The 57,470-nt window shown below is 62.8% G+C and carries 48 protein-coding genes and 2 tRNA genes (1 of these 50 running past the window's edge); 34 read left to right on the top strand and 16 right to left on the bottom strand.

Annotated features, from left to right (window positions below; genetic code table 11):
* The 10 genes from PVZ80_RS16080 to PVZ80_RS16035 form a co-directional block, all read left to right on the top strand.
* A protein-coding gene (locus PVZ80_RS16080; protein ID WP_196762704.1) for an N-acetylmuramoyl-L-alanine amidase crosses the window boundary here: on the top strand, positions 1–63 show its 3' end. Its footprint begins 1,365 nt before the window's first position; only the last 63 of its 1,428 coding nucleotides appear in the window; its start codon lies off the left edge, out of view; the stop codon is at positions 61–63.
* Positions 60–1,970 (top strand): DNA mismatch repair endonuclease MutL, encoded by a 1,911-nt coding sequence (mutL, locus tag PVZ80_RS16075; protein WP_009046688.1) that lies wholly within the window; start codon positions 60–62, stop codon positions 1,968–1,970. The genes PVZ80_RS16080 and mutL overlap by 4 nt, the downstream gene beginning before the upstream one ends.
* Positions 1,970–2,941 carry a tRNA (adenosine(37)-N6)-dimethylallyltransferase MiaA gene (gene miaA / locus PVZ80_RS16070; RefSeq protein ID WP_009046689.1) on the top strand — a complete coding sequence of 324 codons (972 nt, stop codon included), beginning with the start codon at positions 1,970–1,972 and terminating at the stop codon, positions 2,939–2,941. The genes mutL and miaA overlap by 1 nt, the downstream gene beginning before the upstream one ends.
* Before the next feature lie 93 nt (positions 2,942–3,034).
* Positions 3,035–3,295, top strand: a complete 261-nt coding sequence (hfq, locus tag PVZ80_RS16065) for an RNA chaperone Hfq (protein ID WP_007921378.1) — start codon at positions 3,035–3,037, stop codon at positions 3,293–3,295.
* Between the two features lie 12 nt (positions 3,296–3,307).
* Positions 3,308–4,609, top strand: coding sequence for a ribosome rescue GTPase HflX (gene hflX, locus PVZ80_RS16060; protein WP_007921372.1), 1,302 nt, complete (start codon positions 3,308–3,310; stop codon positions 4,607–4,609).
* 96 nt (positions 4,610–4,705) lie between these two features.
* Positions 4,706–5,875, top strand: a complete 1,170-nt coding sequence (gene hflK, locus PVZ80_RS16055) for an FtsH protease activity modulator HflK (protein WP_009046690.1) — start codon at positions 4,706–4,708, stop codon at positions 5,873–5,875.
* Positions 5,875–6,744 (top strand): protease modulator HflC, encoded by an 870-nt coding sequence (hflC, locus tag PVZ80_RS16050; protein ID WP_009046691.1) that lies wholly within the window; start codon positions 5,875–5,877, stop codon positions 6,742–6,744. The genes hflK and hflC overlap by 1 nt, the downstream gene beginning before the upstream one ends.
* Before the next feature lie 315 nt (positions 6,745–7,059).
* Complete coding sequence (locus PVZ80_RS16045; RefSeq protein ID WP_009046692.1) at positions 7,060–8,247, top strand: ATP phosphoribosyltransferase regulatory subunit; 1,188 nt, start codon at positions 7,060–7,062, stop codon at positions 8,245–8,247.
* Between the two features lie 54 nt (positions 8,248–8,301).
* Positions 8,302–9,594 carry an adenylosuccinate synthase gene (locus tag PVZ80_RS16040; RefSeq protein ID WP_009041907.1) on the top strand — a complete coding sequence of 431 codons (1,293 nt, stop codon included), beginning with the start codon at positions 8,302–8,304 and terminating at the stop codon, positions 9,592–9,594.
* Positions 9,595–9,732: 138 nt separating this feature from the next.
* Positions 9,733–11,667 (top strand): methyl-accepting chemotaxis protein, encoded by a 1,935-nt coding sequence (locus PVZ80_RS16035; protein WP_009046693.1) that lies wholly within the window; start codon positions 9,733–9,735, stop codon positions 11,665–11,667.
* Positions 11,668–11,730: 63 nt separating this feature from the next.
* Here PVZ80_RS16035 and PVZ80_RS16030 read toward each other — a convergent pair whose 3' ends face one another.
* The 4 genes from PVZ80_RS16030 to PVZ80_RS16015 form a co-directional block, all read right to left on the bottom strand.
* Positions 11,731–13,296: an ABC transporter permease gene (locus PVZ80_RS16030; RefSeq protein WP_009046694.1), complete on the bottom strand. Its 1,566-nt coding sequence runs from the start codon at positions 13,294–13,296 to the stop codon at positions 11,731–11,733.
* Positions 13,296–14,321, bottom strand: coding sequence for an extracellular solute-binding protein (locus PVZ80_RS16025; protein WP_257371421.1), 1,026 nt, complete (start codon positions 14,319–14,321; stop codon positions 13,296–13,298). Before PVZ80_RS16025 ends, PVZ80_RS16030 begins: the two co-directional genes overlap by 1 nt.
* 205 nt (positions 14,322–14,526) lie before the next feature.
* Positions 14,527–14,613, bottom strand: a tRNA-Leu gene (locus tag PVZ80_RS16020).
* Between the two features lie 170 nt (positions 14,614–14,783).
* Positions 14,784–14,870: transfer RNA gene (locus tag PVZ80_RS16015), tRNA-Leu, on the bottom strand.
* Positions 14,871–15,094: 224 nt separating this feature from the next.
* Between PVZ80_RS16015 and rnr the strand changes: the two genes are divergently transcribed.
* The 13 genes from rnr to PVZ80_RS15950 all read left to right on the top strand — a co-directional run bounded on the left by rnr (position 15,095) and on the right by PVZ80_RS15950 (position 32,953).
* Positions 15,095–17,701, top strand: coding sequence for a ribonuclease R (rnr, locus tag PVZ80_RS16010; protein WP_273864197.1), 2,607 nt, complete (start codon positions 15,095–15,097; stop codon positions 17,699–17,701).
* Positions 17,698–18,465: a 23S rRNA (guanosine(2251)-2'-O)-methyltransferase RlmB gene (gene rlmB, locus PVZ80_RS16005; protein WP_016704517.1), complete on the top strand. Its 768-nt coding sequence runs from the start codon at positions 17,698–17,700 to the stop codon at positions 18,463–18,465. The genes rnr and rlmB overlap by 4 nt, the downstream gene beginning before the upstream one ends.
* Positions 18,466–18,745: 280 nt before the next feature.
* Positions 18,746–19,171: a 30S ribosomal protein S6 gene (gene rpsF / locus PVZ80_RS16000; protein WP_007921481.1), complete on the top strand. Its 426-nt coding sequence runs from the start codon at positions 18,746–18,748 to the stop codon at positions 19,169–19,171.
* Positions 19,172–19,199: 28 nt separating this feature from the next.
* On the top strand, positions 19,200–19,430 hold the full coding sequence (rpsR, locus tag PVZ80_RS15995) for a 30S ribosomal protein S18 (RefSeq protein ID WP_002551829.1): 231 nt from the start codon (positions 19,200–19,202) through the stop codon (positions 19,428–19,430).
* 36 nt (positions 19,431–19,466) lie between these two features.
* On the top strand, positions 19,467–20,366 hold the full coding sequence (locus tag PVZ80_RS15990; RefSeq protein WP_009046698.1) for a hypothetical protein: 900 nt from the start codon (positions 19,467–19,469) through the stop codon (positions 20,364–20,366).
* Positions 20,367–20,387: 21 nt separating this feature from the next.
* The gene (rplI, locus tag PVZ80_RS15985) at positions 20,388–20,834 is read left to right on the top strand and encodes a 50S ribosomal protein L9 (protein WP_007921484.1); all 447 of its coding nucleotides are present in this window, start codon (positions 20,388–20,390) and stop codon (positions 20,832–20,834) included.
* A 134-nt stretch (positions 20,835–20,968) separates the two neighbouring features.
* The gene (gene dnaB / locus PVZ80_RS15980) at positions 20,969–22,366 is read left to right on the top strand and encodes a replicative DNA helicase (RefSeq protein ID WP_007921486.1); all 1,398 of its coding nucleotides are present in this window, start codon (positions 20,969–20,971) and stop codon (positions 22,364–22,366) included.
* Between the two features lie 192 nt (positions 22,367–22,558).
* Positions 22,559–24,859, top strand: a complete 2,301-nt coding sequence (locus PVZ80_RS15975; RefSeq protein ID WP_081362834.1) for a YgiQ family radical SAM protein — start codon at positions 22,559–22,561, stop codon at positions 24,857–24,859.
* Positions 24,860–24,970: 111 nt separating this feature from the next.
* Positions 24,971–25,489 carry a hypothetical protein gene (locus tag PVZ80_RS15970; protein WP_038630469.1) on the top strand — a complete coding sequence of 173 codons (519 nt, stop codon included), beginning with the start codon at positions 24,971–24,973 and terminating at the stop codon, positions 25,487–25,489.
* Between the two features lie 173 nt (positions 25,490–25,662).
* The gene (locus tag PVZ80_RS15965; protein WP_273864196.1) at positions 25,663–28,938 is read left to right on the top strand and encodes a transglutaminase family protein; all 3,276 of its coding nucleotides are present in this window, start codon (positions 25,663–25,665) and stop codon (positions 28,936–28,938) included.
* A gap of 87 nt (positions 28,939–29,025) precedes the next feature.
* The gene (locus PVZ80_RS15960) at positions 29,026–31,512 is read left to right on the top strand and encodes a circularly permuted type 2 ATP-grasp protein (protein ID WP_273864195.1); all 2,487 of its coding nucleotides are present in this window, start codon (positions 29,026–29,028) and stop codon (positions 31,510–31,512) included.
* Positions 31,512–32,417, top strand: a complete 906-nt coding sequence (locus tag PVZ80_RS15955) for a transglutaminase family protein (RefSeq protein ID WP_028683729.1) — start codon at positions 31,512–31,514, stop codon at positions 32,415–32,417. The genes PVZ80_RS15960 and PVZ80_RS15955 overlap by 1 nt, the downstream gene beginning before the upstream one ends.
* 116 nt (positions 32,418–32,533) lie before the next feature.
* Entirely contained in the window at positions 32,534–32,953 is a 420-nt protein-coding gene (locus PVZ80_RS15950; protein ID WP_028683728.1) for an NUDIX hydrolase, read from the top strand.
* A 24-nt stretch (positions 32,954–32,977) separates the two neighbouring features.
* On the opposite strand, the gene PVZ80_RS15945 is transcribed toward PVZ80_RS15950, so the two are convergent.
* Both PVZ80_RS15945 and PVZ80_RS15940 read right to left on the bottom strand, forming a co-directional pair.
* A complete protein-coding gene (locus tag PVZ80_RS15945; protein WP_009046705.1) occupies positions 32,978–33,163 on the bottom strand; it encodes a hypothetical protein in 186 nt (61 codons plus the stop codon).
* A gap of 68 nt (positions 33,164–33,231) precedes the next feature.
* A complete protein-coding gene (locus PVZ80_RS15940) occupies positions 33,232–33,819 on the bottom strand; it encodes a TIGR00730 family Rossman fold protein (RefSeq protein WP_009046706.1) in 588 nt (195 codons plus the stop codon).
* 349 nt (positions 33,820–34,168) lie between these two features.
* Between PVZ80_RS15940 and azu the strand changes: the two genes are divergently transcribed.
* Complete coding sequence (azu, locus tag PVZ80_RS15935; protein WP_273864194.1) at positions 34,169–34,615, top strand: azurin; 447 nt, start codon at positions 34,169–34,171, stop codon at positions 34,613–34,615.
* Positions 34,616–34,691: 76 nt separating this feature from the next.
* Here azu and nadE read toward each other — a convergent pair whose 3' ends face one another.
* The 3 genes from nadE to PVZ80_RS15920 form a co-directional block, all read right to left on the bottom strand.
* The gene (gene nadE / locus PVZ80_RS15930; RefSeq protein WP_016704116.1) at positions 34,692–35,519 is read right to left on the bottom strand and encodes an ammonia-dependent NAD(+) synthetase; all 828 of its coding nucleotides are present in this window, start codon (positions 35,517–35,519) and stop codon (positions 34,692–34,694) included.
* Positions 35,520–35,522: 3 nt separating this feature from the next.
* Positions 35,523–36,749 carry a nicotinate phosphoribosyltransferase gene (gene pncB, locus PVZ80_RS15925; RefSeq protein ID WP_009046709.1) on the bottom strand — a complete coding sequence of 409 codons (1,227 nt, stop codon included), beginning with the start codon at positions 36,747–36,749 and terminating at the stop codon, positions 35,523–35,525.
* A gap of 206 nt (positions 36,750–36,955) precedes the next feature.
* A complete protein-coding gene (locus tag PVZ80_RS15920; protein WP_009046710.1) occupies positions 36,956–37,861 on the bottom strand; it encodes a LysR family transcriptional regulator in 906 nt (301 codons plus the stop codon).
* Between the two features lie 163 nt (positions 37,862–38,024).
* On the opposite strand from PVZ80_RS15920, the gene amaB reads away from it, so the two are divergent.
* From amaB to PVZ80_RS15875, 9 genes are all read left to right on the top strand, one after another.
* Complete coding sequence (amaB, locus tag PVZ80_RS15915) at positions 38,025–39,515, top strand: L-piperidine-6-carboxylate dehydrogenase (RefSeq protein WP_273864193.1); 1,491 nt, start codon at positions 38,025–38,027, stop codon at positions 39,513–39,515.
* Positions 39,516–39,602: 87 nt separating this feature from the next.
* A complete protein-coding gene (amaA, locus tag PVZ80_RS15910) occupies positions 39,603–40,886 on the top strand; it encodes an L-pipecolate oxidase (protein ID WP_273864192.1) in 1,284 nt (427 codons plus the stop codon).
* A 362-nt stretch (positions 40,887–41,248) separates the two neighbouring features.
* Positions 41,249–42,385, top strand: a complete 1,137-nt coding sequence (locus PVZ80_RS15905; protein ID WP_009046713.1) for a branched-chain amino acid ABC transporter substrate-binding protein — start codon at positions 41,249–41,251, stop codon at positions 42,383–42,385.
* Positions 42,386–42,564: 179 nt separating this feature from the next.
* A complete protein-coding gene (locus PVZ80_RS15900; protein ID WP_009046714.1) occupies positions 42,565–43,479 on the top strand; it encodes an ABC transporter permease subunit in 915 nt (304 codons plus the stop codon).
* A gap of 2 nt (positions 43,480–43,481) precedes the next feature.
* Complete coding sequence (livM, locus tag PVZ80_RS15895; RefSeq protein ID WP_009046715.1) at positions 43,482–44,777, top strand: high-affinity branched-chain amino acid ABC transporter permease LivM; 1,296 nt, start codon at positions 43,482–43,484, stop codon at positions 44,775–44,777.
* Positions 44,774–45,649, top strand: coding sequence for an ABC transporter ATP-binding protein (locus PVZ80_RS15890; RefSeq protein WP_009046716.1), 876 nt, complete (start codon positions 44,774–44,776; stop codon positions 45,647–45,649). The genes livM and PVZ80_RS15890 overlap by 4 nt, the downstream gene beginning before the upstream one ends.
* Positions 45,646–46,365, top strand: a complete 720-nt coding sequence (locus tag PVZ80_RS15885; RefSeq protein ID WP_009046717.1) for an ABC transporter ATP-binding protein — start codon at positions 45,646–45,648, stop codon at positions 46,363–46,365. The genes PVZ80_RS15890 and PVZ80_RS15885 overlap by 4 nt, the downstream gene beginning before the upstream one ends.
* A gap of 984 nt (positions 46,366–47,349) precedes the next feature.
* Positions 47,350–48,117, top strand: a complete 768-nt coding sequence (locus PVZ80_RS15880; protein WP_016704113.1) for an SDR family oxidoreductase — start codon at positions 47,350–47,352, stop codon at positions 48,115–48,117.
* A 266-nt stretch (positions 48,118–48,383) separates the two neighbouring features.
* Complete coding sequence (locus PVZ80_RS15875; RefSeq protein ID WP_009046718.1) at positions 48,384–49,289, top strand: cation diffusion facilitator family transporter; 906 nt, start codon at positions 48,384–48,386, stop codon at positions 49,287–49,289.
* Between the two features lie 101 nt (positions 49,290–49,390).
* On the opposite strand, the gene PVZ80_RS15870 is transcribed toward PVZ80_RS15875, so the two are convergent.
* From PVZ80_RS15870 to PVZ80_RS15840, 7 genes are all read right to left on the bottom strand, one after another.
* The gene (locus PVZ80_RS15870) at positions 49,391–50,524 is read right to left on the bottom strand and encodes an AGE family epimerase/isomerase (RefSeq protein ID WP_124354544.1); all 1,134 of its coding nucleotides are present in this window, start codon (positions 50,522–50,524) and stop codon (positions 49,391–49,393) included.
* A gap of 170 nt (positions 50,525–50,694) precedes the next feature.
* Positions 50,695–51,267, bottom strand: a complete 573-nt coding sequence (locus PVZ80_RS15865) for a HupE/UreJ family protein (protein ID WP_009046720.1) — start codon at positions 51,265–51,267, stop codon at positions 50,695–50,697.
* A 36-nt stretch (positions 51,268–51,303) separates the two neighbouring features.
* Complete coding sequence (gene ureG / locus PVZ80_RS15860) at positions 51,304–51,918, bottom strand: urease accessory protein UreG (protein ID WP_009046721.1); 615 nt, start codon at positions 51,916–51,918, stop codon at positions 51,304–51,306.
* A 53-nt stretch (positions 51,919–51,971) separates the two neighbouring features.
* A complete protein-coding gene (locus tag PVZ80_RS15855; RefSeq protein WP_028683724.1) occupies positions 51,972–52,646 on the bottom strand; it encodes an urease accessory protein UreF in 675 nt (224 codons plus the stop codon).
* Positions 52,643–53,143: an urease accessory protein UreE gene (gene ureE, locus PVZ80_RS15850; RefSeq protein ID WP_023970250.1), complete on the bottom strand. Its 501-nt coding sequence runs from the start codon at positions 53,141–53,143 to the stop codon at positions 52,643–52,645. Before ureE ends, PVZ80_RS15855 begins: the two co-directional genes overlap by 4 nt.
* A 267-nt stretch (positions 53,144–53,410) precedes the next feature.
* Positions 53,411–54,043 (bottom strand): TetR family transcriptional regulator, encoded by a 633-nt coding sequence (locus PVZ80_RS15845; protein ID WP_009046724.1) that lies wholly within the window; start codon positions 54,041–54,043, stop codon positions 53,411–53,413.
* A gap of 240 nt (positions 54,044–54,283) precedes the next feature.
* Complete coding sequence (locus tag PVZ80_RS15840; protein WP_009046725.1) at positions 54,284–54,748, bottom strand: hypothetical protein; 465 nt, start codon at positions 54,746–54,748, stop codon at positions 54,284–54,286.
* 389 nt (positions 54,749–55,137) lie between these two features.
* On the opposite strand from PVZ80_RS15840, the gene PVZ80_RS15835 reads away from it, so the two are divergent.
* A complete protein-coding gene (locus tag PVZ80_RS15835) occupies positions 55,138–57,213 on the top strand; it encodes an AsmA family protein (protein WP_273864191.1) in 2,076 nt (691 codons plus the stop codon).
* Positions 57,214–57,470: the final 257 nt, after the last annotated feature.

Genomic DNA, 57,470 nt, shown 5'->3' with positions numbered 1-57,470 from the left:
GATGAGCTGAAAATCGGTCAGACCCTCACCATCCCGGGTACAGAACTGGCGGCCAAGGAATGAATGACGCAGTCATCAGCAGCGCCCGCATCGAGCTGCTCAGCCCGCGACTGGCGAACCAGATTGCCGCCGGTGAGGTGGTCGAGCGTCCGGCATCGGTGATCAAGGAGTTGCTGGAGAACAGCCTGGACTCCGGCGCCAAGCGCATCGATGTGGACGTCGAGCAGGCGGGCGTCAAACTGCTGCGGGTGCGCGACGACGGCAGCGGCATCTCCGCGGATGATCTGCCGCTGGCCCTGGCGCGCCACGCCACCAGCAAGATCCGCAACCTCGAGGATCTGGAACAGGTCATGAGCCTGGGCTTTCGGGGTGAGGCGCTGGCATCCATCAGCTCGGTCGCCCGCTTGACCCTGACTTCCCGCACCCGCGAGGCCGATCAGGCCTGGCAGGTGGAAACCGAAGGCCGCGACATGGCGCCGCGCGTGCAGCCGGCGGCCCACCCGGTCGGTACCTCGGTGGAAGTCCGCGACTTGTTCTTCAACACCCCGGCTCGGCGCAAGTTTCTCAAAGCCGAGAAAACCGAGTTCGATCACCTGCAGGAAGTGATCAAGCGCCTGGCGCTGGCGCGTTTCGATGTCGCGTTTCACCTGCGTCACAACGGTAAAAGCGTCCTCAGCCTGCATGAAGCCAACGATGACGTGGCGCGCGCGCGGCGGGTGGCAGCGGTGTGCGGTTCGGGCTTTCTCGAGCAGGCGCTGCCGATCGAGGTTGAGCGTAACGGCCTGCATCTGTGGGGCTGGGTAGGCTTGCCGACTTTTTCCCGCAGCCAGGCGGATCTGCAGTATTTCTACGTCAATGGTCGCGCGGTGCGCGACAAGCTGGTGGCCCATGCGGTGCGCCAGGCTTACCGCGATGTACTGTTCAACGGTCGGCACCCGACCTTTGTGCTGTTCTTCGAAGTCGACCCGGCGGTGGTCGACGTCAACGTGCACCCGACCAAACACGAAGTGCGCTTCCGTGACGGGCGCATGGTCCACGACTTCCTGTACGGCACCCTGCACCGCGCCCTCGGCGATGTCCGGCCGGAAGACCATCTGGCGGCGCCGGCAGCGGTCGCCGGCATCGTGCGGCCGAGCGGGATCGAGGCCGGCGAGTTCGGCCCCCAGGGCGAAATGCGCCTGGCGGCAAACATGACGCTGGAACAGCCGCAGGCCCAACCGGCCTTCAATCCGCCAGGGGCCGGTTCGGGCGCGGGTTATCAGTACCAGTACACGCCGCGTCCGCAGCCAGTGCTGCCGGCGGCCGAGGCGCAAAGCGCCTATCGCGAGTTCTTTGCGCCCTTGCCTGAGTCCGGGGCCGCGACCCTGCCGGACGCTCAGGGCGATATCCCGCCGCTGGGCTATGCGCTGGCGCAGCTCAAAGGCATCTATATCCTCGCGGAAAACGCCCAGGGCCTGGTGCTGGTGGACATGCACGCGGCCCACGAGCGGATCATGTATGAGCGCCTGAAGGTGGCGATGGCCAGCGAAGGCCTGAGCGGCCAGCCGCTGCTGGTGCCTGAGTCGATCGCGGTCAGCCAGCGCGAAGCCGACTGTGCCGAGGAGCACGTCAGCTGGTTCCAGCGCCTGGGATTCGAGTTGCAGCGCCTGGGCCCTGAGTCGCTGGCGATCCGGCAGATTCCGGCCCTGCTCAAGCAGGCGGAAGCCAACCGCCTGGTGCATGACGTCCTGGCCGACCTGATGGAGTACGGCACCAGCGACCGTATCCAGGCGCACCTCAACGAGTTGCTGGGCACCATGGCCTGCCACGGGGCGATCCGGGCCAATCGCCGCCTGGCCCTGCCGGAAATGAACGGCTTGTTGCGCGACATGGAAAACACCGAGCGCAGCGGTCAATGCAACCATGGCCGACCGACCTGGACCCAGTTGGGCCTGGACGATCTGGACAAACTCTTCTTGCGCGGTCGTTGATGAGCCAGCTTCCCCCAGCGATCTTCCTGATGGGCCCGACTGCCGCTGGCAAGACTGACCTGGCCATCGAACTCACCAAGGTTTTGCCTTGCGAGCTGATCAGCGTCGATTCGGCGCTGGTCTACCGTGGCATGGACATAGGCACCGCCAAGCCGTCCAAGGAAATCCTGGCCGAATTTCCGCACCGCCTGATCGACATTCTCGACCCTGCCGAGAGTTATTCGGCGGCGGATTTCCGTACCGATGCGCTGGCGGCCATGGCCGATATCACCGCGCGCGGCAAGATTCCGCTGCTGGTGGGCGGCACGATGCTCTATTACAAGGCTTTGCTTGAAGGCTTGGCGGACATGCCGCCGGCCGACCCACAGGTCCGCGCCGAGCTGGAAGAAGAAGCGGCACGCCTTGGCTGGCAGGCCCTGCACGACCAATTGGCGGCCATCGACCCCGAGTCGGCGGCGCGGATTCACCCCAATGATCCCCAGCGCCTGACCCGGGCGCTGGAAGTCTATCGGGTCAGTGGCCTGAGCATGACCGCCCACAGACTGCGACAATCTGCGCAAAGTACTGAAGCAGCCGCTTCGGGACGGGGACAATTGCCCTATACTGTCGCGAACTTGGCCATTGCCCCGGCAAACCGTCAGGTACTGCATGAGCGCATTGCACAAAGATTCACAATTATGTTGGAACAGGGATTCGTCGACGAGGTCGTAGCTCTGCGTTCTAGAAGTGACCTGCATGCCGGGTTGCCGTCTATACGTGCTGTAGGCTACCGACAGGTCTGGGATCATCTGGATGGCAAGCTGACATTCGCCGAGATGCAGGAACGCGGCATCATTGCCACGCGCCAATTGGCGAAGCGCCAGTTCACCTGGTTGCGTAGCTGGGCTGATTTACACTGGCTGGACAGCCTTGATTGCGACAATCTGCCACGCGCCTTGAAATACCTGGGAACGGTCTCCATATTGAGCTGAGTCCTTGCAATTGCCGTCTATCCTTGGGGGTGGGGCGGTTTTAGCCATCTGTTTTCTGATTTTTTATTATTGATCCTTAAAGGAGTGCGGCACATGTCAAAAGGGCATTCGCTACAAGACCCTTACTTGAATACTTTACGTAAAGAGAAAGTTGGGGTTTCCATCTATCTGGTCAACGGGATCAAGCTGCAAGGTACGATCGAGTCTTTCGACCAGTTCGTCATCCTGCTGAAGAACACCGTCAGCCAAATGGTTTACAAGCACGCTATCTCGACAGTGGTACCGGTTCGTCCAATTCGCCTGCCTAGCGCATCCGAATCCGAACAGGGTGACGCTGAGCCAGGTAACGCCTGATAGGAGTCTCCTTTGTTCTTTGAGCGCCACGGTGGTGGTGAGCGTGCAATTCTCGTTCACTTGGATGGTCAGGACCCTGAGGCGCGCGAAGATCCGCAGGAGTTTCAGGAGTTGGCAATATCGGCCGGCGCCGAGACCGTCGCGTTTGTTAACGTGCCGCGTCATCGGCCAACCGCCAAGTACCTGGTTGGCAGCGGCAAGGTCGAAGAATTACGCGACCTGGTCAAAGCCGAACAGGTCGACCTGGTGATTTTCAATCACATCCTCACACCCAGTCAGGAACGTAACCTCGAACGTGCTTTCGAGTGTCGCGTGATTGACCGCACGGGTCTGATTCTCGATATTTTCGCCCAACGTGCCCGCACTCACGAAGGCAAGCTCCAGGTAGAACTGGCCCAGCTTGAATATATGAGTACGCGTCTGGTTCGTGGCTGGACTCACCTTGAGCGGCAGAAAGGCGGTATCGGCCTGCGTGGTCCGGGTGAAACCCAGCTCGAGACTGACCGGCGTCTTCTGCGGGTTCGCCTGCGACAGATCAAGGCCCGGCTGGAGAAGGTCCGCAGTCAGCGCGAGCAGGCCCGTCGTGGGCGCAAGCGTGCCGATATTCCTTCGGTATCGTTGGTGGGCTACACCAACGCCGGCAAATCCACCTTGTTCAACTCCGTGACCGAGTCCGATGTATTCGCGGCCAACCAACTGTTCGCTACCCTCGACCCGACCTTGCGCCGGCTCGAGCTGGACGATCTGGGTCCGGTCGTGCTGGCCGACACTGTGGGGTTCATTCGTCACCTGCCGCACAAACTGGTCGAGGCGTTTCGGGCTACGCTCGAAGAGTCGAGCAACTCCGACCTGCTGTTGCATGTAATCGATGCCCATGAGCCCGAGCGCATGGCCCAGATCGAGCAGGTCATGGTGGTGCTCGGCGAGATCGGAGCCCAGGACTTGCCGATACTGGAGGTCTATAACAAACTCGATTTGCTCGAGGGGGTAGATCCGCAGATCCAGCGCGATGCCGACGGCAAGCCGCAGCGGGTCTGGTTGTCGGCTCGTGAGGGGCAGGGGCTGGACTTGCTCAAGCAGGCCATTGCCGAGCTGCTGGGCGAGGATTTGTTTGTAGGCACCTTGCGCTTGCCGCAGCGTTTTGCTCGACTGCGAGCGCAGTTCTTCGAGTTGGGCGCAGTGCAGAAAGAAGATCACGACGAGGAAGGTGTCAGCCTGCTGGCTGTCCGCTTGCCGCGAGTCGAGCTGAATCGACTGGTAAGCCGCGAAGGCATGCAACCGCTGGAGTTCATCGAGCAACACACTTTGCAATAAAAGCCTGAGAAAGCGGTTGTGCCGCTGTAGCAGGCATTCTGTAGCATTGGTCGGCGCGCCGTGGGTGCGTCTTTGCTTTATCAGATGGAGAGCGCTATGGCTTGGAATGAGCCGGGTGGCAACTCGAATAATCAGGATCCTTGGGGTGGTAAGCGCCGCAACAATGGCGACCGCAAGGGGCCACCGGATCTCGACGAGGCCTTCCGCAAGCTGCAGGAAAGCCTGAATGGGTTGTTCGGTGGTGGTAAGAAACGTGGTGACGACGGTGGCAGTTCCGGTAAGGGCGGCGGTCTCGGCCTGCTCGGTATCGGTCTGGTCGTGCTGGCGGCCGTGTGGCTGTACAGCGCGGTGTATGTCGTGGACGAGCAGGAGCAGGCCGTGGTGCTGCGCTTCGGCAAGTACTACGAGACCGTCGGCCCGGGCCTGAACATCTACTTCCCGCCGATCGATCGCAAGTACATGGAAAACGTCACGCGTGAGCGTGCCTATACCAAGCAGGGTCAAATGCTGACTGAAGACGAAAACATCGTCGAAGTGCCGCTGACCGTGCAGTACAAGATCAGCAACCTGCAGGACTTCGTGCTGAACGTCGATCAGCCGGAAATCAGCCTGCAGCACGCCACCGACAGTGCCCTGCGCCACGTAGTGGGTTCCACCGCGATGGACCAGGTGCTGACCGAAGGCCGTGAATTGATGGCCAGCGAGATCAAGGAGCGTCTGCAACGTTTCCTCGACACCTATCGCACCGGTATCACCGTTACCCAGGTGAACGTACAGAGCGCAGCGGCACCGCGTGAAGTGCAGGAAGCCTTCGATGACGTGATCCGTGCCCGTGAAGACGAGCAGCGTTCGCGCAACCAGGCTGAAACCTATGCCAACGGCGTCGTGCCGGAAGCCCGTGGTCAGGCCCAGCGCATCATCGAGGATGCCAACGGTTATCGCGATGAAGTGGTCTCCCGCGCCAAGGGTGAGGCCGATCGCTTCACCAAGCTGGTGGCCGAGTACCGCAAGGCGCCTGAAGTTACCCGTGAGCGTCTGTACCTGGACACCATGCAGGAAGTCTTTAGCAATACCAGCAAGGTTCTCGTGACCGGCAACAAGAACGGCCAGAGCAATCTGCTGTACCTGCCGCTGGACAAAATGGTCGAGAGTGGCCGCAGCACCAGTGCTCCGGTGACTGGCGCAGCAGCCAGCAGCAACGAAGCGAATGCGCGTGCGGCAGCTGACCTGCAGCAACAGCAAGCGCGTACCAGGGAGAGTCGCTGATGAGCAATAAATCGCTGATCGCCCTTATTGTCGGCGTCGTCGTGGCGATCGCTGCCTGGAACTGCTTCTACATCGTCGCTCAGACTGAGCGCGCGGTGTTGCTGCAGTTCGGTCGTGTGGTCCAGGCTGACGTTCAGCCGGGTCTGCATGTGAAAGTGCCCTATGTGAACCAGGTGCGTAAGTTCGACGCCCGCCTGATGACCCTGGATGCACCGACCCAGCGTTTCCTGACGCTGGAAAAGAAAGCCGTGATGGTCGATGCCTATGCCAAATGGCGCGTGAAGGATGCGGAGCGTTTCTACACCGCGACTTCCGGCCTCAAGCAGATCGCCGACGAGCGTCTTTCCCGTCGTCTGGAGTCGGGCCTGCGTGACCAGTTCGGTAAGCGCACCCTGCACGAAGTGGTGTCCGGTGAACGTGATGCGCTGATGGCGGATATCACGGCTTCGCTCAACAAGATGGCCGAGAAAGAGCTGGGCATCGAAGTGGTCGATGTCCGGGTCAAGACCATCGACTTGCCGAAGGAAGTGAACCGCAGCGTCTTCGAGCGCATGAGCACCGAGCGTGAGCGTGAAGCTCGCGAGCACCGCGCCAAGGGTAACGAGCTGGCGGAAGGTATTCGTGCCGACGCCGATCGTCAGCGCCGCGTACTGCTGGCCGAAGCCTATCGTGAGTCGGAAGAGATTCGCGGTGACGGCGACGCCAAGGCCGCAGCCATCTACTCCAAGGCCTACGGTCAGGACCAGGAGTTCTACGGTTTCTACCGTAGCCTGCGTGCCTATCGTGAAAGCTTCGCGAACAAATCCGACGTCATGGTCCTGGATCCAAGCAGCGACTTTTTCCGTTACCTGGAAAAGGCCAAGCCTTGATGCGACGTTGACCTGAATCGCCCCGCCCGGCGGCTAAAGTGTCTGGCGGGGTGATCCTTTGGGAAAACGAGTGTATGATGCGGCAGCCGGGAAATTCCCGGCTTTTTTGCGTCTGCACGTTTGATTGTGGTTGTTGGTGCAAGACGGCGAGTTGAACGACTCGACAGGTTTTTTCGAGGAAAGTGAGTGGCGAAGCCGGTTTCAGGCTTTTCGCCCCGTCGCCCATGCGCGTGGTTTGCGCATGAGCCGATCATTTTCTGCTTCACTCAAGGCCCGCCCATAGGCTGGCCGCCTGGATCACAGGGGAATGGCGTAATGGCAACGGTAGACCGCTGGCTGCTGCCAGATGGCATCGAAGAAGTACTGCCACCTGAGGCGGCGCGCATTGAAGTTGCGCGTCGTCAGGTGTTGGATCTGTTCCAGAGCTGGGGTTACGAGTTCGTCGTGACCCCTCATATCGAGTACCTGGAATCCTTGCTGACCGGCGCGGGCCAGGACCTCGACCTGCGTACCTTCAAGGTCATCGACCCGCAATCGGGTCGGCAGATGGGTTTCCGCGCCGACATTACGCCGCAGGTGGCCCGAATCGATGCGCATACCCTGCGTCGCGAAGGCCCGAGCCGCCTGTGCTATGCCGGTAGCGTGCTGCATGCGCAGCCGCGTGCCTTGTCGTCCTCGCGCAGCCCGATCCAGCTGGGCGCCGAGTTGTACGGCGATGCGAGCCCGAGCAGCGACGTGGAAGTCATCAGCCTGATGCTGGCGATGCTGCAACTGGCCGATGTGCCGGATGTGCACATGGACCTGGGGCATGTCGGTATCTACCGTGGCCTGGCCCGTGCGGCCGGCCTCTCCGGCGAAGTGGAACAGCAACTGTTCGATGCCCTGCAACGCAAGGCCATCGACGAGGTCATTACCTTGACCGAAGGCCTGCCGGCCGATCTGTCCGGCATGCTGCGAGCGCTGGTCGACCTGTGCGGCGGCCGTGAAGTGCTGGCTGCGGCCCGCGAGCGCCTGGCCAATGCACCGGCGCCGGTGCTGGCGGCCCTGGACGACCTGCTGGCGATTGCCGAGCGTCTTTCCGTGCGTTTCCCTGAATTACCGCTGTACTTCGACCTGGGCGAGCTGCGCGGTTACCACTACCACACCGGTGTGGTGTTCGCGGTGTTCGTGCCGGGCGTTGGCCAGTCCATTGCCCAGGGCGGTCGTTACGACGACATCGGCGCCGACTTCGGTCGTGCCCGCCCGGCAACCGGCTTCTCTACCGATTTGAAAACCCTGGTGACCCTGGGGCGTGCTGAGATCGAGCTACCGTCTGGCGGTATCTGGATGCCGGACAGTACGGATGCAGCCCTCTGGCAGCAGGTTTGCCAGTTGCGCAGTGAGGGTCAGCGCGTGGTTCAGGCCTTGCCTGGACAACCATTGGCCGCCGCCCGTGAAGCGGACTGCGACCGGCAATTGATTCAGCAGAACGGGCTTTGGCAAGTATTGCCGCTGGCTTCTTGAGTTTTCCCGCCGGCCGTTGCCGGCACCAAGTTTGCGCGAATGAGGACAAGTGTTATGGGTAAGAATGTCGTAGTCCTGGGCACCCAGTGGGGTGATGAGGGCAAAGGCAAGATCGTTGATCTGCTGACCGAACATGCTGCCGCCGTAGTGCGCTACCAAGGTGGCCACAACGCTGGCCACACCCTGGTGATCGATGGCGAAAAAACCGTCTTGCACCTGATCCCTTCGGGTGTGCTGCGCGAAGGCGTTCAGTGCCTGATCGGCAACGGTGTGGTAGTTGCGCCGGACGCCTTGCTGCGTGAGATCGTCAAGCTGGAAGAGAAAGGCGTACCGGTGCGCGAGCGCCTGCGTATCAGCCCATCCTGCCCGTTGATCCTGTCCTACCACGTAGCGCTGGACCAGGCGCGTGAAAAAGCCCGTGGCGAGCAGAAGATCGGTACCACCGGTCGCGGCATCGGCCCGGCTTACGAAGACAAGGTCGCTCGTCGCGGCCTGCGTATCGGCGACCTGTTCCACCGCGAGCGTTTCGCCGCGAAGCTGGGCGAGTTGCTGGACTACCACAACTTCGTACTGGTCAATTACTACAAAGAGCCGGCCATCGACTTCCAGAAGACGCTCGACGAGTGCATGGAATACGCCGAACTGCTCAAGCCGATGATGCTGGACGTGACCGCCGAGCTGCACCAGCTGCGTCGCGCGGGCAAGGACATCATGTTCGAAGGCGCCCAGGGCTCGCTGCTGGACATCGACCACGGTACCTATCCGTACGTCACCAGCTCCAACACCACTGCCGGCGGCATCGCCACTGGCTCGGGTGTGGGCCCGATGTACCTGGACTACATCCTCGGTATCACCAAGGCTTACACCACTCGCGTGGGTTCGGGTCCGTTCCCGACCGAACTGTTCGACGACGTCGGCGCTTTCCTGGCCAAGCGTGGCCATGAGTTCGGTGCAACCACCGGCCGTGCCCGCCGTTGCGGCTGGTTCGACGCCGTCATCCTGCGTCGCGCCATCGACGTCAACAGCATCTCGGGCCTGTGCCTGACCAAGCTGGACGTGCTGGACGGCCTGGAAACCATCAACATCTGCGTGGGCTACAAGAACCAGGATGGTGCAGTCATCGACGCGCCAACCGACGCCGACAGCTACATCGGCCTGGAGCCGGTGTACGAGCAGATGCCAGGCTGGAGCGAGTCGACCCTGGGTGCCAAGACCCTGGAAGAGCTGCCGGCCGCTGCCCGTGCCTACATCAAGCGTATCGAAGAGCTGGTCGGCGCGCCGATCGACATTATTTCGACAGGCCCGGACCGCAACGAGACCATCGTTCTGCGTCACCCGTTTGCTTGATAAGTCGTTGATGTAAAAAGCAAAGGCCCCTCTCCCGGGGCCTTTGTCGTTTCTGTCTGCCATGCGGCACGACCCTTGCTGTGATTTCTCCTTCCAGAGTGCCATCAATTTGATGGCGTTGAAGTAGAGGGATTTCCTGTGTCGGCCGTTCTCTCACTGTTACAAAGCCGTTTGTTGCGGCCTGTGTTCGTTACTCTTGGTATCGCCCTTTTGGTGCAGGTGCTGGTTGCCGTTGCCCTGACCCGGAGCACGGTGACGGCGCTGGAGGCTGATCTGGCCGCTCGTCTGGGCGTCGACAGCCAGAAGCTCTCCGGCGAGTTGGAGCAGGCGGCTCGCGAAGTCACCTCGAGCCTGGAAAGCCTTTCCAGCAGTACTCGGCAACGATTGACCGCCGGGCTGTCCTCGCGCCTGGAGGAAGAGCAGGCGCAATTGCGGGCGACGCTGGAGAAGGATCTCAAGGATTCGGCCAACGATATGGCCCAGTTGCTCGCTTCGGTGGCGCCGCGGGCCATGTGGGACAGCGACGTCCCGACCCTTTCCGAGTTCGCTCGGCGCGCCCAGCGCAATCCCAACGTGCTGTTCGTGGTGTACGACGACGCCAATGGCGAGCACCTGACCCGTTACCTGAACCGGGAAAACCCGATCAACAAGGCGCTGCTGGAAAAGGGCAAGGGCGACCGTGCCCTGGACAAGGTGCTGGATGCGGCCAAGAACGATCCGTCGGTCTATTACCTGGAGGCCTCCATCAGCCCTAACGGTGTGGAAATCGGCAAGGTGCTGATGGGGGTTTCCACGGCGTCGGTCGAGGCGGACGTGGTGGCGCTGGACAAGCGCTTCGCAGCCTTGATCGCCAGCAGCGATCAGTTGGTGGGCGATAGTCTCAAGGGCGCTTCGGCGGACAGTTCGGCGGCCATGGGCGCGCGCCTGCAGTCGGCGCAGACCACCGCTTCGGACATGCAGGCCAACACCGCCGGTACCGTGCAGGACGCGGCGGCCACTCTGCGTTGGCGCATCGGCATGGGCCTGGCGCTGGTCGGCTGCGGGGTCTTGCTATTGCTGGCGGTGGTGCTGGGGCGGCGGGTGGTCAGCAAGCTGCATCTGCTGATCGCTGCGCTGAACGATCTGGCGGCCGGTGAGGGCGACCTGACCAAGCGGGTCCAGCTCAGCAGCAATGACGAGATCGGCGACATGGCGTCGGCGGTCAACCGCTTTGTCGACAAGTTGCAGCCAATCGTGCGCGAGGCGGGCGATGTGGCGCAGCGCACCGGTGTCGAAATCGGTGCGATGAGCCTGCGTAATGCCGGGGCTGATGCTGCGGCCGAGGCTCAGCGCGACGAGGTGGCAGAGAGTTTGCGGGCGCTGTCGCAGATGGCTGATGAAGCCCAGGCGGAAAGCCAGGCGATGCAGGCGGCCTTGCAGCAAGTGGTGGAGATTCGCCAGGCAACCGACGAAAACACTCGGACCTCGGCCCAGGTGGGCAGCCTGATCGAGGCGCTGGCGGGGCAGGTCGACACGGGCTCCAAGGTCATCGAGCGCCTGGCGCAGCAGAGCGAGCAGATCGAGGTGGTGTTGACGGTGATTCATGGCATCGCCGAACAAACCAATCTGCTGGCCTTGAATGCGGCCATCGAGGCGGCGCGGGCCGGGGAAACCGGGCGCGGCTTTGCTGTGGTGGCCGACGAGGTCAGGGCGCTGGCGAGCAAGACGCAAAGCTCTACCGGGGATATCCAGGCGCACATTGGAGCGCTGCAGCAGGGCGCGCGCGAGGCGGTGGCGGCGATCGGCCAAGCCGGAAGGCAGGCCAGCGAAGGTTTGCTGGTGCTGCGCGACAGCGCGCGGTTGCAGCAGTCGGTGCAGTCGTCGGTGGAGCAGGTGCACGCGGCAATTGGCCTGGCGACCCAGGCGGCGGCCCATCAGGCCCAGGGTGCGCAAGCGGTGCGCAGCCGGGTCGAAACCATCCATGCCCAGGCCGAGCGTGCGGCTCAGGCGGTGGTGGAAACCACGGCCAGCGGCAAGGTGCTGGATGGCCTGGCGGCACAATTGAAGGCCAGCCTGGGGCAATTCCGGGCTTGAGTTTCCACAAGGCTTGAATGCTGGGGGTGGGGCTCCTACAGAAGGCTTTCTGTAGGAGCGGGCTCAACGGCTCAGATACATCCGTGTCGTCAGCAGATAGACCGGCAATCCCGATACCAGAATCAACAGCGCCGCATAAGGCGCTGCGGCTGCAAACTCCACATTCGCCGTGTGCGCCCAGACTTCCGTCGCCAGCGTATTCAGCCCGGTCGGGCTGAGCAGCAGGGTAGCCGTCAGTTCCTTCATGGCATCCAGGAATACCAGGGCGAAGGCGGCTCCCAACGCGGGGAAAATGATCGGCAGGGTCACACGGCAGAATGCCGTGAATGAGGAGGCGCCGAGAGTGCGGGCAGCGTCCTCGAGTTGTGGCGCCGCCTTGTTCAGGGCGGTGCGGATCGGTGCCTGCGCCAGGGGCAGGAACAGCAGGGCGTAGGCGATCAGCAGCAGGGTCGAGGTCTGATACAGCGCCGGCACGTAGTGCAGGGCAAAGAACACCAGTGTCAGGGCAATCACCAGGCCGGGCAGGGCGTGCAGCAAGTAGGGCAGGCGTTCGGCCCAGAGGGCCAGGCGACCCTTGTGACGTACCACCAGCAGCCCGACCGGTACCGCCAGCGCCAGGCACAGTGCCGCGCCACCCAGCGACAGTGCCAGGGAGGAAAGCAGGGCTTCGCCGATGGCGGCTACCGGGAAGGCGGCCGATGAGCCAACGGCCAGCCAGTACGCCAGCATGCCCAGCGGAATGCCGCTGCCGATCAGGGTCAGCAGCGCGCAGTACAGTTGCCCACCAATCGCCCACTTACCCAGGCGTACCTGCTCGGCATGTCGTGCCGCGCCCTGGCCGGTCCGCACATGGCGGCCTTTGCCGCGAACCCGCAACTCCAGCCACAGCAGGGCCAGGCACAGCGCCAGCAACACGGCAGAAAGCATCGCCGCGTTGGCGTTGCTGAACTCCAGCTCGAACTGCTGATAGATCGCGGTAGTGAAGGTTTGCAGGCCGATGATCGACAGCGCGCCGAACTCCACCAGCATGTGCAGGGCGATCAGTAATGAACCGGCCAGCAGCGACGGCCAGAGCAGGGGCAGGGTGATCCGGAAGAACACGCCCCAGCGATGCTGCCCAAGGGTGCGGGCCGACTCCTCCAGAGAGGGGTCGAGGTTGCGCAGGGTGGCCGCGACAGGCAGGAACACCAGTGGGTACTTGGACAGGCTCATGACCAGGATCGCCCCGCCCAGGCCTTCGAAGCTGGCACTGAGGGAGACCCAGGTGAAACTGCTGACAAAGGCCGGTACGGCAAAGGGCAGGCACAGGATCACGCCCCAGAGGCGCCGCCCCGGCAAGTCGCTACGCTCCAGCAGCCAGGCCAGGGAGAGGCCGACGATGGCGCAGGTGACGGTCACACCTGTGAGCAGCAGCAAGGTATTGCGCAGCAGGCCGAATACATAGGGGCGCCACAACAGATGCAGGGCTTCGGCCCAGCCGGCCTGCCAGGCCTTGAGCCCGACATAGAGCAATGGCAGCAGGCTGAGTCCGACCAGCAGCAGGACTGGTAGCAGTAGCCAGATCGATGGCCCCTTGCGCCTCGGTATGTAGGTTGTGCGCGAGGCGGGGGCGGGCAGCGATGCGCTCATCAGTTCAGGCCGACTTCGCGTTCCAGTTCCAGGGCTTCTTCGGCATTGCCAAGGTCGGCCGGGGTGACTTTTGGCGCTTGCAGCTCGCTGAACGGCTTGAGGCCGCGATCCGACTCCAGGCCTTTGCGCAGCGGGTATTCGGCGGTGGTCTGGGTGATCACGCGCTGGCCTTCTTCGTTGGCCATATAGGCGAGGAATTGCTGAGCTTCCTTGGGGTGCTTGCTGGACTTGAGTACTGCGGCACTGGATACGGTGATCAGCCCGCCGGCATCGCCGCCGGTGAAATAGTGCAGCTTCGAGTCCAGCTGGCCTTTTTCGCGTTGCAGGGCGAACCAGTAATAGTTGTTCACCAGCACGGTGGCGACTTCGCCGTTTTCCACGGCCTTCAAGGCCACCATGTTATTGCTGTAGGTCTTGCCAAAGGCGCGCAGGCCGGTCAGCCATTCCTCGGCGGCGTCCATTCCGTGCAGCTTGATGATTGCCACGGCCTGTTCCTGGAACGCGCCGCTGGTAGGAACGAAACCTACCTTGCCTTGCCATTGTGGTTGGGAGAACTCCATTACCGATGTCGGCAGGTCCTTTTCGTCGATCAGCTTCGGGTTGAACGCCACCACGCGGACGCGGGCGGTGATACCGATCCAGGTGCCGTTGCCGGCGACGTAATCCTTGGGCAGGACTTCAAGGGTCGCGGCATCGGTCTTGGCCAGCAGGCCTTGCTCGCCGAGTTTGTTCAGGGGCGGCGATTCTTCGGTGTAAATCACGTCGGCGGGAGAGCGCTCGCCTTCTTCCACGACCTGGCTGGCAAGCTGGTTGCTGCTGCCTTTGCGCACATTGACGTGAATGCCGGTCTTGGCCTCGAAGGCCTTGGCGATGGCGTCGCCGACTTCCTTGTGCTGGCCGTTGTAGAGGGTCAGGGAAACCGGGTCGGCTGCTTGAGTGAGTGGAGATGCCAGGGCCAGGCCCAGCAAAGTGATGGTCAAGCCACGCAGAAGGGATGTTGGAAGGGCGGTGTTTCTAAACATCATTCGCAGGGTTCCTCACTGTGGTGCCGCAAAAACTTGTAACAATCATAAACGATATTGTTTCTCATGTGCGGCTTGACGGGCTGGATAGCCCTGAGAGGAGGGGGGGCGCTTTGGAGGAAGAAATGATTGTTATGGGCCAGAAACGCAAAAACCCGCTTTCGCGGGTTTTTGTGAGACTTCACAGCTATGCTGTGAAGCTTGAATATGGTGCCCAGAAGAAGACTCGAACTTCCACGGCCTTGCGGCCACCAGCACCTGAAGCTGGCGTGTCTACCAATTTCACCATCTGGGCAGTATCAGCAACGTTGCCGCTGTTGATGGGGCGAACTATACGGAGCGCCTTTGAATCTGTAAAGCCCTGTTTTGACTTAGATTCAATAAATCAAACACTTAGAATGCAAAAACCCGCTTTCGCGGGTTTTTGGAGGAGCCTGAAGATTCAAATGATCTGCAGCTCTGAATTGGTGCCCAGAAGAAGACTCGAACTTCCACGGCCTTGCGGCCACCAGCACCTGAAGCTGGCGTGTCTACCAATTTCACCATCTGGGCAGTATCGGCAACGTCTCCGTCGTCGATGGCGCGCACTATACGGACCACCTTTTGAGCTGTAAACCCCTGATCTTGAAAATATTGAAAAAAATTCACCGACGGCTTTTACAGGATGCTTCTGAAGCCTTGAAAGGACTTTTCGGAGCCTGTCTTAGCCTGAAATTTCCCGTTTCAATACGCGTATGCCAAACTAACCCGCATATAGACAAGGTGAAATTTATCTAATGGCCGATTGGCAGTCCCTCGATCCCGAGGCCGCTCGTGAAGCGGAAAAATATGAAAACCCTATCCCTAGCCGCGAACTGATCCTTCAGCACCTTGCTGATCGGGGTTCGCCTGCTAACCGCGAACAGTTGGTCGAAGAGTTTGGTCTGACCACAGAAGACCAGATCGAAGCCCTGCGTCGCCGCCTGCGCGCCATGGAGCGCGATGCTCAACTGATCTACACCCGTCGCGGCACTTATGCGCCGGTGGACAAGCTCGACCTGATTCTCGGCCGCATCAGCGGTCACCGTGATGGCTTCGGCTTCCTGGTGCCCGATGACGGCAGCGACGACCTGTTCATGAGCCCGGCGCAGATGCGCCTGGTGTTCGATGGCGACCGCGCGCTGGCCCGGGTTTCCGGTCTGGATCGCCGTGGTCGCCGCGAAGGCATGATCGTTGAAGTGGTGTCCCGTGCTCACGAGAGCATCGTCGGCCGTTACTTCGAAGAGGGCGGCATTGGTTTTGTGGTGGCGGACAACCCGAAGATCCAGCAGGAAGTGCTGGTGACCCCGGGCCGCAATGCCGGCGCCAAGATTGGCCAGTTCGTCGAGGTGAAGATCACCCACTGGCCGACTCCGCGCTTCCAGCCGCAAGGCGACGTGGTCGAGGTTGTGGGCAACTACATGGCCCCGGGCATGGAAATCGATGTTGCCTTGCGCACCTACGATATTCCTCACGTCTGGCCTGAAGCGGTACTGAAGGAAGCCGGCAAGCTCAAGCCGGAAGTCGAAGATAAGGACAAAGAGAAACGCATCGACCTGCGCGATCTGCCGTTCGTCACCATCGACGGTGAAGACGCTCGCGACTTCGACGATGCGGTCTATTGCGAAGCCAAGCCTGGCAAGCTGCGCCTGTTCGGCGGTGGCTGGAAGCTGTACGTGGCGATTGCCGACGTTTCCAGTTACGTGAAGATCGGTTCGGCGCTGGATGCCGAGGCTCAGGTACGCGGCAACTCGGTGTACTTCCCCGAGCGCGTGGTGCCGATGCTACCGGAGCAGTTGTCCAACGGCCTGTGCTCGCTGAACCCGAAAGTCGATCGTCTGGCCATGGTGTGCGAGATGACCATCTCCAAGTCCGGCGAGATGACCGACTACCAGTTCTACGAAGCGGTGATCCACTCCAAGGCGCGACTGACCTACAACAAGGTCAGTACTATCCTCGAGCAGCCGAAAACCAGCGAGGCCAAGCAACTGCGCGGCGAATACGCCGATGTTGTGCCGCACCTCAAGCAGCTTTATGCGCTGTACAAGGTGCTGCTCGGTGCTCGTCATACCCGTGGCGCCATCGATTTCGAGACCCAGGAAACCCGGATCATCTTCGGTTCCGAGCGCAAGATCGCCGAAATTCGCCCGACTACCCGCAACGATGCGCACAAGCTGATCGAGGAATGCATGCTGGCGGCCAACGTGGCCACCGCCGAATTCCTCAAGAAGCACGAAATTCCTGCGCTCTATCGCGTCCACGACGGCCCGCCGCCAGAGCGCCTGGAAAAACTGCGCGCCTTCCTCGGCGAGCTCGGCCTGTCCCTGCATAAAGGCAAGGACGGCCCGACGCCGAAGGACTACCAGGCACTGCTGGAAAGCATCAAGGATCGCCCGGATTTCCACCTGATCCAGACCGTGATGCTGCGCTCGTTGAGCCAGGCGGTGTACAGCGCTGACAATCAGGGCCACTTCGGCCTGAACTACGAAGCCTATACCCACTTCACCTCGCCGATTCGCCGTTACCCGGACCTGCTGACGCACCGGGCGATTCGCAGTGTCATCCACTCCAAGCAGAACACCCCTCACGTGCGTCGTGCCGGTGCGATGACCATTCCGAAGGCGCGCATCTATCCGTATGACGAGGCGGTTCTCGAGCAGCTTGGCGAGCAGTGCTCGATGAGTGAGCGGCGTGCCGACGAAGCGACCCGCGACGTGGTGAACTGGCTCAAGTGCGAGTACATGAAGGATCGCGTGGGCGAGTCGTTCCCTGGTGTGATCACCGCGGTGACCGGTTTTGGCCTGTTCGTCGAGCTGACCGATATCTATGTCGAAGGTCTGGTGCATGTCACGGCGCTGCCGGGCGATTACTACCACTTCGATCCTGTGCATCACCGCCTGGCCGGCGAGCGTACCGGCCGCAGCTTCCGCCTGGGTGACAGCGTGGAAGTGCGGGTCATGCGCGTCGACCTGGATGAGCGCAAGATCGACTTCGAGATGGCGGAGAAAACCATCGGCGCGCCGATCGGTCGCAAAAAACGCGGCGCCGTCGATGTGCCTCCGGCCAAGACTGCTGCCGAGCCTGCTCCAGCCAAGACTGGCCGTCGTGGCCCGGCCAAGGAAAAGTCGGTCGAGGCCTACCGCTCCAGCGATGCCGCGGCGAAAAACGCCGAAGTGCGCAAGAGCCGGGAAATGAAGCAGGCGTTGCTGGCCGAAGCCAAAAGCGGTGGTAAAGCGGCGTCTGGGGGAAAGTCCGGAAAGCCGGCGTCCAGCAAACCGAGCAAACATCGTAAAGGTCCGCCGAAAGCGGGCGCAGGTCCTGCGGCGAAAAGCGGCGGGGCACGTAAACCCAAGGCCAAGTCATGAGTCAGTTGGAAAAGATCTACGGCGTGCACGCTGTGGAAGCATTGCTGCGTCACCACCCCAAGCGCGTCAAGCAGATCTGGCTGGCCGAAGGCCGTAGCGATCCGCGCGTGCAGGTGCTGGTGGACCTGGCCGGGCAGAATCGCGTGGCGGTCGGCCAGGCCGAGCGTCGTGAAATGGATGCTTGGGTCGAGGGCGTTCACCAGGGTGTCGTGGCTGAAGTAAGTCCAAGCCAGGTCTGGGGCGAGGCGATGCTCGATGAGCTGCTCGACCGTACCGAAGGCGCGCCGCTGCTGCTCGTGCTGGACGGTGTGACCGATCCGCACAACCTCGGCGCCTGCCTGCGTACCGCCGATGCGGCTGGCGCGCTGGCGGTGCTGGTGCCGAAAGACAAATCGGCGACCTTGACCCCGACCGTGCGTAAAGTGGCGTGCGGCGCCGCGGAAGTGATTCCGCTGGTGGCCGTGACCAACCTGGCGCGCACCCTGGAAAAGCTCCAGCAGCGCGGCCTGTGGGTTGTCGGCACCGCTGGCGAAGCTGAGCAGGAACTGTATGACCAGGACCTGACCGGGCCGACCATCCTGATCATGGGCGCCGAAGGCAAGGGTATGCGTCGCCTCACCCGTGAGCATTGCGATTTCCTGGTGCGCCTGCCGATGGCCGGTAGCGTCAGCAGTCTCAACGTTTCGGTGGCTACCGGCGTGTGCCTGTTCGAGGCCACGCGCCAGCGTGCGGCCAAGGCCAAGAGCGCAGCCAAGAAGACCTGAGTTTCCTCCCTCCATGCAGGTGCGAGCTTGCTCGCGATAGCGGCCCGACTGAGGTGCTGCAATCGTGAGCAGGCCCGTCCGGCAGGTTTGGCGTGCCCTGGCGGCCAATTGTTCAAATAATCACCAATTGCCTTGCGCCGCTGTTGCCCCTTCTCTACAATTGCGCCCCTTGCCGTTGCGGCAGGCGCATATGTGCCTATCTCTGGCAAGACACACAAGTGTCATTCACTCCTTGTCTGACCGCTTTTGAGCGGCAGGCTACAACCCGTAAGGAGCATTCATGCGTCATTACGAAATCATCTTTCTGGTCCACCCTGACCAGAGCGAGCAAGTCGGCGGCATGGTTGAGCGTTACACCAAGCTGATCGAAGAAGACGGCGGCAAAATCCACCGTCTGGAAGACTGGGGCCGTCGTCAACTGGCCTACGCAATCAACAATGTTCACAAGGCTCACTACGTGATGCTGAACGTTGAGTGCACCGGTAAAGCCCTGGCTGAGCTGGAAGACAACTTCCGTTACAACGATGCTGTGATCCGTAACCTGGTCATCCGTCGCGAAGAAGCCATCACTGGCCAATCCGAGATGCTCAAGGCTGAAGAGAACCGCAGTGAGCGCCGTGAGCGTCGTGACCGTCCTGAGCATTCTGACAGCGCCGATGGCGATGACAGCGATAACAGCGACGCCAGCGATAACGCTGACGAGTAATCCACGGACCTTTTGAGGAGCCAATTACATGGCACGTTTCTTCCGTCGTCGTAAATTCTGCCGCTTCACCGCTGAAGACGTGAAAGAGATCGATTACAAAGATCTCAACACCCTGAAAGCCTACGTATCCGAGACCGGCAAAATCGTTCCAAGCCGTATCACCGGTACCAAAGCTCGTTATCAGCGTCAGCTGGCCACCGCTATCAAGCGCGCCCGCTTCCTGGCCCTGCTGGCCTACACCGACAGCCACGGCCGCTGAGACCGGGCAGTCGACAAGTAGTAAGGGATTGAATGCATGCGCGCCTTAGCTGAGTTCATCATGCGCGGCCGTATGCAGGCCACTCTGGTAGTGGCCGGATGTGCGGCATTGCCGTTGTTGTATTGGTTGGGTGCTGCTGCGGGAAGCCTGGTGCTCCTGCGGCGCGGTTTGAGCGACGCCCTTGGTGTCCTCGCCCTGGGATTGCTGCCGGCACTGTTCTGGTGGCTGTATTCCGGCGATCCACGCGCACTCATGGTGCTGCTGGGGTCTTCGGGCCTTGCGTTGGTTTTGCGCGCAAGCGAATCCTGGAACCGTGTGCTGCTGGTCAGCATAGCGCTGGGCCTGGTGTTTGCTGGAGTGCTGGGTGTGGCTTACCGCCCCCAGATCGAGATGCTCTCGCAGGAGTTGGTAAAAATCCTGCCGCTGGCCCTCGGTGATCTCTACCAGCAGTTGTCGGTTGAAGAGCAGGCTCGTCTTGCCTCACTGATTGCACCGGTCCTGACCGGCCTGATAGCGGCTTTGTTGCAGGTCGTCAGTGTGCTGAGCCTGATTGTCGGGCGCTACTGGCAGGCGTTGTTGTACAACCCGGGTGGTTTTGGGCGCGAGTTTCGCGCTATCAAGCTCCCGCTGGGACTGGCGATGTTGCTGCTGGCCTGCATGCTGCTGGGACCGAATCTCGGTCCACAGATGGCGATGCTGACGCCGTTGTGCAGCGTACCGCTGGTGTTCGCCGGGCTGGCCCTGATTCACGGGCTGGTGGCGCAAGGGCGACTGGCCAGGTTCTGGCTGGTGGGGTTGTACGTAACGCTGTTGCTGTTTATGCAGCTGATCTATCCGTTGCTCGTGGTGTTGGCCATAGTCGACAGCCTGATTGATTTTCGCGGTCGTTCGGCGCCGAAAGACGCTGATAACGGCTCTGCGAACGGTGAAGGTTAAAAGTTAAGAGGTTATTACCAAATGGAACTGATCCTGCTGGAAAAAATCGCCAACCTGGGCAACCTGGGCGATAAGGTAAACGTTAAGGCTGGTTACGGCCGTAACTACCTGCTGCCTTTCGGCAAAGCCACCGCTGCTACCGCTGCCAACCTGGCTGCGTTCGAAGCGCGTCGTGCCGAGCTGGAAAAACTGGCTGCAGAGAAAAAGGCTTCTGCCGAAACTCGCGCTGCCCAACTGGCTGAGCTGGAAGTGACTATCACTGCCACCGCTGGTGACGAAGGCAAGCTGTTCGGTTCGATCGGCACCCACGACATCGCTGATGCACTGACCGCCTCCGGCGTTGAAGTGGCAAAAAGCGAAGTTCGTCTGCCGAACGGCACCATCCGCAACGTAGGTGAGTTCGACGTAGCCGTGCACCTGCACGCCGAAGTTGAAGCCACCGTGCGCGTTGTCGTGGTAGCAGCTTAAGCAGTACTTGTCGGCTGGCACCCTCGGGAGCTAGCCGGTAACATCGGGCACGATCCTGTTTACAGGTCGTGCCCTTTGTCTTTCTGTACCCTCAGTTTTTCAAACCCCTGCTTTTCCTAAAAAACCAAGTGGCCATGAACGATATCTCCGCTCCCGAGCAATACGATCTGCAAACCGCTGCCCTGAAGGTGCCGCCACATTCCATCGAGGCCGAACAGGCCGTGCTCGGTGGTCTGATGCTGGACAACAACGCCTGGGAGCGGGTGCTCGATCAAGTCTCCGACGGCGACTTCTATCGGCATGACCATCGTTTGATTTTCCGCGCGATCGCCAAACTGGCCGATCAGAACATGCCGATCGACGTCGTGACCCTGTCCGAACAGCTGGACAAGGAAGGCCAGACGTCCCAGGTCGGCGGCCTGGGGTACCTGGGCGAACTGGCGAAGAACACGCCGTCGGTGGCCAACATCAAGGCCTATGCGCAGATCGTTCGCCAGCGCGCCACCCTGCGCCAGCTGATCGGCATCAGCACCGAGATCGCCGACAGCGCCTTCAACCCCGAAGGCCGCACCGCCGAAGAGATCCTCGACGAAGCCGAACGGCAGATCTTCCAGATCGCCGAAGCCCGTCCGAAGACCGGCGGCCCGGTGGGCGTCAACGAGTTGCTGACCAAGGCCATCGACCGCATCGACACCCTGTTCAACACCGACAACGCCATCACCGGCCTGTCCACCGGCTACACCGACCTCGACGAGAAGACCAGCGGCCTGCAGCCAGCCGACCTGATCATCGTCGCCGGCCGTCCGTCCATGGGTAAGACCACCTTTGCCATGAACCTGGTGGAAAACGCCGTGCTGCGCAGCGACAAGGCGGTGCTGGTGTACTCCCTCGAGATGCCAGGCGAATCGCTGATCATGCGTATGCTGTCGTCCCTTGGCCGCATCGACCAGACCAAGGTGCGTTCCGGCCAGCTGGAAGACGACGACTGGCCGCGCCTGACCTCGGCGGTCAACCTGCTCAATGATCGCAAGCTGTTCATCGACGACACCGCGGGTATCAGCCCCTCGGAAATGCGCGCGCGGACCCGCCGCCTGGTGCGTGAGCACGGCGACATCGCCCTGATCATGATCGACTACCTGCAGTTGATGCAGATCCCAGGTTCCAGTGGCGACAACCGAACCAACGAGATTTCCGAGATCTCCCGTTCCCTCAAGGCCCTGGCCAAGGAATTCAACTGCCCGGTAGTGGCCCTGTCCCAGCTCAACCGCTCCCTCGAGCAGCGTCCGAACAAGCGCCCGGTGAACTCCGACTTGCGGGAATCCGGAGCGATCGAGCAGGACGCCGACGTCATCATGTTCGTGTACCGGGACGAGGTGTATCACCCCGAGACCGAGCACAAGGGCATTGCCGAAATCATCATCGGCAAGCAGCGGAACGGCCCGATCGGCTTTATCCGCCTGGCGTTCATCGGCAAGTACACCCGCTTCGAGAACCTCGCGCCGGGCAGCTACAACTTCGACGACGACGAGTAAGGCCCGGCCTCTCGAGCGCAGGCAAGCCTCCAAGGTCATCGTGTTCCTGGGAGCGAGGTTTGCCCGCGATAAACGCCCCACCGATTTCCGACCATGGTCGTCGGAATTGGTCATTTTTTGTGCTATATTCCGCGCCCGCGAATTTCTCTGTAAATAAACGCGCCCTTATCTACACCTATACCGGTCATCGACATGCAAGCAGCCAAGCCGTTATTTGACTATCCCAAGTACTGGGCCGAATGTTTCGGGCCGGCGCCGTTCCTGCCGATGAGCAGGGCGGAGATGGATCAGCTCGGCTGGGATTCCTGCGACATCATCATCGTCACTGGTGATGCCTACGTCGATCACCCGTCGTTCGGCATGGCGATCATCGGCCGGCTGCTGGAGTCCCAGGGCTTCCGCGTCGGGATCATTGCCCAGCCGAACTGGCAGTCCAAAGACGACTTCATGAAGCTCGGCGAGCCGAACCTGTTCTTCGGCGTCGCGGCCGGCAACATGGATTCGATGATCAACCGCTACACCGCGGACAAGAAAATCCGTTCCGACGACGCCTACACCCCCGGTGGCCTGGCGGGCAAGCGTCCGGACCGCGCCAGCCTGGTCTACAGCCAGCGCTGCAAGGAAGCCTACAAGCACGTGCCGATCGTCCTGGGCGGCATCGAAGCCTCCCTGCGCCGCATCGCCCACTACGACTACTGGCAGGACCGGGTGCGCAACTCGATCCTGATCGACGCCAGCGCCGACATCCTGCTCTACGGCAACGCCGAGCGGGCAATTGTCGAAGTCGCCCAGCGCCTGTCCTACGGGCACAAGATCGAAGACATCACCGACGTGCGCGGCACCGCGTTCATTCGCCGTGACACGCCCCAGGGCTGGTACGAAGTGGACTCCACGCGTATCGACCGTCCGGGCAAGATCGACAAGATCATCAACCCCTACGTCAACACCCAGGACACCGCCGCCTGCGCTATCGAGCAGGAAAAAGGCCCGGTGGAAGATCCGCAGGAAGCCAAGGTCGTGCAGATCCTGGCCAGCCCGAAGATGACCCGGGACAAGACCGTGATCCGCCTGCCGTCGATGGAAAAGGTGCGTAACGATCCGGTGCTCTACGCCCACGCCAACCGCGTGCTGCACCTGGAAACCAACCCGGGCAACGCCCGTGCGCTGGTGCAGAAGCATGGCGAGATCGACGTCTGGTTCAACCCGCCGCCCATCCCGATGACCACCGAAGAGATGGACTACGTGTTTGGCATGCCGTATCAGCGCATCCCGCACCCGGCGTACGGCAAGGAGAAGATCCCGGCCTACGAGATGATCCGTTTCTCGGTGAACATCATGCGTGGCTGCTTTGGCGGCTGCACCTTCTGCTCGATCACCGAGCACGAAGGCCGCATCATCCAGAACCGTTCCGAAGAGTCGATCATTCGCGAGATCGAAGAGATTCGCGACAAGGTTCCAGGTTTTACCGGCGTCATCTCCGACCTCGGCGGCCCGACCGCGAACATGTACCGCATCGCCTGCAAGAGCCCGGAAATCGAATCCGCGTGCCGCAAGCCGTCCTGCGTGTTCCCCGGCATCTGCCCGAACCTGAACACCGATCACTCGTCGCTGATCCAGCTGTATCGCAGCGCCCGCGCCTTGCCGGGGGTGAAGAAGATCCTGATCGCTTCCGGCCTGCGCTACGACCTCGCGGTCGAGTCGCCGGAGTACGTCAAGGAACTGGTGACCCACCACGTCGGTGGCTACCTGAAGATCGCCCCGGAACACACCGAGGAAGGTCCGCTCAACCAGATGATGAAACCGGGTATCGGTACCTACGACCGGTTCAAGCGGATGTTCGAGAAGTACTCCAAGGAAGCGGGCAAGGAGCAGTACCTGATTCCTTACTTCATCGCCGCGCACCCGGGCACCACCGACGAAGACATGATGAACCTGGCCCTGTGGCTCAAGGGCAACGGTTTCCGTGCCGACCAGGTGCAGGCGTTCTACCCGTCGCCGATGGCCACCGCCACCGCCATGTATCACTCGGGCAAGAACCCGCTGCGCAAGGTCACCTACAAGAGTGACGGGGTGACCATCGTCAAGAGCGAGGAGCAGCGGCGCCTGCACAAGGCGTTCCTGCGTTACCACGATCCGAAAGGCTGGCCGATGCTGCGTGAAGCACTGACCCGCATGGGCCGCGCCGATCTGATCGGGCCGGGCAAGCACCAGTTGATTCCGCTGCATCAGCCGGCTACCGACAGCTACCAGAGCGCCCGTCGCAAGAACTCGACGCCGGCTGGCAGCCACAAAGTGGCCAAGGAAACCACCCGGATCCTCACCCAGCACACCGGCCTGCCACCGCGCGGCAGCGACGGCGGCAACCCGTGGGACAAACGCGAACAGGCCAAGGCCGCCGCGATGGCTCGCAACAAACAGGCCGCCAAGGAGCGCACGGACGCGGCCAAGGGCAAAGGCAAGAAGCCGGCCCGCAAACCGGTCGTGCCCCGCTAAGGCAACGGCTGTACAGACACAACGCCAACCCCCGGGTTGGCGTTGTGCATTTCAGCGTTTGGGTTTGTTAAGGTGCGCCCCAGGATTGGCATCGACTCAAGGAAGAGCAGCGTGTTACGTCGCAGGAAAACCCCGCAACAACAGCAGATCGAAGACAAGCTGCTGCGCCTCAAGACCGCCGAGTGGCTCGCCTGGCAGCCCTATGTGCGGCGCTTCGGGGTGATTCATATCGCGGTGATGATGACGACGATCTTCAGCGTCTCGCTGACCGCCGCGCAGGTGCCCCATCTGTATTTCCCCCGGGACTTCCAGGTCGCCAACTACGCCGCGATGGCCATGCTGGGCGTTGGCCTGCTGATGAGCCTGTGTTTCCTGCTGGTGATCCGCGGCTACCCGCGCGGGGCCTGGGCCTTGTTCGGCGCGCTGGTGTTCTGCCTGGCGTGCGCGCTGCTGGTCTTGCTGGATTCCCGCCAGCGCCTCTTTCCGGCCTTTGTCCTGTGCATCCCCCTGACCGGCCTGTACCTGATGAGCACCCGGCGCTACCAGCGCGGGCTCAAGGTGCTGCAAGTGGCGGCGCGCAAACGCCGGCGCCTGCAGCGACTGGAAGCCGGCCTGAAGCGGGTGCGCTGACCGCCGGTTACATCCTGTCGCCACATTTATGTGCAACCCTGCGCACGCCAAAGCACGCGCCGCGCGCTTTTGGTGCTGTACTGCCCACAGCAGTCGGGGAAAGCGCCGGGACTGGTGCCCTGGCATAAGTCTTGCGCGCTCTCGTGTACGTCCAGGTCCGCAGGAGGCACGCCGTGTCGATCCATGTCGCATTGCACCATGTCACGCATTACCGCTACGACCGCGCGGTCGAACTCGGCCCACAGATTGTTCGCCTGCGTCCGGCGGCCCATAGCCGCACGCGGATTCTCTCCTATGCGCTGAAGGTCCAGCCCGAGCAGCACTTCATCAATTGGCAGCAGGATCCCCAGGGCAACTACCTGGCGCGCCTGGTCTTCCCGGAAAAGACCGACGAGCTGCGCATCGAAGTCGATCTGCTGGCGGAGATGGCGGTGTTCAATCCGTTCGACTTCTTCCTCGAACCCTATGCGGAGAAGATTCCCTTCGCCTACGCCGCCGATGAGCAGCGGGAACTGGCGCCTTACCTGGAAACCCTGCCGCTGACACCGAAGTTCAAGGCTTACCTTGAGGGCATCGACCGCACGCCGATGCCGGCGGTGGATTTCCTGGTGGGCCTGAACCAGCGTCTGAGCGAAGACATCGGCTACCTGATCCGCATGGAGCCGGGCGTGCAGACGCCCGAGCAGACTCTGGACAAGGCTTCCGGCTCCTGCCGCGACTCCGCCTGGCTGCTGGTGCAGCTGCTGCGCAACCTGGGGCTGGCGGCGCGGTTTGTTTCCGGCTACCTGATCCAGCTGACCGCCGACGTCAAATCCCTCGACGGCCCGTCCGGCACCGAGGTGGATTTCACCGACCTGCATGCCTGGTGCGAGGTGTACCTGCCCGGCGCCGGCTGGATCGGCCTGGACGCCACCTCCGGGCTGTTTGCCGGGGAGGGGCATATCCCATTGGCCTGCAGCCCCGATCCATCCTCGGCGGCGCCGATCAGCGGCCTGGTGGAGCCTTGCGAATGCGAGTTCAGCCACCAGATGTCGGTGGAGCGGGTCTGGGAAGCGCCGCGGGTCACCAAGCCCTACACCGAAGAGCAATGGCTGGCGATCCAGGCCCTGGGCCGACAGATCGATGCCGATCTGTTGGAAGGCGACGTGCGCCTGACCATGGGCGGCGAACCGACCTTCGTTTCGATCGACGACCCGGATGGCGCCGAATGGAACACCGCGGCCCTCGGGCCGAACAAGCGCCGGCTGTCCGCCGAGCTGTTCCAGCGCATGCGCAACCACTACGCGCCCAAGGGCCTGGTGCATTTCGGCCAGGGCAAGTGGTACCCGGGCGAGCAACTGCCGCGCTGGTCGCTGAACTGCTACTGGCGCCGCGATGGTGTGCCGATCTGGCATAACGCCGCGCTGATTGCCGACGAACACGAAGACTACGGCGCCGACAGCGAACTGGCCGGGCGTTTCCTGGCCAGTGTCGCCGAACGCCTGAAGCTGCCGCCGCGCTTCGTGTTCCCGGCCTATGAAGACAATTTCTATTACCTGTGGCGCGAGGGCACCTTGCCGCAAAACGTCAGCGCCGAGGATTCGCGGCTGGCGGACGAACTGGAGCGGGCGCGCCTGCGCAAGGTCTTCAGCCAGGGCCTGGACAAGGTCATCGGCCAGGTCCTGCCGCTGGCCCGCACGGCCAAGGGCGACCAGTGGCAGAGCGGCCGTTGGTACCTGCGCGACACCCATTGCCGGCTGGTGCCGGGGGATTCGCCCCTGGGCTATCGCCTGCCGCTGGCGTCCCAGCCCTGGGTGACGGCGGCGGAATACCCCTATGTGCACCCCACCGACCCGAACCAGGAGCTGCCCGAGCTGCCGGACAGTGCGCAATTGCGTAAGCATGGCGAGGCGGCCGAGGCCGATGAGCGGGTGCCGCAGATCGACCAGTCCGCCGACTGGCTGACCCGCACCGCGTTCTGTGCCGAGGCGCGGGGTGGGCGGTTGTACCTGTTCATGCCGCCCCTGGAGCGCCTGGAGGATTACCTGGAGCTGGTCAGCGCCATCGAGGCCACCGCCGAAGAGCTGCATTGCCCGGTGCTGCTGGAGGGCTATGAGCCGCCGAGCGATCCACGGCTGAGCAACTTCCGCGTCACCCCCGATCCGGGCGTGATCGAGGTCAACGTGCAGCCGTCCGCCAGTTGGGACGAGCTGGTGGAGCGCACCGAGTTCCTCTACGAGGAAGCCCGGCAGACCCGCCTGACCACCGAGAAATTCATGATCGACGGGCGCCACACCGGCACTGGTGGCGGCAACCACTTCGTGCTGGGCGGCGCGACGCCGGCGGATTCGCCGTTCCTGCGCCGGCCGGATCTGTTGCGCAGCCTGATCAGCTATTGGCACAACCATCCGTCGTTGTCCTATCTGTTCTCCGGGCTGTTCATCGGCCCGACCTCCCAGGCGCCGCGGGTCGACGAGGCACGCAACGATGCCTTGTACGAGCTGGAAATCGCCTTCGCGCAGATGCCCGAACCGGGCGAGGAGTGCCCGCCGTGGCTGGTCGACCGGTTGCTGCGCAACCTGCTGATCGATGTCACCGGCAACACCCACCGCGCCGAGTTCTGCATCGACAAGCTGTACTCGCCGGACGGCGCCACCGGGCGCCTGGGCCTGCTGGAACTGCGCGCCTTTGAAATGCCGCCCCATGCGCGCATGAGCCTGGCCCAGCAACTGTTGCTGCGGGCCTTGGTCGCGCGCTTCTGGCGCGAGCCCTATGCGCCAGCCAAGCTGGCGCGCTGGGGTACCGAGCTGCACGACCGCTTCCTGTTGCCGCACTTTATCGAGCAGGACTTCGCCGACGTCATAGTCGAGCTCAACGCCGCCGGCTATCCGCTGCGCGCCGAGTGGTTCGCCGCGCACCTGGAGTTTCGTTTCCCCAAGGTCGGCGATTACGCGGTCGGCGGGGTCGAACTGGAGCTGCGCCAGGCCCTGGAGCCTTGGCATGTGCTGGGGGAGGAGGGCTCCGCTGGCGGCACGGTGCGTTATGTCGACTCATCGCTGGAGCGTCTGCAGGTCAAGCTCACCGGGTTGGCGCCGCAGCGCTACCTGCTGACCTGCAACGGCGTCGCGGTGCCGCTGCAGCCTACCGGGCGGGTCGGGGAGTTTGTCGCTGGGGTGCGCTATCGGGCCTGGCAGCCCTTCAACTGCCTGCAACCGACCATCCCGGTGCATGCGCCCCTGGTGTTCGACCTGCTCGACACCTGGATGCAGCGCTCCCTGGGCGGTTGCCAGTACCACGTAGCCCACCCGGGCGGACGCAACTACGACAGCCTGCCGGTGAATGCCAACGAAGCCGAAAGCCGCCGCATGGCGCGCTTCTTCCGCCTGGGGCATAGCCCCGGCACCTTGTCGGTGCCGAGCCTGACGATCAACGACGAGTTGCCGATGACACTCGATTTGCGACGTTTCTAAAGCAGACGCGACGCCCGGATGTTTCGCATATCCGGGCGTCATGTGTCTGCGTTAATCTGACTTACCTTGCCGTCTGCCGAGTTCTCCATGCCTGACCTGCTTGACCACTACCCGCTGACGGCGGGTACCTACCACGAACTGCTCGACGCCAGCGGCGCGGTACGCCCGCACTGGCGCCGGCTGTTCGACCAGTTGCTGCGCAGCACACCGGCGCAGTTGATGCAGCGCCAGGCCCTGCTGACCCGACAGATCCAGGAAAACGGCGTCACCTACAACGTTTATGCCGACCCCAAGGGCGCCGACCGGCCGTGGGAGCTGGACCTGTTGCCCCATGTGATCGCCGCCGATGAATGGCAGCAGCTGTCCGCCGGGATCGCCCAGCGGGCGCGTTTGCTCAATGCGGTACTGGCCGACCTGTACGGGCCCCAGCGGCTGATCAGCGAAGGCCTGCTGCCGGCCGAACTGGTGTTTGGCCATAACAATTTTCTCTGGCCGTGCCAGGGCATCCAGCCGCCGGACGGCGCTTTCCTGCACCTGTACGCGGTCGACCTGGCGCGCACCCCGGACGGGCGCTGGTGGGTCACCGCCGACCGTACCCAGGCGCCCTCCGGTGCCGGCTACGCCCTGGAAAACCGCATGATCGTGTCCCGGGCCTTTCCGGACCTGTATCGCGATCTGCAGGTACAGCACCTGGCCGGCTTCTTCCGCACCCTGCAGGAAACCCTGGCCCGCCAGGCGCCCCGGGACGACGAAGCGCCACTGATCGTGCTGCTGACCCCGGGACGTTTCAACGAAAGCTATTTCGAGCACCTGTACCTGGCGCGCCAGCTTGGTTATCCGCTGGTGGAGGGCGGCGACCTGACGGTGCGCGACGCCACGGTCTACCTCAAGACCCTGAGCGGCCTGCGGCGGGTGCACGCGATCATGCGCCGGCTCGACGACGACTTCTGCGACCCGCTGGAACTGCGCACCGACTCGGCCCTCGGCGTGCCGGGGCTGCTGGAGGCGGTGCGGCGGGGCCGGGTGCTGGTAGCCAATGCCCTGGGCAGCGGCGTGCTGGAATCGCCAGGCCTGCTGGGTTTCCTGCCGAAGATCAGCGAGCACCTGTTTGGCGAAGAACTGATTCTGCCGTCCGTCGCCACCTGGTGGTGCGGCGAGGCGCCGGTGCTGGCCCAGGCCCTGGAAAAACTCCCGGAGCTGCTGATCAAGCCGGCGTTCCCGTCCCAGAGCTTTGCCCCCTTGTTCGGCCGCGACCTCTGCGAGAAAGAGCGCCGGGCCCTGGCCGAGCGCATGCGGGCGCGGCCTTATGCCTATGTCGCCCAGGAACTGGCGCAGCTGTCCCAGGCGCCGGTCTGGCAGGCCGAGGACGGCCAGCTGCAACCGCGGGCCATCGGCATGCGGGTGTATGCCGTGGCCAGCCGCGATGGTTACCGGGTGCTGCCGGGCGGCTTGACCCGGGTGGCCGCCGAGGCCGATGCCGAAGTGGTATCGATGCAGCGCGGCGGCGCCAGCAAGGACACCTGGGTGCTGGGCGAGCGTGCGCCCAGCGGCGAACAGTGGAAGGGCCAGCGGACCATCGGCGTGCATGAGCTGGTGCGGCGCGATCCGTACCTGCCGTCGCGGGTGGTGGAAAACCTGTTCTGGTTCGGCCGTTACTGCGAGCGTTGCGATGGCAGCGCGCGGTTGTTGCGGATCATGCTGGCGCGTTATATCGACGGCGATGACCCGCAGGCCTTGCAGGCGGCGGTCGACCTGGGCGAAAGCCTGATGTTGCTGCCGGACGAGGGGGAACTGCCCGAGCGGCTGTTGGCGGCTCTGCAGGGCGACGACTGGGCCTTCAGCCTGCGCTCCAACCTGCAGCGCCTGCAGTGGGCGGCGTCCCAGGTGCGCGGCAAGCTCTCGCGGGAAAACTGGCAGGCGCTGGTGGAGTTGCAGCGCGAAGCTCTGGCGCTGGAGGCCCGGGAGCCGGACTTCGGCGAATTGCTGGACTTCCTCAATCGCCTGGTGATGTCCCTGGCGGCGCTGTCGGGTTTTGCCCTGGACGACATGACCCGCGACGAAGGCTGGCGTTTTTTGATGATCGGCCGGCGCATCGAGCGCCTGCAGTTCCTCAGCAGCAGCCTGGCGGCCTTCCTGCGCAGCGCCACCGCGTTCGACCAGGCCGGGCTGGAGTGGCTGCTGGAGCTGGGCAACAGCAGCATCACCTACCGTTCCCGCTACCTGGCGGTGGCGCAGTTGATCCCGGTGCTCGACCTGTTGCTGCTCGATGAGCAGAACCCCCATGCGGTGCTGTTCCAGCTGAAGCTGGTGACCCGGACCCTCAATCGCTTGAACGATGAGTTCGGTGTGCCGCGCGAGGCCGGTTTGCCCAAGCTGGTGGGGCGCCTGTCGCGCTTCGACCTGGGTTGCCTGGAAAACCCGCTGTTCGGCGAAGCCAGCGTGCGTGCGGCGCTCGAAGGCCTGGCCGACCTGTTGCAGGAAATCGCCGATGCCAGCGGGCAGGTCTCCGACCGCCTGGCGCTGCGGCATTTCGCCCATGTCGACGATGTCAGCCAACAAACGGTGTCCGTCTGATGAGCGCTCATTACCAGATCTTCCACGATACCCATTACCACTACGACAGCCCGGTTTCCCTGGCCCAGCAGCTGGCGCACCTGTGGCCGCGGGCCTGCGCCTGGCAGCATTGCAGCCAGCAGGAACTGCTGATCAGCCCCGACCCCACCACCCGCCGCGACGAGCTGGATGTGTTCGGCAACCCGCTGACCCGGCTGGCGTTCGAGCGCCCCCATGACGAACTGCTGGTCAATGCGCAACTGACGGTGGAGGTGCTGGCCCGGCCTGCGCTGGATTTCACCCGCTCATTGCCCTGGGACGCCACCCGCAGTGCGCTGACCTACAGCAGCCGGCCGTTGTCCGCGGCCTTGATGGAGGCGTGTCGTTACCGCTTCGAGTCGCCCTATGTGCACCTGAAGAAGAGCTTCGTCGATTTTTCCGAAAGCTGTTTCCCCGCCGGGTGTCCGTTGTTGCTGGGGGTACAGGCGTTGATGGAGAAGATCTTCAGCGAGTTCACCTTCGATGCCGAAGCCACCCAGGTGGCGACGCCGCTGGTGGAGGTGCTGGAGCGGCGGCGCGGGGTCTGCCAGGACTTCGCCCACCTGATGCTGGCGTGCTTGCGTTCCCGCGGTTTGGCGGCGCGTTATGTCAGCGGCTACCTGCTGACCCAGCCGCCACCGGGGCAACCACGCCTGATCGGCGCGGACGCTTCCCATGCCTGGGTTTCGGTGTTCTGCCCGGTGCTCGGCTGGGTCGATTTCGACCCGACCAACAACGTGCAGCCGGCACTGGAACACATCACCCTGGCCTGGGGCCGGGACTTTTCCGACGTCTCGCCGCTGCGCGGGGTGATTCTCGGCGGCGGCAGCCACGACCCGGAAGTGCGGGTGACGGTGATGCCACTGAATGAACGGATCTCTCTGTAGCCGCTGCCGCAGGCTGCGATAAGGTTCGCAGAATCGTCCTGCGGCCTCAAAAACACGGCCGCTACGCACCCGGGCGCAGCCTTCGGCAGCGGCTACAGGCTTTACAGGAGTGGCTTATGTTCCCGGTATCGATCAAGGGCGTGCTGCAATCCCCCGAAGGGCTGGTGGTGCTGATGCTCAACGAGCGTGACGAATGGGAGCTGCCCGGCGGGCGGATCGAGCTGGGGGAGACGGCGCCGCAATGCCTGGCGCGGGAGATCGAGGAAGAGCTGGACGTGCAGGTGGCGGTGGCGGAGCCGCTGGATTCGTACCTATTCGAGGTCATTCCCGGCAAGCATGTCTTTATCTCGACCTATCGCTGCCGGCTCCTGGGCGGTTTTGTGCCAACCGTCAGCCACGAGCACAAGGAAATCGGCCTGTTCGCAGCCGACCAGCTACCGGCCAACTTGCCACAGGGTTATCGCGATTCGATTGTCAAAGCGTTGGGTATCCGAGGGTCGGTAATGGATAGCCGACCCCAGATCCCGAGGGCCTGACAGGAGTATCAGGCCTGGCGGGTCTCAGGCTTTGGGGGCCTGATCGTCTACTGCATTGGCGTCGTCGACGGCCACTTCGTCTTCTGTATCCGGGCTCGGTGCGCCGGCTTCTTCAGCGGCCGCTTTCTTGCGTTGCAGCTTTTCCTCTTTCTTCTGCTCCTTTGCCAGGTCTCGCTGACGTTTGGCGAAGGAGTAATTGGGTTTAGCCATGGGCGATCCTCTGGGGTCGAAGGTGAGGTTGAGCGGCGCGTATTCTGCCTTGTATCGGGGGCCGGCGGTTAATCGGGTTTTTGCTCGGCCCATTTGGGGGCGACCGTGGGTTGCCAGGCCTCCAGCGCATCCAGCAGTTTGCGCGGCGAATCGCTCACTTGCAGCATGTCACGGTGCGGGGCGCGAACGAAGCCTTCGCCGACGATGTGATCGAGAAAACCCGTGAGTTTCTCGTAGAAGCCATTCACTTCCAGCAACCCCAGGGGCTTGGCGTGATAGCCCAGCTGGCCCCAGGTCCAGACCTCGAACAACTCTTCCAGGGTGCCCAGGCCACCCGGCAGCGCGATAAAGGCATCGCTCAGCTCGGCCATGCGTGCCTTGCGGGCGTGCATGCCGTCGACCACCTCCAGGCGCGTCAGGCCCGGATGGCCGATTTCCTTGTCCTTGAGGCTCTGGGGAATGATGCCGATGACTTCACCTCCGGCCGCCAGGGCCGCGTCGGCGACTAGGCCCATCAGGCCGACAGCGCCACCGCCATAGACCAGGGTCAGTTTGCGTTCGGCCAGATGGCGCCCGAGGGCTTCGGCGGCCTCGCGGTAGGCCGGGTTGGTGCCGGTGCTGGCACCGCAGAACACGCATACAGACGTTAAAGACATGCCTTACTCCATGGTCGGTGAGGGCCACAGAGTAATGGCTGGTCGGCCGCGCTCCAAGGGTCAATCCTCGCGGCGGGGGCTTTCATAGGTGCCGCTGGCGCCACAGGCGTAGGCGGCGAGCAGGCTGCGGAACAGGCTGTTGAGGTGCATGGCAGACACTCCGATAGTGATGTGCGCCGAGCATAGATCCGCGGCCGTTAGCTGGCTGTTTGATTCTCTCGATCAAGCCGATAGCGCAAAGTTGTATACAATTTCTTGATTTGAATCATAGGAACTTGTGAAAAATTCAGGCAGTCTTCACCCTCATGGATTCAGATGGATTTTGTTAACCCTGCCTTGGAGATTCACCATGTTTGCCAAACTCGTTGTGGTATCCCTGTTGACACTGGCCAGCAGCCAGCTGATGGCCGCCGAATGCAAGGTCGATGTCGACTCTACCGACCAGATGTCCTTCAACACGAAGGAAATCACCATCGACAAGAGCTGCAAGACCTTCACCGTGAACCTGACCCATTCCGGCAGCCTGCCGAAGAACGTCATGGGCCATAACTGGGTGCTGAGCAAAAGCGCGGACATGGCCGGCATCGCGACCGACGGCATGGCTGCCGGCATCGACAAGGACTACCTGAAGCCAGGCGACAGCCGCGTCATCGCCCACACCAAGATCATCGGCTCTGGCGAAAAAGACTCGGTGACTTTCGACGTGTCGAAGCTGACCGCGGGCGAAAGCTACGAGTTCTTCTGCTCGTTCCCGGGCCACAACTCGATGATGAAAGGCGCCGTGGTGCTGAAGTGATCGGTTGATTCCGAGTGATAAAAAAAGCGCCCTTCGGGGCGCTTTTTTTGTGCCTGGAACTGCGTATACAGGCTGTTTATGGCGCGAACGGCATCACGCGTTTGTGATGGGTCTTGTTGTAGGTGTTGCAGATGATCTTGAACGCTTCCTCGCGTACCGGCTGGCCGTGGAGGAAGGCGTCGATCTCGGCGTAGGTCACGCCGTGGGAGGCTTCATCCGGCTTGCCGGGAGACAGGTCTTCGAGGTCGGCGGTAGGGATCTTCTCCACCAGCGACTCCGGCGCGCCGAAATGCCGGGCAACGGCGCGCACCTGGTTCTTCACCAGCCCGCTCAGCGGCGCCAGGTCGCAGGCGCCGTCGCCGAACTTGGTGAAGAAGCCCATCACCGCTTCGGCGGCGTGGTCGGTGCCGATCACCAGGCCGTGGGCGGCGCCGGCGATGGTGTACTGCGCGACCATGCGCATGCGCGCCTTGGTATTGCCGAGCACGAAGTCCCGGGTTACCGCCTGATGGCCTTCGAAGGCCGCCACTTCATTGGCCAGGGACTTGACCGCCGGCCCGATGTTCACAGTGTGGCGCTCGTCGGGTTCGATGAAGTCCACCGAGGCCTGGGCATCGTGCTCGTCGAACTGCACGTCGTACGGCAGGCGCACGGCGATGAAACGATAGCCCTGGTCGCCGCTGCTGGCGCGCAGTTCGCGCACCGCCCGCTGGGCCAGCAGGCCTGCGGTCAGGGAGTCGACGCCACCGCTAATGCCCAGTACCAGGGTCTTGAGCCCGGAATTGAGCAGGCATTGCTGGATGAACGCGACCCGCCGGGCGACTTCTGCCTCGAGATCGGCCTGGTCCTTGAAAGGGGGTTGGACCTTGAGCTGTTCAGCAATCTCACGCTGTACGGCTTGCATGATTCACTCCTTGCTTGATGTGCCAGAAAGGGCGGCAGGTACTTGGAAAACGTGGCGCAGATAAGCGACGAAGTTGGGATCCTTGCAATGGGTCTTGCCCGCTTCGTCGGAGATCTTGGCGACGGGCTGGCCATTGCAGGCGGCCATTTTAAGCACGATGCTCATCGGCTCGACACCGGGAATATCGCACGTCAGGTTGGTGCCGATACCGAAGCTGACATTGATCCGACCACGCAGCGCGCGAAAAATCTCCAGGGACTTGGGCAGCGTCAGGCTGTCGGAGAACACCAGGGTCTTGCTCATCGGCTCGATGCCCAGTTTCAGGTAATGGGCGATAGCCTTTTCCGCCCAGACGATCGGATCGCCCGAGTCGTGGCGCAAACCGTCGAACAGCTTGGCGAAATACAGATCGAAATCGTTGAGGAAGGCGTCGGTGGTGATGCAGTCGGTCAGGGCGATCCCCAGCAGGCCACGGTATTCGCGGACCCAGCAGTCGAGGGCGGCGATCTGGCTGTCGATCAGCCGCGGCCCCAGTTGCTGGTGGGCCATGATCCACTCATGGGCCATGGTGCCCAGGGGTTTCATGTCCAGCTCGCGGGACAGGTGCACGTTGCTGGTGCCGACGAAACGCCCGGGGAAGTCGTGCTTGAGCACGTTCACCACTTCTTCCTGGACCCGGTACGAGAAGCGCCGACGGGTGCCGAAGTCGGCCACTTGCAGGTGCGACAATTCGTCGGCGCTGGCGTTGGCGCTCAGCCAGTCGAACTTGCGATACAACTGTTCGCGGGCCTGTTCCAGGACGACTTCGCGGTAGCGATAGCGGTTACGCACCTCGCTGACGATCGCCAGCATCGGCACTTCGAACAGGATCACGTGCAGCCAGGGCCCACGCAGGCGGATGAACAGCTCGCCGTTCTCGATACCGGTATGCACATAGCGCAGGTTGAAGCGGAACAGCCCGAGAAAGCGCAGGAAGTCCGGCTTCAGGAAGCTGATGCGCTCCAGAAAGCTCAACTGGTCGGCGCTCAGGCTCAGGTCGGCCAGGCGCTCGAACTGATAGCGGATCTCCGCCAGATAAGGGCGCAGGTCCTCGCTGTTGCGGCAGCGGAATTCCCATTCGACTTCCACATTGGGGTAGTTGTGCAGCACCGCCTGCATCATGGTCAGTTTGTAGAAGTCGGTGTCGAGCAGGTTCTGCACGATGCGATCGGCAAACACACTCTCGCTCATAACGGGAATCTCCATGCTGGCCACGATGAAGGACGCGGCTTTCCAGCTTGTTCAATGAAGGCAGTAGTGGCGCATATCCGCTGTGGGTTTTGCCAGCGTTTTTTGCTTGAAGGCATTGTCAGGGCTGCCGGCCTTATCGCGAGCAAGCTCGCTCCTACAGGTGCTGCGCTGTTCATGTAGGAGCGAGCTTGCTCGCGATGGCGTTCTCAGGCCGGCGTCGGGCTGTCGATCTGCTCCAGCATCCAGCGTACGAACTCCCGTACCTTGGGCACTTCGGCCGCATGTTCGGGGTAGGCCAGGTAGTAGGCATCGTGGCTGGGCATCGCGTAGTCCCAGGCCAGCACCAGTTTGCCCTCGGCCAGCTCTTCCTCCACCAGGAACCGCGGCAGCAGGGCGACGCCGCAGCCGACCTGGGCGGCCCGGATGCACATGTAGAAGGTTTCGAAGCGCGGACCATGATAGCTGTGCTCGGTGTGGTAACCCTGGCTGTCGAACCAGTCATGCCAGGCCTGCGGCCGCGAGGCCAGTTGCAGCAGCACCAGTTCGGCCAGTTGCGTCGGGTCGGTGAACGGCTTGTCCGGCAGGCTACCGGGCGCGCAGACCGCCACCAGCTCTTCGCCGAACAACTTCAGGCACTCGGTGCCGGGGCGCGAGCCCTGGCCGAAATAGAACGCCATGTCGCTGCGGCCTTGCAGCAGGTCGTCGGCTTCCTGTTCGTTGCACAGGTCCAGGTGGATCTGCGGATGGCGCAGGCGCCAGCCCTTGAGACGCGGCACCAGCCAGCGCGCGCCGAAGGTCGACGGGGTGGACACCCGCAGGACTTCGGTTTCGCCACCGTAGGAACGCAGGTAATGGGTCGACATCTCGATCTGCGAGAGGATCTTGCGCACCTCCACCAGGTACAGATCGCCGGCCGGGGTCAGTTGCAGGCGCCGGCGTACCCGGCGAAACAGCAGGTGCTGCAGGAGTTCTTCCAGCTGCGCGACCTGCTTGCTGACCGCGCTCTGGGTCAGGTTCAGTTCCTCGGCGGCGCGGGTGAAGCTCAGGTGCCGGGTGACGGCCTCGAAACACTGCAGGGCGGTGATCGAGGGCAGGTAGCGTTTGTTCAGCATCGAGGGTTCCTTGTTCTTGTCTCGGCTGCGCAGCATGAATAAACGGAATGATATCTCGCCTAATCGTCGTTTGTTGGCAAGTCTCGGGCCGGCTACAACTACAGATCTGAATAGCCGTGTCAGCGGCTGCGATTTTTTGCTTTCCATCTGTAAGGAGTGACCCATGGTTGCCGCATTGCTTGATCGTCTTGGTGTGAACCCGGCCCTGTATCAATCGGGCAAGCAGCCCGTGCATTCGCCGATCGACGGCAGCCGCATCGCCTCCGTGAACTGGCAGGGCGCGGCCGAGGTGGAACAGCAGGTCAGTCGCGCGGAGCATGCATTCGAGCTGTGGCGCAAGGTGCCGGCACCGCGTCGCGGCGAGCTGGTGCGCCAGTTCGGCGAAGTGCTGCGCGAATACAAGGCCGACCTTGGTGAGCTGGTGTCCTGGGAAGCCGGCAAGATCACCCAGGAAGGCCTGGGCGAAGTGCAGGAAATGATCGACATCTGCGACTTCGCGGTCGGCCTGTCGCGCCAGCTGTACGGCCTGACCATCGCCTCCGAGCGTCCAGGCCACCATATGCGCGAAACCTGGCACCCGCTGGGCATCGTCGGGGTGATCAGCGCGTTCAACTTCCCGGTCGCGGTCTGGGCCTGGAACACCACCCTGGCGCTGGTCTGCGGCAACCCGGTGATCTGGAAACCCTCGGAAAAGACCCCGCTGACCGCCCTGGCCTGCCAGGCGTTGTTCGAGCGCGTGCTGAAGAACTTCAGCGATGCCCCCGAATACCTGAGCCAGGTGATCATCGGTGGGCGCGACGCCGGCGAAGCGCTGGTGGACGACCCGCGCGTGGCCCTGATCAGTGCCACCGGCAGCACCCGCATGGGCCGCGAAGTGGCGCCGAAAGTCGCCGCGCGTTTCGCCCGCAGCATCCTCGAACTGGGCGGCAACAACGCGATGATCCTGGGGCCGAGCGCCGACCTGGACATGGCCGTGCGCGCCATCCTGTTCAGCGCCGTCGGTACCGCCGGCCAGCGCTGCACGACGTTGCGCCGGCTGATTGCCCATGAGTCGGTGAAGGAAGAAATCGTCACCCGCCTCAAGGCCGCCTACTCCAAGGTGCGCATCGGCCATCCGCTGCAAGGCAACCTGATCGGTCCGCTGATCGACAAGCACAGCTTCGACAACATGCAGGATGCGCTGGAGCAGGCCCTGAGCGAGGGCGGCCGGGTGTTCGGCGGCAAGCGCCAGTTGCAAGACCAGTTCCCCAACGCTTATTACGTATCGCCGGCGATCGTCGAGATGCCGGAACAGAGCGACGTGGTGTGCAGCGAGACCTTCGCGCCGATTCTCTATGTGGTGGGCTACAGCTATTTCGCCGAAGCGCTGCGCCTGAACAACGCCGTGCCGCAAGGCCTGTCGTCCTGCATCTTCACCACCGATGTGCGTGAGGCCGAGCAGTTCATGTCGGCGGTGGGCAGCGACTGCGGCATCGCCAACGTCAACATCGGCCCCAGCGGCGCGGAAATCGGCGGCGCCTTCGGTGGCGAGAAGGAAACCGGCGGTGGCCGCGAATCCGGTTCCGATGCCTGGCGCGCCTATATGCGCCGGCAGACCAACACCGTGAACTACTCGCTGGAGTTGCCATTGGCCCAAGGCATCAGTTTTGAGTAGCAGCGGCAAGCTGCAAGCCACAAGCTGCAAGTGAGGTTGCTTGCAGCTTGACGCTTGTAGCTGACCGCTGCTCCGCAAGGAGCTCCTATGTCGTTACGCGAAGAATGCCTGTGGGAAAAACTGACGCCGCACAGGCCTGACAATGCCCCGCTCAAGGGCGAGGTCACGGTGGATGTCTGCGTGATCGGCGCGGGCTTTACCGGCCTGTCGGCCGCCGTGCACCTGCTGGAGCAGGGCAAGAGGGTCTGTGTACTGGAAGCCCATCGCACCGGTCACGGTGGTTCGGGGCGCAACGTGGGGCTGGTGAACGCGGGGATGTGGATCCCACCGGACGAGATCGAAGCCGGTTTCGGCGAGGCGGTCGGCAGCCAGCTCAACCGCATGCTGGGGGCGGCGCCGGCCCTGGTGTTCAGCCTGATCGACAAATACCGCATCGATTGCCAGCTGCGCCGCGAAGGCACCTTGCACATGGCGCACAACGCTCGGGGCGAGGCCGATCTGCGCAGCCGGGAAGCCCAGTGGAAGCGCCGGGGCGCGCCGGTCGAGCTGTTGACCGGGGCGGCCTGTGAAACCGCCACCGGCACCCGGAAGATCGCCGCCGCCTTGCTCGATCGCCGGGCCGGCACGGTCAATCCGATGGCCTATGTCAGTGGCCTGGCCAAGGCCACGGTCGACCTGGGGGGGCAGCTGTTCGACCACTCGCCGGTGACCCGTCTCGAACGCCAGGGCCAGCGCTGGTCGGTGCAGACCGCGCAAGGCTCGGTGCTGGCCGAGCAGGTGGTGATTGCCTCCAACGCCTACACCGAAGGCGACTGGACCGAATTGCGGCGCAATTTCTTCCCCGGTTACTACTACCAGGTCGCTTCCAGGCCGCTGACCGAGGAAGCCGCGCAGCGGATCCTGCCGGGTGGCCAGGGCTCCTGGGATACCCGCCAGGTGCTCAGCAGCATTCGCCGGGACGCCGACGGCCGCCTGTTGCTGGGCAGCCTGGGCAATGGCAACCAGAAGCCGGCCTGGTTCCTCAAGGCCTGGGCCGACCGGGTGCAGCAGCATTATTTCCCCTACCTGAAAACGGTGGAGTGGGAGTGCACCTGGACCGGCTGCATCGCCTTTACCCCCGATCACCTGATGCGCCTGTTCGAGCCGGCGCCCGGCCTGGTGGCCGTCACCGGCTACAACGGCCGGGGCGTGACCACGGGCACCGTGGTTGGCAAGGCGTTCGCCGATTACCTGTGTAACGGAAATCCTCAGGCCTTGCCGATTCCCTTCGCCCCCATGCAGCCCCTGGCCGGCGTGAGCTTGCGCAGTTGCCTGTACGAGGCCGGGTTCTCGCTGTATCACGCGGGCCAGTGCCTGCGCATCGTTATCTGACAGAGGAAATATGTTGCACGGTGCGGCGCTTTTCGGCGCAGCGACTAGCCTGTAGTGGTGCGGGGCGTAGCAGTCCCGCACCAGTAGTGTGCAGTTCGGTTACGCAGGCTGTTACAGGCTGGTTGCACGTTGATTTGCGCCGCGGTTGCAATGATGGCGCAGGCGGGTTGCGCCTGATGTTTTGTAGGGTTTTACCTTCCGCGGTTTAGACGGTTGCACGCCCAATAAAAAAGGGCTCGAAACAGTCGAAATAACAATAAAAGAGCGACTTTTTTCAGAATAAAAAACCAATGGCACGGCCCTTGCTCTGAGCATTCGGTGAAGTCGCAGTGCCAACTAAAAAAACCTTGGAGCACCACCTCATGTCCCAGACGTTTTACAAGAAAGGCTTTCTGGCCCTCGCAGTGGCAGCTGCGTTGGGCGTTTCTGCGTTTGCTCAGGCCGACCTCAAGATCGGCGTAGCGGGTCCCATGACAGGCGCCAACGCGGCATTTGGCGAGCAGTACATGAAGGGTGCACAGGCAGCGGCTGACGAAATCAACGCCAAGGGCGGCGTCAACGGCGAGAAGATCGTCCTGGTCAAGGGCGACGATGCCTGCGAACCGAAACAGGCTGTGGCCGTAGCCAACCGCCTGGTCGACCAGGACAAGGTGATCGGCGTGGTCGGGCACTTCTGCTCCTCCAACACCATTCCCGCTTCCGAGGTGTACGACGAAGCTGGCGTGATCGCCATCACCCCGGGCTCCACCAACCCGCAGGTCACCGAGCGTGGCCTCTCCGCCATGTTCCGCATGTGCGGGCGTGACGACCAGCAGGGCATCGTCGCCGGCGACTACATCGTCGATGTGCTCAAGGGCAAGAAAGTCGTGGTGCTGCACGACAAGGACACCTACGGCCAGGGCCTGGCGGACGCCACCAAGGCACAGCTGAGCAAGCGCGGCGTGACGCCGGTGCTGTACGAAGGCCTGACCCGTGGCGAAAAAGACTTCAGCGCCGTGGTCACCAAGATCCGCGCCGCCGGTGCCGATGTCGTCTACTTCGGCGGCCTGCATCCGGAAGCCGGCCCGCTGGTCCGCCAGCTGCGCGAGCAGGGCCTGAAAGACGTCAAGTTCATGTCCGACGACGGTATCGTCACCGACGAACTGGTGACCACCGCTGGCGGCCCGCAGTACGTCGACGGTGTGTACATGACCTTCGGCGCCGACCCACGCCTGCTGCCGGACAGCAAGACCGTGGTCGACGCTTTCCGCAAGGCCGGCACCGAGCCTGAAGGCTACACCCTGTATGCTTACGCGTCGGTCCAGGCCCTGGCTGCCGGCTTCAACGGCGCCAAATCCAACAAGGGCGAAGACGCCGCCAAGTGGCTCAAGGCCAACCCGGTGAAAACCGTGATGGGCGAGAAGACCTGGGACGCCAAGGGCGACCTGAAAGTCTCCGACTACGTGGTTTACCAGTGGGACAAGGACGGCAAATACCACCAGCTGGAAAAACAGAAGTGACATGAGCGTCCGGGCAGGCCGGCTCATCCTTCAGGGGAGGGCGCAGGCCTGCCGCATGCGTGTCCGTGCAGTACCTGTCTTTTCTCGTAGAGCTGCACAACTGTCGTGTTGCGCGGGTGGTTGAACCCCAGGCCGTCGTATCCGCTGTGTGCAGTCTCTCAAATGCGTGAGATTGCGTTATGGATGGTATTTTCCTGCAGCAACTGATCAATGGACTGACCCTCGGGTCTGTCTATGGTCTGATCGCCATCGGCTACACAATGGTCTATGGCATCATTGGCATGATCAACTTCGCCCACGGCGAGGTTTACATGATTTCCGCTTACCTCGCGGCAATCAGTCTGGCTCTGCTGGCCTACTTCGGCATCGAATCCTTCCCGCTGCTCATTCTCGGTACCCTGGTCTTCACCGTCGTCGTGACGGGGATCTACGGCTGGGTCATCGAGCGCGTCGCCTATAAACCCCTGCGCAACTCCACCCGCCTGGCGCCGCTGATCAGCGCCATCGGGATCTCGCTGATCCTGCAGAACTACGCGCAGATCAGCCAGGGCGCCAAGCAACAAGGTGTACCGACGCTGCTGGCCGGCGCCTGGAAGGTCGAGATCGGCACCGGTTTCGTCCAGCTCACCTACACCAAGATCTTCATCCTGGTGGCAGCATTCGCCGGCATGGCGTTGCTCACCTACATCATCAAGTACACCAAGCTCGGCCGCATGTGCCGCGCCACCCAGCAAGACCGCAAGATGGCCTCGATCCTCGGGATCAACACCGACCGGGTGATTTCCTACGTGTTCATCATCGGCGCCGCCATGGCTGCGCTGGCGGGTGTACTGATCACCATGAACTACGGCACGTTCGACTTCTATGCCGGCTTCGTCATCGGCATCAAGGCGTTCACCGCGGCGGTCCTCGGCGGCATCGGGTCGCTGCCGGGCGCGATGCTCGGCGGGATCATCCTCGGGATCTCCGAGTCGCTGTTCTCCGGTCTGATCAACTCCGACTACAAAGACGTGTTCAGTTTCTCGCTGCTGGTGCTGATTCTGATCTTCCGTCCCCAAGGCCTGCTGGGTCGCCCACTCGTGGCGAAGGTATAAGTATGTCTGCTGCCAATAAACCGATTGATATCAAAAAGAGCGTCATCGACGCCGTGCTGGCCGGGCTGATCTCGCTGATCGTGTTCGGTCCTATCGTGGGTGTGGTACTCGAGGGCTACAGCTTCAACCTGCAACCGGCCCGCGTCGGCTGGCTGGTGGCGATCGTGATGATCGGCCGCTTTGCCTTGAGCCTGTTCCTGCAGACGCCCAAGGGCCTGAGGATCCTCCAGGGTTTCGAAAGCAGCAGCTCCGGTGTGCATGTGCGGGCGCCGGACTACAAGTCGCGGCTGCGCTGGATCATCCCGGCGCTGATCGTGATCGCCATCGTCTTCCCGTTCTTCGCCAACAAGTACCTGCTGACCGTGGTCATCCTCGGCCTGATCTACGTGCTGCTGGGCCTGGGGCTGAACATCGTGGTTGGCCTGGCCGGGCTGCTCGACCTGGGGTACGTGGCGTTCTACGCCATCGGTGCCTACGGCCTGGCGCTGGGTTACCAGTACCTGGGCCTGGGCTTCTGGACCGTGCTGCCCCTGGCGGCTCTCGCCGCGGCGCTGGCGGGGTGCATACTCGGCTTCCCGGTGTTGCGCATGCACGGTGACTACCTGGCCATCGTGACCCTGGGCTTCGGCGAGATCATCCGCCTGATCCTCAACAACTGGCTGTCCTTCACCGGCGGCCCGAACGGCATGCCGGTGCCGTCGCCGACCATCTTCGGCCTGGAGTTCGGACGGCGGGCGAAGGATGGCGGGGTGCCGTTCCACGAGTTCTTCGGCCTGGAATACAACCCCAACCTGAAATTCCTGTTCATCTACATCGTGCTGTTCATCGTGGTGCTGCTGGTGCTCTACATCAAGCACCGGCTGACCCGCATGCCGGTCGGCCGGGCCTGGGAAGCGCTGCGCGAAGACGAGATCGCCTGCCGCGCCATGGGCCTGAACCATGTGCTGGTGAAACTCTCGGCCTTCACCATCGGCGCCTCGACCGCCGGCCTGGCCGGGGTGTTCTTCGCCAGCTACCAGGGCTTCGTGAACCCCTCGTCCTTCACCTTCTTCGAGTCGGCGCTGATCCTGGCCATCGTGGTCCTGGGCGGCATGGGTTCGACCGTCGGCGTGGTGATCGCGGCGTTCGTGCTGACCGTGGCGCCGGAGCTGCTGCGCAGTTTCTCCGAGTACCGGGTGCTGCTGTTCGGCATCCTCATGGTGTTGATGATGATCTGGCGACCCCGGGGCCTGATTCGTATCAGCCGCACCGGCGTGACCCCGCGCAAGGGTGCCTTGACCGAGAGGAGCGCATCATGAGCGATGAAGTGATCCTGAAGGTCGAGAACCTGATGATGCACTTCGGTGGCATCAAGGCCCTGAGCGACGTCAGCCTGGAGGTCAAGCGCAACTCCATCTTCGCCCTGATCGGCCCCAACGGTGCCGGCAAGACCACGGTGTTCAACTGCCTGACCGGTTTCTACAAGGCCACGGGCGGGCATATCGCCCTGAATACCCGGGGCACGCCGACCAATGTCATCAAGCTGCTGGGCGAGCCGTTCCGGGTGACCGACTTCGTGTCGCCCAAGCGTTTTGCCAGCCGGCTGTTCTACAAGATGTTCGGCGGTACCCATCTGGTGAACCGGGCGGGCCTGGCGCGGACCTTCCAGAACATTCGCCTGTTCAGGGAAATGTCGGTGCTGGAGAACCTGCTGGTGGCCCAGCACATGTGGGTCAACCGCAACCTGCTGTCCGGCATCCTCAATACCAAGAGTTACCAGAAGGCCGAAAGCGATGCGCTGGACCACGCCTTCTACTGGCTGGAAGTGGTGGACCTGGTGGACTGCGCCAACCGCTTGGCCGGCGAGTTGTCCTACGGCCAGCAACGCCGCCTGGAAATCGCCCGCGCCATGTGCACCCGGCCGCAGATCATCTGCCTCGACGAACCGGCCGCCGGCCTCAACCCCCAGGAAACCGAAGCGCTCAGCGCGATGATCCGGCTGCTGCGCGACGAGCATGACCTGACCGTGGTGCTGATTGAACATGACATGGGCATGGTGATGAGTATTTCCGACCATATCGTGGTGCTCGACCACGGTAACGTGATCGCCGAGGGCGGGCCCGAAGCGATCCGCAACGACCCGAAAGTGATTGCCGCCTACCTGGGTGCGGACGAAGAGGAGCTGGTATGACGACTGCACCTATCCTCGAACTCAAGGACCTGGACGTGTACTACGGGCCGATCCAGGCCCTGAAGAAAGTCTCGCTGCACATCAACGAAGGTGAAACCGTGAGCCTGATCGGCTCCAACGGTGCCGGCAAGTCCACGCTGCTGATGTCGATTTTCGGCCAGCCGCGGGCCGAGTCCGGGCAGATCATCTATCGCGGTGTGGACATCACCCACAAGTCCTCGCACTACATCGCCTCCAACGGCATCGCCCAGTCGCCGGAAGGGCGCCGGGTGTTTCCGGACATGACGGTGGAAGAGAACCTGCTGATGGGCACCATCCCCATCGGCGACAAGTACGCCACCGAAGACATGCAGCGCATGTTCGAACTGTTCCCGCGGCTCAAGGAACGTCGGACCCAGCGGGCCATGACCATGTCCGGCGGCGAGCAGCAGATGCTCGCCATCGCCCGCGCGCTGATGAGCCGTCCCAAGCTGCTGTTGCTGGACGAACCGAGCCTGGGGCTGGCGCCAATCGTGGTGAAGCAGATCTTCGCCACCCTGCGCGAGCTGGCCTCCACCGGCATGACCATCTTCCTGGTCGAGCAGAACGCCAACCACGCGCTGAAGCTGTCGGACCGGGCCTATGTGATGGTCAACGGCGAGATCCGCCTGAGCGGTACCGGCAAGGAACTGCTGGTCAACGAGGAGGTGCGTAACGCGTATCTGGGCGGGCACTGAGCCTGTTTGCGCTGGCTGAAACATGCCCCGCCGGTTTATTCCGGCGGGGCATTTTTTATCCACACCCCGTCCTGTAGGAGCGAGGCTTGCCCGCGATGAACGATAACGCGGTATACCGGACGAAAAACGTGAAGCAAGCCTCGCTCCTACAGACGCCGGCGGCAGCGGATGACCTTGTCCACAGCCGAAACCGAAAATTGTGGAAAACATTCTGCGCAAGCTGGCAAAGCGCGGCATAAAGACGCTGCAAATAGTTGTTTTGCCACGGTTTTGACTTGTCCCCGTTTGCTGTGGAACTGGCTGTGGGTAACGTGGGAGTAGCTGGCTGTACGCCTTGATCGGCGTGGCCTGCAGGCTGTTGATTGTTTTTTGATCAGGCTTTTTTGTCGGACATCGAGCAGCCGTTGTCAACCTTTTTATTGTCGCAGGCAAAGGGCGAAAACACCCTGGAAAAGCCTGTGGATAAGTCTGTGACTAAACTCTGGAAAGACTCGCCAAGGCAGCGTCGTTACTGGCTTGAAGCCATCCCCTGCCTGACCGCCCGGCCGCCTTCGTCGGCCGGGGCTGCATGGACGCCATGCCCGGGTCAAGCAAAAAACTTTCTAAACCGCCTGCAGCCCCTGTGGATAGCGGCTTGCAGACTTTTGCACTTGCCCCCAAAGACTGTGGAGCGTCCTGTGGATAAGGTGCGTGCATATGGCTGCGGACCACGACCTGCATGGCTTGGCGGAGGTTGGTCGTTTTTTGTACAGTTGGCCGCCCCTGTAGCCGCTGCCGCAGGCTGCGATCGACCTCGAAGAGGGCGTGCTCTTCAAGATCGCTGCAAGGCCCTCCGGGCCTTATCGCAGCCTTCGGCAGCGGCTACAGGGGAAGCTGATAGCCTGGCTCGCACAACCTCCGGTTGCCGCTGCGATTCAGGCCGGGCATGCTGCGAAACGATTTTTCATTTCCACGGCGGTTCGACGCCCCAGCAAGGAGAACACCATGACTTCCACCCTGTTTATTACCGGCGCGACCTCCGGTTTTGGCGAAGCCTGTGCCCGTCGTTTTGCCGAGGCCGGCTGGTCGCTGGTGCTGACCGGGCGCCGCGAAGAGCGTCTCAACGCCCTGTGCGCCGAACTGTCGAAGCAGACCGAAGTGCACGGCCTGGTGCTCGATGTGCGGGACCGCAAGGCCATGGAAGAAGCGATCGCCAACCTGCCGCCGTCCTTTGCCAAGCTGCGCGGGCTGATCAACAACGCCGGCCTGGCCCTGGGGGTCGACCCGGCGCCCAAGTGCGACCTGGACGACTGGGACACCATGGTCGACACCAACATCAAGGGCCTGATGTACAGCACCCGCCTGCTGCTGCCCCGCCTGATCGCCCATGGCCGCGGCGCCGGCATCGTCAACCTCGGTTCCATCGCCGGCAACTACCCGTATCCGGGCAGCCACGTGTATGGCGCGAGCAAGGCGTTCGTCAAACAGTTCTCCCTGAACCTGCGTTGCGACCTGCAAGGCACCGGTGTGCGGGTGACCAACATCGAGCCGGGCCTGTGCGAAAGCGAGTTCTCGCTGGTGCGCTTCAAGGGCGACCAGGAGCGTTATGACGCCACCTATGCCGGTGCCGAGCCGATCCAGCCGCAGGACATCGCCGACACCATCTTCTGGGTGCTCAACACGCCGGCCCACGTCAATATCAACAGCCTGGAGCTGATGCCGGTAAGCCAGACCTGGGCCGGCTTCGCCATCGAGCGCAACGCCAAGGGCTGAATGCTCCGCCTGTAGCCGCTGCCGCAGGCTGCGATCGACCGGGAACCGGTCGCAGGATCTCAAGATCTCAAGATCGCTGAAGGTCCTGCGACCAACGTGGCCCGGACCATCGCAGCCTGCGGCAGCGGCTACACGCCTCGCTGCCGATGCGTTTGGCAACACAACCGTTCAGGCCTGAATCAGCCCGCACAAGGTAGACTCCCGCTCCGCAACCCACCGCGGCCTTGCATCAAGGCTGCGATTTCAAAGGTTCTCGAGGAGGAAATGTGAGTAACCGAGGTGAGCAGGTACTGCTCAAACAATCGACCATCCTGATGTTCGCCGTGGCGATCGCCGCGATCGTCACGGGGTTTTTTTCCGGTTCCCAATCGATTCTGTTCGATGGTTTTTTTTCGCTGATCGCGACCGTCATCAAGGTCCTGATGCTGATCACCGCCAAGCTGATCGCCAAGGAAAGCAACCAGCGCTTTCAGTTCGGCTTCTGGCACCTGGAACCGATGGTGCTGCTGATCGAAGGCAGCTTTTTGTTGCTGATTGCGATCTATGCCTTTCTCAGCGGTATGTTCGGCATCATCAACGGTGGCCGCGAGATCGAACTGGGCCTGGTGATCCCTTTTGCGATGGTGCTTAGCGTCGTCTGCTTCGCCTATTTCTTCTACGTCCGTTATCGCAATCGCACGTTGAAATCCTCGTTGATCCAGTTCGACAACGTCAGCTGGCTGGTGGACGCGATGCTCTCGGTCGGCTTGCTGGTGAGCTTTCTCATCGCGTTGCTGCTCAAGACCCAGGGTTATGGCCAGTGGGCCGCTTACGTCGACCCGTCAATCCTGATCCTGCTGGCCCTGAGCATGCTTGCGCCGGCCCTCAATATTCTCAAGCCAGCGTTACGCGATGTACTGGGAATTGTCCCGGACCAACTGGATGACAAGGTTCGCCAAGTGATGGACAAGGCGAAAGTCGAGCATGGCTTTGCCGACTACATCTCGTATGTGCAGAAGCATGGACGGGCGCGGTTCATCGAGATTCACATCGTGCTGCCGGCGGACTATCCGTTGCAGGGCGTGGCGACGCTGGACACGCTGCGCGAGGAGATATCCACACAGCTCGGCAAGGCGGATGCGGCGCGCTGGTTGACCATCAGCTTTACCGGCGATCGCAAGTGGATTGCCTGAGGCCTTCCTGAGCGCAGGCGCTCAATCGCGAGCAAGCTCGCTCCTACAAAGGACCACGCGATCCTGTAGGAGCGAAGCTTGCTCGCGATAGCGGTTGACGATCAGCCGAAGTATTCGGCCAGACCGAGATAACAGGTCGCCAGGTGATAAGGCGTGGTCGACGGCATGTCCCGGCGGCTGAGTACGCCATGGGCGTCCAGGCATTCGTTCCAGCCCTTGGCATGCAGGAAGTGTTTTTGCAGCGCCCGCAACTGGTGTTGCAGGCGTTCGGCGCTGCCCTGGCGCAAGGTCAGGGCGCGCAGGTATTCGGCCTGGGCCCAGATGCGTTGGGTCGGGTCGAGCACATCGCCCTCGACACTCAGCATCCCGCTCACCGCACCGCTGTGGTTATCCACACCGACCTGCTCGGCATAGGCAAAGGCCCGTTCCAGCGAGGCGTGCAGCGGGCAGCCAAACAGCAGAGGCGAGGATTGCAACAGGAAGAACCATTCGAACTGATGCCCCGGCTCGAACCAGTTATCCACAGCCCCCAGTGGTTTCTCCATCATCAGCCCATGCTGTGGCTCGATGAAGCGTTGCTGCATGCCCTCGCACAAGGCCAGCAATGCGCCTTGCACGGCGGCGTCGTCACGCACGGCCAGAGTAGCGAGGAAGGCTTCGGCCAGGTGCATCAGCGGGTTCTGCAACGGACCGGAGGCCAGGGACGACCAGTCTTCGGCGAGGACTGCCTCGTACAGGCCATCGCCGCTGGCAAAACGCTCGGCCACCACTTTCAGCGCGGCGTTGAGCACCGACTCCACCAGCGGCTCGCGGACCTTGGCCCAGTAATGGGCGCAGGCAAAGATGATGAAGGCGTGGGTATAGAGGTCTTTGCGCCTGTCCAGCGGCGTGCCTTGGGCATCGATGCTGTAGAACCAGCCGCCATGTTCGGCGTCGTGGAAGTGCCGTTGCAGGGAACGGAACAGCGCCGCGGCGCGCTCTTGGGCAAGCGGCGTACGGCCATCGCCGATCAGGCTGGAAAACAGGTACAGCTGCCGGGCGCAGGCCATGGCCCGATAACGTTGCGGCGGCAGCGGGGCATGCTCGGCGTCCAGCGCCTCGAAGGGCAAAGCCAGCTCCGGATTCCAGCCCGGCCCCTGCCAGAGCGGCACGATCACGGTGTGGAAATGCTGCTGTACGGCCTTGAACAGGGCGGTCGATTCAGACGGGGAAACGGGGCTGGAAACATCGGGCATTGGCTGGCGTCGTCACGGCAGGGTGGAATGCGCGACATGGTAGCAGAGAAGGCCCCGGGGAGCGGTGTCGGGCCGGCGCCCGTAATCGCGAGCAAGCTCGCTCCTACAGTGACGGCGCTGTTCCTGTAGGAGCGAGCTTGCTCGCGAAAAAATGCCTCAAACGACGCGCATCAGCCAGCCAGTAACCAGGCACCGGTCAGTGCCGAGGCCGCACCCGCCAGGCGTACCAGCGGCGCGGCGGCCTGTGGCAGGACCCGTACCACGGCGTAACCGGCCGCGTGCAGTGCCGCGGTGGCAGCGACGAAGCCTGCGGCATAGGTCCAGGGGCTGGACATGTCCGGCAGTTCCAGGCCGTGGGCCACACCGTGGAACAGGGCGAACAGCGCAGTGGCGGCCACCGCCAGGCTTAGCGGCGGACGCACCGCCAAAGCCACGGCCAGGCCGAGGGCCAGGACCGATGCGGCGATCCCGCTTTCCAGGGCCGGCAGGTTCAGCCCTTCAAAACCCAGCACGCCGCCGATCAGCATGGTGCCGACGAAGGTGCAGGGCAGTGCCCAGCGCGCCGCGCCTTGCTGCTGCGCGGCCCACAGGCCGACCGCAACCATCGCCAGCAGGTGGTCGAGGCCGCCGATCGGGTGGCTGATGCCGGCCATCAGGCCGTTGTCGCCGTGGCCCGGGTGAGCGAAGGCCAGGGCCGGTGTCAGCAGCAGGGCGAGGGTGCCGAGAATACGTTTGAGGGTCATGGACAGGCTTCCTTGTTGAGCTTTTGAAAATAACGATCAGGCCGCGGTCAGCAGTCCCTGGCGTTCGATAAAGGCGATGATTTCCTCCAGGCCCTGGCCGGTCTTCTGATTGCTGAAGACGAACGGTTTGCCGCCGCGCATGCGCCGGGTATCGCCGTCCATCATCTCCAGCGAAGCGCCGACCAGGGGCGCCAGGTCGATCTTGTTGATCACCAGCAGGTCGGACTTGCAGATGCCCGGGCCACCCTTGCGCGGCAGCTTGTCGCCCGCCGACACGTCGATCACGTAGATGGTCAGGTCGGACAGCTCGGGGCTGAAGGTCGCCGACAGGTTGTCGCCGCCGGACTCCACCAGAATCAGGTCGAGGCCGGGAAAACGCCGGTTCAACTGGTCCACCGCTTCGAGGTTGATCGAGGCGTCTTCGCGAATCGCCGTGTGCGGGCAGCCGCCGGTTTCCACGCCGATGATGCGCTCGGGCGCCAGGGCCTCGTTGCGCACCAGGAAGTCGGCGTCTTCGCGGGTGTAGATATCGTTAGTCACCACTGCCAGGTTGTAGCGCTCGCGCAGGGCCAGGCACAGGGCCAGGGTCAGGGCGGTCTTGCCTGAGCCCACCGGGCCGCCGATGCCGACACGCAGAGGTTGTGTGTTCATGCGACTCTCCAAAATAAAAGACACCCAAGTAAAAGGCGCCGAAGTAACAGGACTTATGAACGGAACAGGCGGCTGTACTGGCGCTCATGGGCCATGCACGCCAGGGACAGGCCGAAGGCGGCGCTGCCGTAATGTTCGGGGTCGAGGTTCGAGGCATTGCGCTGGGCCTGTTGCAACAGCGGCAGCAGTTCGCTGGTCAGGCGCTGGGCGGCTTGCTGGCCCAGGGGTAGGGTTTTCATCAGCACCGCCAGCTGGTTTTCCAGCCAACTCCACAGCCAGGCGGCCAGGGCGTCCTGCGGGCTGATCCGCCAGGCGCGCGCGGCCAGGGCCCAGCCCAGGGCCAGGTGCGGCTCGGTGATCTGCTCGAGAAAGGCGCGGGCTGGCGCATCCAGCTCCGGCAGGCCGTTCAGCAACTGTTGCAGGGAATAGCCCATCTGCCGGCTTTCCTGGTGCAGCTCGCGGGTTTCGCGGCTGGCGCGATGTTCCTGGCACAGCTGCAACAGCTGCGCCCAATCCTCGTCCGTGGCCGCCTGACAATGGGCCAGCAACAGCGGCGCTTCGAAGCGCGCCAGGTTGAGCAGCAACTGGTCGCCGATCCAGCGCCGGGCGCTGTGCGGGTCGTTGACCGTGGCCTGTTCCACGGCCATCTCCAGGCCCTGGGAATAGCTGTAGCCGCCGATCGGCAGCTGTGGACTGGCCAGGCGCAGCAGGGCCCAGGCGGGATTCATGGGCGCACGCCGAACTGGTGCAGCCGTGGCGCGTAGTTGAAGTCCTCGTCGCCGTGGCGGGAATGATGGTGGCCACCGCCGTAGGCGCCGTGTTCCGGCTGGAACGGCGCCTCGATGGTTGCGGTGCTGGCGCCGAGCTGTTCGAGCATGGCCTTGAGCACATAGTCGTCCAGCAGGCGCAGCCAGCCATCGCCGACTTGCAGGGCAACGTGGCGGTTGCCCAGGTGGTAGGCGGCGCGGGTCAGTTCGAAGGCATTGCGGCAGGTGACATGCAGCAGGGTTTCCGCACGCGCGCAGACCCGCACGATCCGGCCATCCTCGGCTTGCAAGCATTCGCCATCGTGCAGCGGCGGCTGGCCACGCTCCAGAAACAGCCCGACGTCTTCGCCGTCGGCACTAAAACAGCGCAAGCGGCTTTTGCTGCGGGCTTCGAAGGTCAGGTGCAACTCGGCGGACCAGTCGGGTTGCGGCGCGATTCTGCGATGAATCACCAGCATTTGAAGGCTTCCAGCTATGAGCGATGCAGGGTGTAGAGCAAGTGCCTTGCCAATCGCCCGGTCTGATCGGAAACAGGGGGGAAACGCCTGAAAATGGGGCAGGCTTCTGTTTTATTTTGTTACAAATTCAGGATTCGAGCTGATTTATAGCACTGACTTGGTGCGCTGTGCTGTTTTTTGATGCGCGACAGAGCGCCGCTCTGGCGCAAGCCAAAGCGGGCAGATAAGGCGTGGAGGAGGTGGGGGCGGTTCAGCGAAGCGGCGGAGTTATTCGGTGCTGCCCAGCCCTTGCCAATGCTTGAGGCCGATAAAGATGAAACGCAGCTGCTGGGTGATCTTCGCCTGGGGCGTGAGGTGTTCGGGCAGGGCTTGCGCGGGCGGGTCGATGATGTCCGGCAAGGTGGCGAACACACTTTTGACGATCAGGTCGGCCATCACCGTCAGGTCGGCGATGTTCAGGTGTTGCAGCTTGGGCATCAGGGTCAGGTCGGCCGCCAGGTCGGAACTGATGTTTTCCCGCAGGCTGGCGATCGCCTGGCGCACCGGCAGCGAACCGCCGTACTGCTCGCGGGCGAGAAACAGGAACTGCGAGCGGTTGGCCGCCACCACGTCGAGGAAGATCCGTACCGAGGCATCGATGATGCCGCCCATGACAAATTCGTTATGGCGCACCAGGCGGATGGTTGCGCGGAAGGTCTGGCCGACTTCGCTGACCAGTTCCAGGCCAAGCTGGTCCATATCGGCGAAATGCCGGTAGAAACCGGTCGGCACGATGCCGGCGGTTTTCGCCACTTCGCGCAGGCTCAGGCTGCCGAATCCGCGGCCGCATTCCATCAGGTGGCGGGCAGCGTCCATCAGAGCGTTGCGAGTCTGTTGTTTCTGTTCGGCGCGGGGCAGCATCGGCTGGCTGGTTTTCTGATCAAGAGAGCGGCGCACTCTAGCAAATCAACTTTGCCGGCGTCGAACCTGGTGGGGGCGGTGGGTTGAAGGCGAGGCTTGGATCGGAGTGGTGGAGCGCAGGACTAAAACGGCGCGGCTCAGGAAAAAACAAAGCCCGATCCAGGGACCGGGCTTTTCTGTAGAGGCATCATAGGCTTGACTCACAGCTGGGTTGCGTTAGGCCAAACGGTCGTTGCCGTCTTAAACCAGACCTTTCTCTTCCAGGCGATCACGGCCGCCTTCAGCTACAGCTTGGCCCAGGGGAGTGCGATCGAAGCCGTCTTCAGCCAGGGTCTGGCCTTGTGGGGTGCGGTCGCTGCCGTCGGAAGCCAGGGTCTGGCCTTGTGGGGTGCGGTCGCTACCGTCGGAAGCCAGGGTCTGACCTTGTGGGGTGCGGTCGCTACCGTCGGAAGCCAGGGTCTGGCCTTGTGGAGTGCGGTCGCTGCCATCGGAAGCCAGGGTCTGGCCTTGTGGAGTGCGGTCGCTGCCATCGGAAGCCAGGGTCTGGCCTTGTGGAGTGCGGTCGCTACCGTCGGCAGCCAGGGTCTGGGTGAATACCGAGGTGCTTGCCTTGACTTGTGGGGTAGCCTGTTCAGCGGCTGGCAGGGCGAAAGCGTTGGCTGCCAGGATCGAGAGGGTCAGGCTAAGCAGTAATTGGCGTTTCATGATGAGTTGCTCCTTGGGAGGGCGATAAAGTGGGTACGGAGCCAATGTTACGCGCGCTAAATCGATATAAAAGTTCATAAAGACAATGGTAATAATCAACAGAATTGATTGTTCAGCCCGAGGGCTCTAGAACGGGCGTTTTCGAAGAAGGGTTTTGCACCGGGGTGGGTATTTTCGACCCATCTGCGCCTCGCAAAAGTGCGGCGGCGGTAACGCCAAGCTGGCGCTTCGGTCAGAAAAATCCGTGCTTTTGTGTCTGAGTCGCGGCTTTTGGGTTAAACCTGCGGGCCGTTTGTCAGTCCTAGTTTCCATGACCGGTGGATTTCAACCCCGGCAGTTCATAAGGGCGTCGCCATCCAGGCGCCCGTCAGCAGTCAGGAGCCCTGTGCATGACGCGCACCCGTAAAATTCTCGCCTGGACAGTCGGTAGCCTTTTCCTGCTGCTGGCCGTGCTGGTACTGATCATCGCGTTCTTCGATTGGAACCGGATCAAGCCGCCACTCAATGCCAAAGTCTCCGAAGAACTGCATCGCCCCTTCGCCATCAACGGCAACCTGGCGGTGATCTGGCAGCGCGAACTCGACGAAGGCGGCTGGCGGGCCTGGGTGCCCTGGCCGCACGTGGTGGCCGAAGACCTGACCCTGGGCAACCCCGAGTGGTCCAAGGCGCCGCAGATGGTCAGCCTCAAGCGCGTCGAATTGCGCATTTCACCCCTGGCGTTGCTGGCGCAGCGCGTGCGCATTCCGCGTATCGACCTCACCGAGCCGAATGCCGCCCTCGAGCGCCTGGCCGACGGCCGCGCCAACTGGACTTTCCAGTTCGACCCGAAAGACCCGAACGCCGAACCCTCCAACTGGGTGGTGGACATCGGCGCCATCGGCTTCGACAAAGGGCATGTCATCCTCAATGACCAAAACCTGAAAACCCGCCTCGACCTGCTGATCGACCCACTGGGCAAGCCGATTCCGTTCAGCGACATCGTTGGCGACAAGGCGGCGAAGAAAGCCGAGGAGAAGGGCGCAGCTCCCCAGTCCTATGCCTTTGCCTTCAAGGCCAAGGGGCAATATCACGGCCAGGCCCTGGCCGGCTCCGGCAAGATTGGCGGCCTGCTGGCGCTGCAGGATGCGAGCAAGCCGTTCCCGCTGCAGGTCCAGGCAACGATCGGCGATACTCGCGTCGAACTGGCCGGCACCCTGACCGATCCGCTGAACCTCGGCGCGCTGGATCTGCGCATGAAGCTCGCCGGCACCAGCCTGGGCAACCTGTACCCGCTGACCGGCGTGACCCTGCCGGACTCGCCGGCCTATGCCACCGATGGCCACCTGAGCGCGCAGCTGCGCGATCCGGCCGGGGCGAAGTTCCAGTACCAGGACTTCAACGGCAAGATCGGCGACAGCGACATTCATGGCAACCTGACCTACGTCGCCAGCCAGCCGCGGCCCAAGCTGACCGGCGCGCTGGTGTCCAATCAGTTGCTGTTCAGCGACCTGGCGCCGCTGATCGGTGCCGACTCCAATGCCGAGCAGAAGGCCCGTGGTGGCGACAGCAAGCAACCGGCGGACAAGGTGCTGCCGGTGGAAGCGTTCCGCACCGAGCGCTGGCGTGACATGGACGCCGATGTCGAATTCACCGGCAAGCGCATCGTCCAAAGCGCCGATTTGCCCTTCACCGACCTGTACACCCATCTGGTGCTCGACGACGGGCGCCTGAGCCTGGAGCCGCTGCGTTTCGGCGTGGCCGGCGGCAAGCTGGATGCGCAGATTCGCCTCAATGGCCAGGCCGCGCCGCTGGAAGGCCGGGCCAAACTGACTGCGCGCAACTTCAAGCTCAAGCAGCTGTTCCCGACCTTCGAGCTGATGAAAACCAGCTTCGGCGAACTCAACGGCGATGCCGATATCGCCGGGCGCGGCAATTCGGTGGCGGCCCTGCTCGGCAGCGCCAACGGCGAGCTGAAGATGCTGATCAACGACGGCGCCATCAGCCGCAGCCTGATGGAGATCGCCGGGCTCAACGTCGGCAACTATGTGATCGGCAAGATGTTTGGCGACAAGGAAGTGAAGATCAATTGCGCCGCCGCCGACTTCGGCATCAAGACCGGCCTGGCCACCAGTCGCCTGTTCGTGTTCGATACCGAGAACGCGATCGTCTACATCGACGGCACCGCGAACATGGCCAGCGAGCAACTGGACCTGACCATCACGCCTGAGTCCAAGGGCCTGCGCCTGTTCTCCCTGCGCTCGCCGCTCTATGTGCAAGGCAAGTTCATCAAGCCGGAGGCCGGGGTCAAGGCCGTGCCGCTGATGTTGCGCGGCGCTGGCATGGTGGCGCTGGGGGTGATCGCCGGGCCGGCGGCCGGGTTGCTGGCGCTGGTGGCGCCGAGCGGTGGCGAGCCGAACCAGTGCGCGCCGCTGCTCGAGCAGATGCGCTCGGGCAAGGCGCCGGTGGCGGTCAAGCCGACCCGCTAAGGCCCGCTTTTCTGTAGGAGCAGCCGGTCGACGCTCGATTGCTCGCGATGAATGATAACGCGGTACTACAGGCACTCCGCGGCGCCTGGATCGCGGGCAAGCCTCGCTCCTACGGGGAGGATGGCCCCACGCATCCAGTGTAGGAGCGAAGCTTGCTCGCGATGAACGATAACGCGGTACTACAGGCACTCCGCGGTGCCTGGATCGCGGGCAAGCCTCGCTCCTACGGGGAGGATGGCCCCACGCATCCAGTGTAG

Source organism: Pseudomonas sp. B3G-3, assembly GCF_028640915.1.
Classification (GTDB): domain Bacteria; phylum Pseudomonadota; class Gammaproteobacteria; order Pseudomonadales; family Pseudomonadaceae; genus Aquipseudomonas; species Aquipseudomonas chlororaphis_I.
This window is presented reverse-complemented; position numbering and strand designations above follow the sequence as displayed.

Excerpts from the sequence above, each read along its gene's own strand:
- miaA (WP_009046689.1), top strand. The coding sequence starts at position 1,970 with ATGAGCCAGCTTCCCCCAGCGATCTTCCTGATGGGCCCGACTGCCGCT.
- rnr (WP_273864197.1), top strand. The coding sequence starts at position 15,095 with ATGGCCGATTGGCAGTCCCTCGATCCCGAGGCCGCTCGTGAAGCGGAA.
- hflK (WP_009046690.1), top strand. The coding sequence starts at position 4,706 with ATGGCTTGGAATGAGCCGGGTGGCAACTCGAATAATCAGGATCCTTGG.
- PVZ80_RS15990 (WP_009046698.1), top strand. The coding sequence starts at position 19,467 with ATGCGCGCCTTAGCTGAGTTCATCATGCGCGGCCGTATGCAGGCCACT.
- PVZ80_RS15955 (WP_028683729.1), top strand. The coding sequence starts at position 31,512 with ATGAGCGCTCATTACCAGATCTTCCACGATACCCATTACCACTACGAC.
- PVZ80_RS15900 (WP_009046714.1), top strand. The coding sequence starts at position 42,565 with ATGGATGGTATTTTCCTGCAGCAACTGATCAATGGACTGACCCTCGGG.
- PVZ80_RS15870 (WP_124354544.1), bottom strand. The coding sequence starts at position 50,524 with ATGCCCGATGTTTCCAGCCCCGTTTCCCCGTCTGAATCGACCGCCCTG.
- PVZ80_RS15835 (WP_273864191.1), top strand. The coding sequence starts at position 55,138 with ATGACGCGCACCCGTAAAATTCTCGCCTGGACAGTCGGTAGCCTTTTC.
- livM (WP_009046715.1), top strand. The coding sequence starts at position 43,482 with ATGTCTGCTGCCAATAAACCGATTGATATCAAAAAGAGCGTCATCGAC.
- PVZ80_RS15840 (WP_009046725.1), bottom strand. The coding sequence starts at position 54,748 with ATGAAACGCCAATTACTGCTTAGCCTGACCCTCTCGATCCTGGCAGCC.
- PVZ80_RS15890 (WP_009046716.1), top strand. The coding sequence starts at position 44,774 with ATGAGCGATGAAGTGATCCTGAAGGTCGAGAACCTGATGATGCACTTC.
- amaA (WP_273864192.1), top strand. The coding sequence starts at position 39,603 with ATGTCGTTACGCGAAGAATGCCTGTGGGAAAAACTGACGCCGCACAGG.
- PVZ80_RS16025 (WP_257371421.1), bottom strand. The coding sequence starts at position 14,321 with ATGATGTTTAGAAACACCGCCCTTCCAACATCCCTTCTGCGTGGCTTG.
- rplI (WP_007921484.1), top strand. The coding sequence starts at position 20,388 with ATGGAACTGATCCTGCTGGAAAAAATCGCCAACCTGGGCAACCTGGGC.
- PVZ80_RS16045 (WP_009046692.1), top strand. The coding sequence starts at position 7,060 with ATGGCAACGGTAGACCGCTGGCTGCTGCCAGATGGCATCGAAGAAGTA.
- pncB (WP_009046709.1), bottom strand. The coding sequence starts at position 36,749 with ATGAGCGAGAGTGTGTTTGCCGATCGCATCGTGCAGAACCTGCTCGAC.
- ureE (WP_023970250.1), bottom strand. The coding sequence starts at position 53,143 with ATGCTGGTGATTCATCGCAGAATCGCGCCGCAACCCGACTGGTCCGCC.
- PVZ80_RS15975 (WP_081362834.1), top strand. The coding sequence starts at position 22,559 with ATGCAAGCAGCCAAGCCGTTATTTGACTATCCCAAGTACTGGGCCGAA.
- mutL (WP_009046688.1), top strand. The coding sequence starts at position 60 with ATGAATGACGCAGTCATCAGCAGCGCCCGCATCGAGCTGCTCAGCCCG.
- PVZ80_RS15945 (WP_009046705.1), bottom strand. The coding sequence starts at position 33,163 with ATGGCTAAACCCAATTACTCCTTCGCCAAACGTCAGCGAGACCTGGCA.
- rpsR (WP_002551829.1), top strand. The coding sequence starts at position 19,200 with ATGGCACGTTTCTTCCGTCGTCGTAAATTCTGCCGCTTCACCGCTGAA.
- PVZ80_RS15920 (WP_009046710.1), bottom strand. The coding sequence starts at position 37,861 with ATGCTGAACAAACGCTACCTGCCCTCGATCACCGCCCTGCAGTGTTTC.
- ureG (WP_009046721.1), bottom strand. The coding sequence starts at position 51,918 with ATGAACACACAACCTCTGCGTGTCGGCATCGGCGGCCCGGTGGGCTCA.
- PVZ80_RS15905 (WP_009046713.1), top strand. The coding sequence starts at position 41,249 with ATGTCCCAGACGTTTTACAAGAAAGGCTTTCTGGCCCTCGCAGTGGCA.
- rpsF (WP_007921481.1), top strand. The coding sequence starts at position 18,746 with ATGCGTCATTACGAAATCATCTTTCTGGTCCACCCTGACCAGAGCGAG.
- hflC (WP_009046691.1), top strand. The coding sequence starts at position 5,875 with ATGAGCAATAAATCGCTGATCGCCCTTATTGTCGGCGTCGTCGTGGCG.
- PVZ80_RS15865 (WP_009046720.1), bottom strand. The coding sequence starts at position 51,267 with ATGACCCTCAAACGTATTCTCGGCACCCTCGCCCTGCTGCTGACACCG.
- PVZ80_RS15855 (WP_028683724.1), bottom strand. The coding sequence starts at position 52,646 with ATGAATCCCGCCTGGGCCCTGCTGCGCCTGGCCAGTCCACAGCTGCCG.
- amaB (WP_273864193.1), top strand. The coding sequence starts at position 38,025 with ATGGTTGCCGCATTGCTTGATCGTCTTGGTGTGAACCCGGCCCTGTAT.
- azu (WP_273864194.1), top strand. The coding sequence starts at position 34,169 with ATGTTTGCCAAACTCGTTGTGGTATCCCTGTTGACACTGGCCAGCAGC.
- PVZ80_RS15940 (WP_009046706.1), bottom strand. The coding sequence starts at position 33,819 with ATGTCTTTAACGTCTGTATGCGTGTTCTGCGGTGCCAGCACCGGCACC.
- nadE (WP_016704116.1), bottom strand. The coding sequence starts at position 35,519 with ATGCAAGCCGTACAGCGTGAGATTGCTGAACAGCTCAAGGTCCAACCC.
- PVZ80_RS15880 (WP_016704113.1), top strand. The coding sequence starts at position 47,350 with ATGACTTCCACCCTGTTTATTACCGGCGCGACCTCCGGTTTTGGCGAA.
- PVZ80_RS15960 (WP_273864195.1), top strand. The coding sequence starts at position 29,026 with ATGCCTGACCTGCTTGACCACTACCCGCTGACGGCGGGTACCTACCAC.
- PVZ80_RS15845 (WP_009046724.1), bottom strand. The coding sequence starts at position 54,043 with ATGCTGCCCCGCGCCGAACAGAAACAACAGACTCGCAACGCTCTGATG.
- dnaB (WP_007921486.1), top strand. The coding sequence starts at position 20,969 with ATGAACGATATCTCCGCTCCCGAGCAATACGATCTGCAAACCGCTGCC.
- PVZ80_RS15950 (WP_028683728.1), top strand. The coding sequence starts at position 32,534 with ATGTTCCCGGTATCGATCAAGGGCGTGCTGCAATCCCCCGAAGGGCTG.
- rlmB (WP_016704517.1), top strand. The coding sequence starts at position 17,698 with ATGAGTCAGTTGGAAAAGATCTACGGCGTGCACGCTGTGGAAGCATTG.
- PVZ80_RS16030 (WP_009046694.1), bottom strand. The coding sequence starts at position 13,296 with ATGAGCGCATCGCTGCCCGCCCCCGCCTCGCGCACAACCTACATACCG.
- PVZ80_RS16040 (WP_009041907.1), top strand. The coding sequence starts at position 8,302 with ATGGGTAAGAATGTCGTAGTCCTGGGCACCCAGTGGGGTGATGAGGGC.
- hfq (WP_007921378.1), top strand. The coding sequence starts at position 3,035 with ATGTCAAAAGGGCATTCGCTACAAGACCCTTACTTGAATACTTTACGT.
- PVZ80_RS15885 (WP_009046717.1), top strand. The coding sequence starts at position 45,646 with ATGACGACTGCACCTATCCTCGAACTCAAGGACCTGGACGTGTACTAC.